The sequence below is a fragment of the Pseudomonas sp. IT-P294 genome, from assembly GCF_949767865.1.
Taxonomy (GTDB): domain Bacteria; phylum Pseudomonadota; class Gammaproteobacteria; order Pseudomonadales; family Pseudomonadaceae; genus Aquipseudomonas.
The window spans coordinates 282,518-337,602 of sequence record NZ_CATKQW010000022.1; the positions used below are offsets into that span (position 1 = coordinate 282,518).

The 55,085-nt window shown below is 60.0% G+C and carries 54 protein-coding genes and 2 pseudogenes (2 of these 56 running past the window's edge); 23 read left to right on the plus strand and 33 right to left on the minus strand.

The window, feature by feature from the left end:
* Window positions 1–70: the final stretch of a T6SS phospholipase effector Tle1-like catalytic domain-containing protein gene (locus tag ACM6I0_RS16410; RefSeq protein WP_285431657.1), read on the plus strand. It extends 2,561 nt beyond the left edge of the window; the window shows 70 of its 2,631 coding nt (coding positions 2,562–2,631); its start codon lies off the left edge, out of view; the stop codon is at window positions 68–70.
* A gap of 50 nt (window positions 71–120) precedes the next feature.
* Here the strand turns inward: ACM6I0_RS16410 and ACM6I0_RS16415 are convergent, their stop codons facing one another.
* On the minus strand, window positions 121–501 hold the full coding sequence (locus ACM6I0_RS16415; protein WP_414922821.1) for a DUF6124 family protein: 381 nt from the start codon (window positions 499–501) through the stop codon (window positions 121–123).
* Window positions 502–913: 412 nt separating this feature from the next.
* Between ACM6I0_RS16415 and ACM6I0_RS16420 the strand changes: the two genes are divergently transcribed.
* Window positions 914–1,297, plus strand: coding sequence for a helicase (locus tag ACM6I0_RS16420; protein ID WP_222589035.1), 384 nt, complete (start codon window positions 914–916; stop codon window positions 1,295–1,297).
* A gap of 81 nt (window positions 1,298–1,378) precedes the next feature.
* Here ACM6I0_RS16420 and ACM6I0_RS16425 read toward each other — a convergent pair whose 3' ends face one another.
* Together ACM6I0_RS16425 and ACM6I0_RS16430 are read right to left on the minus strand one after the other, a co-directional pair.
* Entirely contained in the window at window positions 1,379–2,143 is a 765-nt protein-coding gene (locus tag ACM6I0_RS16425) for a Fic/DOC family protein (RefSeq protein ID WP_414922822.1), read from the minus strand.
* On the minus strand, window positions 2,140–2,397 hold the full coding sequence (locus ACM6I0_RS16430; protein WP_222589033.1) for a hypothetical protein: 258 nt from the start codon (window positions 2,395–2,397) through the stop codon (window positions 2,140–2,142). Before ACM6I0_RS16430 ends, ACM6I0_RS16425 begins: the two co-directional genes overlap by 4 nt.
* 101 nt (window positions 2,398–2,498) lie before the next feature.
* Here ACM6I0_RS16430 and ACM6I0_RS16435 point away from each other — a divergent pair.
* Window positions 2,499–2,690, plus strand: a pseudogene (locus ACM6I0_RS16435) (helicase); the annotation flags it as partial.
* Between the two features lie 161 nt (window positions 2,691–2,851).
* Here ACM6I0_RS16435 and ACM6I0_RS16440 read toward each other — a convergent pair.
* The 6 genes from ACM6I0_RS16440 to exbB all read right to left on the minus strand — a co-directional run bounded on the left by ACM6I0_RS16440 (window position 2,852) and on the right by exbB (window position 9,764).
* A complete protein-coding gene (locus tag ACM6I0_RS16440) occupies window positions 2,852–4,252 on the minus strand; it encodes an aminoacyl-tRNA deacylase and HDOD domain-containing protein (protein WP_414922823.1) in 1,401 nt (466 codons plus the stop codon).
* A 78-nt stretch (window positions 4,253–4,330) separates the two neighbouring features.
* A complete protein-coding gene (recG, locus tag ACM6I0_RS16445; RefSeq protein WP_285431660.1) occupies window positions 4,331–6,406 on the minus strand; it encodes an ATP-dependent DNA helicase RecG in 2,076 nt (691 codons plus the stop codon).
* A 6-nt stretch (window positions 6,407–6,412) separates the two neighbouring features.
* Window positions 6,413–7,342, minus strand: a complete 930-nt coding sequence (locus ACM6I0_RS16450; protein WP_090177974.1) for a hydrogen peroxide-inducible genes activator — start codon at window positions 7,340–7,342, stop codon at window positions 6,413–6,415.
* Window positions 7,343–7,611: 269 nt separating this feature from the next.
* Complete coding sequence (locus ACM6I0_RS16455) at window positions 7,612–8,361, minus strand: energy transducer TonB family protein (RefSeq protein WP_414922824.1); 750 nt, start codon at window positions 8,359–8,361, stop codon at window positions 7,612–7,614.
* Complete coding sequence (exbD, locus tag ACM6I0_RS16460) at window positions 8,358–8,786, minus strand: TonB system transport protein ExbD (RefSeq protein ID WP_285431662.1); 429 nt, start codon at window positions 8,784–8,786, stop codon at window positions 8,358–8,360. The genes ACM6I0_RS16455 and exbD overlap by 4 nt, the downstream gene beginning before the upstream one ends.
* Window positions 8,787–8,792: 6 nt before the next feature.
* Window positions 8,793–9,764, minus strand: a complete 972-nt coding sequence (exbB, locus tag ACM6I0_RS16465) for a tonB-system energizer ExbB (protein ID WP_414922825.1) — start codon at window positions 9,762–9,764, stop codon at window positions 8,793–8,795.
* Between the two features lie 189 nt (window positions 9,765–9,953).
* On the opposite strand from exbB, the gene ACM6I0_RS16470 reads away from it, so the two are divergent.
* Complete coding sequence (locus tag ACM6I0_RS16470) at window positions 9,954–10,814, plus strand: SDR family oxidoreductase (protein ID WP_414922826.1); 861 nt, start codon at window positions 9,954–9,956, stop codon at window positions 10,812–10,814.
* Between the two features lie 139 nt (window positions 10,815–10,953).
* On the opposite strand, the gene ACM6I0_RS16475 is transcribed toward ACM6I0_RS16470, so the two are convergent.
* From ACM6I0_RS16475 to ACM6I0_RS16500, 6 genes are all read right to left on the minus strand, one after another.
* Window positions 10,954–11,694: a hypothetical protein gene (locus ACM6I0_RS16475; protein WP_285431665.1), complete on the minus strand. Its 741-nt coding sequence runs from the start codon at window positions 11,692–11,694 to the stop codon at window positions 10,954–10,956.
* Between the two features lie 72 nt (window positions 11,695–11,766).
* Complete coding sequence (locus ACM6I0_RS16480; protein WP_003229509.1) at window positions 11,767–12,147, minus strand: RidA family protein; 381 nt, start codon at window positions 12,145–12,147, stop codon at window positions 11,767–11,769.
* A 25-nt stretch (window positions 12,148–12,172) separates the two neighbouring features.
* Window positions 12,173–14,278, minus strand: coding sequence for a bifunctional GTP diphosphokinase/guanosine-3',5'-bis pyrophosphate 3'-pyrophosphohydrolase (spoT, locus tag ACM6I0_RS16485; protein ID WP_090177991.1), 2,106 nt, complete (start codon window positions 14,276–14,278; stop codon window positions 12,173–12,175).
* A 56-nt stretch (window positions 14,279–14,334) separates the two neighbouring features.
* Entirely contained in the window at window positions 14,335–14,598 is a 264-nt protein-coding gene (gene rpoZ / locus ACM6I0_RS16490; RefSeq protein ID WP_007894670.1) for a DNA-directed RNA polymerase subunit omega, read from the minus strand.
* A gap of 168 nt (window positions 14,599–14,766) precedes the next feature.
* Complete coding sequence (gene gmk / locus ACM6I0_RS16495) at window positions 14,767–15,387, minus strand: guanylate kinase (RefSeq protein ID WP_208670868.1); 621 nt, start codon at window positions 15,385–15,387, stop codon at window positions 14,767–14,769.
* Window positions 15,388–15,398: 11 nt separating this feature from the next.
* Window positions 15,399–16,262 carry a YicC/YloC family endoribonuclease gene (locus ACM6I0_RS16500; RefSeq protein WP_285431666.1) on the minus strand — a complete coding sequence of 288 codons (864 nt, stop codon included), beginning with the start codon at window positions 16,260–16,262 and terminating at the stop codon, window positions 15,399–15,401.
* A gap of 281 nt (window positions 16,263–16,543) precedes the next feature.
* On the opposite strand from ACM6I0_RS16500, the gene rph reads away from it, so the two are divergent.
* Both rph and ACM6I0_RS16510 read left to right on the plus strand, forming a co-directional pair.
* A complete protein-coding gene (gene rph, locus ACM6I0_RS16505; protein ID WP_010465211.1) occupies window positions 16,544–17,266 on the plus strand; it encodes a ribonuclease PH in 723 nt (240 codons plus the stop codon).
* Window positions 17,267–17,293: 27 nt separating this feature from the next.
* Window positions 17,294–17,662: a DUF4870 domain-containing protein gene (locus ACM6I0_RS16510; RefSeq protein WP_090178001.1), complete on the plus strand. Its 369-nt coding sequence runs from the start codon at window positions 17,294–17,296 to the stop codon at window positions 17,660–17,662.
* A 176-nt stretch (window positions 17,663–17,838) separates the two neighbouring features.
* Here the strand turns inward: ACM6I0_RS16510 and ACM6I0_RS16515 are convergent, their stop codons facing one another.
* Entirely contained in the window at window positions 17,839–18,618 is a 780-nt protein-coding gene (locus tag ACM6I0_RS16515; protein WP_007934608.1) for an exodeoxyribonuclease III, read from the minus strand.
* 82 nt (window positions 18,619–18,700) lie between these two features.
* Here ACM6I0_RS16515 and pyrE point away from each other — a divergent pair, with 82 nt between their 5' ends.
* The gene (pyrE, locus tag ACM6I0_RS16520; RefSeq protein WP_222589024.1) at window positions 18,701–19,345 is read left to right on the plus strand and encodes an orotate phosphoribosyltransferase; all 645 of its coding nucleotides are present in this window, start codon (window positions 18,701–18,703) and stop codon (window positions 19,343–19,345) included.
* 56 nt (window positions 19,346–19,401) lie between these two features.
* On the opposite strand, the gene ACM6I0_RS16525 is transcribed toward pyrE, so the two are convergent.
* From ACM6I0_RS16525 to coaBC, 5 genes and pseudogenes are all read right to left on the minus strand, one after another.
* The gene (locus tag ACM6I0_RS16525; protein WP_259154033.1) at window positions 19,402–19,605 is read right to left on the minus strand and encodes a zinc ribbon-containing protein; all 204 of its coding nucleotides are present in this window, start codon (window positions 19,603–19,605) and stop codon (window positions 19,402–19,404) included.
* Between the two features lie 189 nt (window positions 19,606–19,794).
* Entirely contained in the window at window positions 19,795–20,700 is a 906-nt protein-coding gene (gene argB / locus ACM6I0_RS16530; RefSeq protein WP_045059191.1) for an acetylglutamate kinase, read from the minus strand.
* A gap of 25 nt (window positions 20,701–20,725) precedes the next feature.
* A pseudogene (locus ACM6I0_RS16535) lies at window positions 20,726–22,099 on the minus strand (phosphomannomutase/phosphoglucomutase); the annotation flags it as partial.
* Between the two features lie 287 nt (window positions 22,100–22,386).
* Window positions 22,387–22,842 (minus strand): dUTP diphosphatase, encoded by a 456-nt coding sequence (dut, locus tag ACM6I0_RS16540; RefSeq protein ID WP_414922827.1) that lies wholly within the window; start codon window positions 22,840–22,842, stop codon window positions 22,387–22,389.
* Between the two features lie 5 nt (window positions 22,843–22,847).
* Window positions 22,848–24,056 (minus strand): bifunctional phosphopantothenoylcysteine decarboxylase/phosphopantothenate--cysteine ligase CoaBC, encoded by a 1,209-nt coding sequence (coaBC, locus tag ACM6I0_RS16545; protein WP_090178016.1) that lies wholly within the window; start codon window positions 24,054–24,056, stop codon window positions 22,848–22,850.
* Between the two features lie 136 nt (window positions 24,057–24,192).
* On the opposite strand from coaBC, the gene radC reads away from it, so the two are divergent.
* A complete protein-coding gene (gene radC / locus ACM6I0_RS16550) occupies window positions 24,193–24,867 on the plus strand; it encodes a RadC family protein (protein ID WP_285431672.1) in 675 nt (224 codons plus the stop codon).
* Between the two features lie 136 nt (window positions 24,868–25,003).
* Here radC and ACM6I0_RS16555 read toward each other — a convergent pair whose 3' ends face one another.
* Window positions 25,004–26,590, minus strand: a complete 1,587-nt coding sequence (locus ACM6I0_RS16555) for an ABC transporter substrate-binding protein (protein ID WP_414922828.1) — start codon at window positions 26,588–26,590, stop codon at window positions 25,004–25,006.
* A 446-nt stretch (window positions 26,591–27,036) separates the two neighbouring features.
* On the opposite strand from ACM6I0_RS16555, the gene rpmB reads away from it, so the two are divergent.
* Together rpmB and rpmG are read left to right on the plus strand one after the other, a co-directional pair.
* Entirely contained in the window at window positions 27,037–27,270 is a 234-nt protein-coding gene (gene rpmB, locus ACM6I0_RS16560) for a 50S ribosomal protein L28 (protein WP_003176907.1), read from the plus strand.
* Between the two features lie 11 nt (window positions 27,271–27,281).
* Complete coding sequence (gene rpmG, locus ACM6I0_RS16565) at window positions 27,282–27,437, plus strand: 50S ribosomal protein L33 (RefSeq protein ID WP_007894709.1); 156 nt, start codon at window positions 27,282–27,284, stop codon at window positions 27,435–27,437.
* A 191-nt stretch (window positions 27,438–27,628) separates the two neighbouring features.
* Here the strand turns inward: rpmG and ACM6I0_RS16570 are convergent, their stop codons facing one another.
* Window positions 27,629–27,991, minus strand: coding sequence for a cupin domain-containing protein (locus ACM6I0_RS16570; RefSeq protein WP_259154030.1), 363 nt, complete (start codon window positions 27,989–27,991; stop codon window positions 27,629–27,631).
* 237 nt (window positions 27,992–28,228) lie between these two features.
* Between ACM6I0_RS16570 and ACM6I0_RS16575 the strand changes: the two genes are divergently transcribed.
* A complete protein-coding gene (locus ACM6I0_RS16575; protein WP_285431676.1) occupies window positions 28,229–29,722 on the plus strand; it encodes an aldehyde dehydrogenase in 1,494 nt (497 codons plus the stop codon).
* A gap of 179 nt (window positions 29,723–29,901) precedes the next feature.
* The gene (locus tag ACM6I0_RS16580) at window positions 29,902–31,047 is read left to right on the plus strand and encodes an MFS transporter (protein WP_414922829.1); all 1,146 of its coding nucleotides are present in this window, start codon (window positions 29,902–29,904) and stop codon (window positions 31,045–31,047) included.
* A 31-nt stretch (window positions 31,048–31,078) separates the two neighbouring features.
* Here ACM6I0_RS16580 and ACM6I0_RS16585 read toward each other — a convergent pair whose 3' ends face one another.
* Together ACM6I0_RS16585 and ACM6I0_RS16590 are read right to left on the minus strand one after the other, a co-directional pair.
* Complete coding sequence (locus ACM6I0_RS16585; protein ID WP_414922830.1) at window positions 31,079–32,647, minus strand: phospholipase D family protein; 1,569 nt, start codon at window positions 32,645–32,647, stop codon at window positions 31,079–31,081.
* 72 nt (window positions 32,648–32,719) lie between these two features.
* On the minus strand, window positions 32,720–34,141 hold the full coding sequence (locus tag ACM6I0_RS16590; RefSeq protein ID WP_414922831.1) for a PLP-dependent aminotransferase family protein: 1,422 nt from the start codon (window positions 34,139–34,141) through the stop codon (window positions 32,720–32,722).
* A gap of 179 nt (window positions 34,142–34,320) precedes the next feature.
* Here ACM6I0_RS16590 and ACM6I0_RS16595 point away from each other — a divergent pair, with 179 nt between their 5' ends.
* A complete protein-coding gene (locus tag ACM6I0_RS16595; RefSeq protein WP_414922832.1) occupies window positions 34,321–34,566 on the plus strand; it encodes a DUF1127 domain-containing protein in 246 nt (81 codons plus the stop codon).
* A 143-nt stretch (window positions 34,567–34,709) separates the two neighbouring features.
* On the opposite strand, the gene ACM6I0_RS16600 is transcribed toward ACM6I0_RS16595, so the two are convergent.
* Window positions 34,710–36,023, minus strand: coding sequence for an NAD(P)/FAD-dependent oxidoreductase (locus ACM6I0_RS16600; RefSeq protein WP_414922833.1), 1,314 nt, complete (start codon window positions 36,021–36,023; stop codon window positions 34,710–34,712).
* Between the two features lie 147 nt (window positions 36,024–36,170).
* Here ACM6I0_RS16600 and ACM6I0_RS16605 point away from each other — a divergent pair, with 147 nt between their 5' ends.
* Window positions 36,171–36,524 (plus strand): YkgJ family cysteine cluster protein, encoded by a 354-nt coding sequence (locus tag ACM6I0_RS16605; RefSeq protein WP_064680422.1) that lies wholly within the window; start codon window positions 36,171–36,173, stop codon window positions 36,522–36,524.
* A gap of 116 nt (window positions 36,525–36,640) precedes the next feature.
* On the opposite strand, the gene ACM6I0_RS16610 is transcribed toward ACM6I0_RS16605, so the two are convergent.
* Window positions 36,641–37,129, minus strand: coding sequence for an Lrp/AsnC ligand binding domain-containing protein (locus ACM6I0_RS16610; protein WP_003177284.1), 489 nt, complete (start codon window positions 37,127–37,129; stop codon window positions 36,641–36,643).
* A 157-nt stretch (window positions 37,130–37,286) separates the two neighbouring features.
* Between ACM6I0_RS16610 and dadA the strand changes: the two genes are divergently transcribed.
* From dadA to ACM6I0_RS16640, 6 genes are all read left to right on the plus strand, one after another.
* Entirely contained in the window at window positions 37,287–38,591 is a 1,305-nt protein-coding gene (dadA, locus tag ACM6I0_RS16615; protein WP_285431685.1) for a D-amino acid dehydrogenase, read from the plus strand.
* Entirely contained in the window at window positions 38,563–38,916 is a 354-nt protein-coding gene (locus ACM6I0_RS16620; protein WP_285431687.1) for a RidA family protein, read from the plus strand. The genes dadA and ACM6I0_RS16620 overlap by 29 nt, the downstream gene beginning before the upstream one ends.
* A 96-nt stretch (window positions 38,917–39,012) precedes the next feature.
* Window positions 39,013–40,086 carry an alanine racemase gene (alr, locus tag ACM6I0_RS16625; protein WP_285431689.1) on the plus strand — a complete coding sequence of 358 codons (1,074 nt, stop codon included), beginning with the start codon at window positions 39,013–39,015 and terminating at the stop codon, window positions 40,084–40,086.
* Between the two features lie 128 nt (window positions 40,087–40,214).
* Entirely contained in the window at window positions 40,215–40,763 is a 549-nt protein-coding gene (locus tag ACM6I0_RS16630; RefSeq protein ID WP_007947433.1) for a cupin domain-containing protein, read from the plus strand.
* 182 nt (window positions 40,764–40,945) lie between these two features.
* Window positions 40,946–41,359 (plus strand): c-type cytochrome, encoded by a 414-nt coding sequence (locus ACM6I0_RS16635; protein WP_315903125.1) that lies wholly within the window; start codon window positions 40,946–40,948, stop codon window positions 41,357–41,359.
* 135 nt (window positions 41,360–41,494) lie between these two features.
* Entirely contained in the window at window positions 41,495–43,417 is a 1,923-nt protein-coding gene (locus ACM6I0_RS16640) for an acetyl-CoA hydrolase/transferase C-terminal domain-containing protein (RefSeq protein ID WP_285431690.1), read from the plus strand.
* 129 nt (window positions 43,418–43,546) lie between these two features.
* Here ACM6I0_RS16640 and ACM6I0_RS16645 read toward each other — a convergent pair whose 3' ends face one another.
* A complete protein-coding gene (locus ACM6I0_RS16645; RefSeq protein ID WP_020799401.1) occupies window positions 43,547–44,119 on the minus strand; it encodes a xanthine phosphoribosyltransferase in 573 nt (190 codons plus the stop codon).
* Window positions 44,120–44,175: 56 nt separating this feature from the next.
* Window positions 44,176–46,185: a DNA helicase Rep gene (rep, locus tag ACM6I0_RS16650; protein WP_414922834.1), complete on the minus strand. Its 2,010-nt coding sequence runs from the start codon at window positions 46,183–46,185 to the stop codon at window positions 44,176–44,178.
* Window positions 46,186–46,447: 262 nt separating this feature from the next.
* Here rep and ACM6I0_RS16655 point away from each other — a divergent pair, with 262 nt between their 5' ends.
* Complete coding sequence (locus tag ACM6I0_RS16655) at window positions 46,448–48,121, plus strand: putative bifunctional diguanylate cyclase/phosphodiesterase (RefSeq protein ID WP_285431694.1); 1,674 nt, start codon at window positions 46,448–46,450, stop codon at window positions 48,119–48,121.
* 121 nt (window positions 48,122–48,242) lie between these two features.
* On the opposite strand, the gene ACM6I0_RS16660 is transcribed toward ACM6I0_RS16655, so the two are convergent.
* Window positions 48,243–49,637, minus strand: coding sequence for a NorM family multidrug efflux MATE transporter (locus ACM6I0_RS16660; RefSeq protein ID WP_414922835.1), 1,395 nt, complete (start codon window positions 49,635–49,637; stop codon window positions 48,243–48,245).
* Window positions 49,638–49,815: 178 nt separating this feature from the next.
* Here ACM6I0_RS16660 and ACM6I0_RS16665 point away from each other — a divergent pair, with 178 nt between their 5' ends.
* Together ACM6I0_RS16665 and ACM6I0_RS16670 are read left to right on the plus strand one after the other, a co-directional pair.
* On the plus strand, window positions 49,816–50,736 hold the full coding sequence (locus ACM6I0_RS16665) for a LysR substrate-binding domain-containing protein (protein WP_414922836.1): 921 nt from the start codon (window positions 49,816–49,818) through the stop codon (window positions 50,734–50,736).
* Between the two features lie 179 nt (window positions 50,737–50,915).
* A complete protein-coding gene (locus ACM6I0_RS16670; protein ID WP_414922837.1) occupies window positions 50,916–52,892 on the plus strand; it encodes a methyl-accepting chemotaxis protein in 1,977 nt (658 codons plus the stop codon).
* A 138-nt stretch (window positions 52,893–53,030) separates the two neighbouring features.
* Here the strand turns inward: ACM6I0_RS16670 and ACM6I0_RS16675 are convergent, their stop codons facing one another.
* The 3 genes in view from ACM6I0_RS16675 to ACM6I0_RS16685 are tightly spaced (at most 57 nt apart) and all read right to left on the minus strand, a layout consistent with a single transcriptional unit that may run on beyond the window.
* Complete coding sequence (locus ACM6I0_RS16675) at window positions 53,031–54,449, minus strand: vWA domain-containing protein (protein WP_414922838.1); 1,419 nt, start codon at window positions 54,447–54,449, stop codon at window positions 53,031–53,033.
* A 57-nt stretch (window positions 54,450–54,506) separates the two neighbouring features.
* Entirely contained in the window at window positions 54,507–55,013 is a 507-nt protein-coding gene (locus ACM6I0_RS16680) for a hypothetical protein (RefSeq protein ID WP_285431700.1), read from the minus strand.
* A 4-nt stretch (window positions 55,014–55,017) separates the two neighbouring features.
* Window positions 55,018–55,085: the end of a hypothetical protein gene (locus tag ACM6I0_RS16685; RefSeq protein WP_285431702.1), read on the minus strand. The gene runs 667 nt beyond the window's last position; 68 of the gene's 735 nt are visible here — the last part of the coding sequence; its start codon lies off the right edge, out of view — the gene reads right to left on this strand; its stop codon occupies window positions 55,018–55,020.

Genomic DNA, 55,085 nt, shown 5'->3' on the forward strand with positions numbered 1-55,085 from the left:
GCCCGGCGGCTGGCTCGACTTGGTGGCCGATCAGGCCGGTAACTTGAAGTCGTCTGAAAAGAACGTGTAATTGCAAAACGATAAAAGGGCGACTCTGAATGAGCCGCCCTTTTTTGTGGGCTACACCTTCGCCCGGTGCTCCGCCGGATTCGGCGAATCAATGTGATCCAGCGCTCGCTCCACCAACAACCGAACCCCATCCGCCAATCTGCTTAGCGCCAAGGCTAAGGAGCGTCGTGCGCCGTCAACATCGTCCGCCAGGTTAACGGCGATGGCGCTGATGGACAGCAGGTCTTCCGAGGCGTTGGCCAGGAGGGCTTCGGTGTCTATGTTGGGGGAGACGGCGAAGAGGTTGCCTTTACGAGGCTTGGGTTTTTCGCTTGATGGGGCGAAGTGGTGGTCGAGGGCGCGTTCGGCGGCTTCGTGGAATTTCTTCGAATCGCTGGATTCGTAGGGGGATGTGTCTTCGTGTTCTGGTGGGTTAGCTTTTGAAGTGGTCATAGGTGTAAATCCTCGGAGTTAATAAATACTCTCCCGGTTACGGACTTGCACATCCGTGTCACCGTTTTGCGGTGACGAACAAAAGGTTATCGGTAAAGCCAAGAATCGCCTAGTTCATGAACAGCCCTTCTTTTTGAAGGAAATGTCCGAGAGGTTTGTGGGTCGCAAGACGGAAGGGTGTGAGGCGCGTTTCGTCGGGAGCATTTGCAGTGGATGGTGTGACGCGGAGCGTCACGGGATGCATTCCCACGCGGAGCGTTGGAACGATCAGGTGAAAGTATTTCGACAATGACTTGGTAGTCATCAGCGTCAAAAACTACGGCATCTTCTTCTATCACTGCACAACAGTGGCGTTCTCGCTTGAAGCCGCTACACTGCGCCGGCCGTTCACTTTTCTCTTGAGGCTGTGCGCATGAAATTTCGTTTTCTTCTGTGGATGCTGGGTTTGTTGATGGGTAAGGCCAGTCGGACTAATCCTGCGTTTCAGCAGCAGTTGGGTGACAAGGAATTGGTGTTCCAGCTACAGACCCTGGACGGGAAAGTGGCTCGACATTTCTTTGTGAAGGATCAGCGTATTACCAGCAAGTCGGGCGTGTATGCCGAGCCGGCGTTTGCGATTGCGTTCAAAGATGCGGCGTATGGCTTTGCCACGATGCAGGCGAAGAACAAGCAACTGGCGTTCATGACGGGGATTCAGGACAAGTCGATTCAGATCAAGGGGAATCCGGCGCTGGTGATCTGGTTTCAGGGACTGACCAAGTATTTGAAGCCGCGCAAGGCTAAAGCCAAGGTATGAAGTCTTTCAGGTAGATCGGGTTGGATTCATCGCGAGCAGGCTCGCTCCCACAGGGTTTAGGTGATCCCCTGTGGAGCCTCTTCAGCCACTCGACTCATGAGGCTTGCGGGCGCCAAGTGGCTGGCCTCGGTATGACTTGTAGATTTGCTGGACTTGCGGGTTGTCCAGGTTCTCGTAGGTGATGTCTTCCTTGTCCAGGCCATCCAGGCCTCTGATACCACCGATGGTCTCTGGCCACTCGTCACGACTGGATATATCGACTACGAACGGGTTGAGGTAATTATCGAGATGCCTCTCGCGAGGCTCTCGTATCTCGGCGCTGAGTGCCCGCAGGTAGTCGTCTTTGCTCGTCCTTGACCAGTCGATGGCGAACTCGGCGCGATAACAGAGTTCCATGAAGACTAATAGAATCGTGCGCCCATTGCCGTCCAGGAATGGGTGTGCGAAAGCCAGCTGACCCATCACCCCGCCGGGGTGGTCTCTGAAGCGTTTCTTGTCAGCGGCTAGCTTAAGCGCATAGTCGACAGACATTTTGATGGAGTCCGGGCGCTCGAAAACGGTGCTGCGGGGATCGTCGAGGGAGCCCTTGAAGACTGCCAGATGAGGGACAAGCTCGTTCCGGTCTTTTCCTGCCCAGTGATAGAAGCCGGAGAACAGGATTTCGTGAACTTTGAGTACAGTCTTGTAATCGATGGGCTTTTTCTTGGCTAAATAGGCAAGCGCTTCTTCGATACTCAATTCGAACGAAAGATGCTCTGATTCTTTTACTTCAGTGGGATCTTTCAGTTGCAGCGAGTTTTGAAGATATCCAGCAGCTTCAAAGTCGCCGAACGGATCAAAAGTCATGCGCTACGTTTCTGTGCACGCCTTTCCTGAAGATAACGCCCTTGGAGCGCCAGGATTTCAGCTTTGCTCAGAACGCCTTTTCTCTTGAGATTGACGAGCAACTGCTCGATGCCATCTAGCTCGACGACGTCGCCAGCCAAACGGGTAATGCTCACGGCCATACGACTCATGCCATCACGTTCGGCGGTGACCTTGTTTTCTTTCGCAAGCTTACGGACTTGGCTTGCAACACTGACAGCAGCTGATTGGGTCATCGGAAAGCCCTCTATTTGCCGTCAAATCATAGCAGGGCGCCTGCCTATTGTCCTCGCTGGCTCATAGCCAACGATCAGATGAAAAGTGTGCCTTCCATATCACCGAGCCGGCGTTTGCGATTGCGTTCAAGGACGCAGCGTATGGCTTCGCCACGATGCAGGCGAAGAACAAGCAACTGGCGTTTATGACGGGGATTCAGGACAAGTCGATTCAGATCAAGGGGAATCCGGCGCTGGTGATCTGGTTTCAGGGATTGACCAAGTATTTTAAGCCGCGCAAGGCTAAGGCTTGAGTTTCGTGTGAGGGGGTGACGCGGAGCGTCACGGGATGCATTCCCACGCAGAGCGTGGGAACGATCTAAAGCTGAAAGACCGAGTTGGATTTATTGCGGGCAAGCCCGCTCCCACAGGATTTAGGTGATCCCTGTGGGAGCGAGCTTGCTCGCGATTGCTTTTAGCTCTGAGTGAACTGCGAAGCCAGTTCGCGCAGCAGCACTTCAGCCTCAAGCACTTTGCTGACGACGTCGTTGGCTTTGTCGCGACTCAGTCCAAGGCGCTCCAGCAATGCGTCAGGGATGTCCTCGTCGGGCCCCGAGCCAATCCCGCGACTACGCAACAAGCGCACGGCCAGGCACACGAGGTTTGGGTATTCGGCGTAGTCACCGTCGTAGCCCGGGTCATGCTGGAAGCGCAGCGCGGCAGCCAGCTCTTCGGGCATGTCCCAGTAGCGCATCAGCCAGGAGCCGATCTGTTCGCGGCTGATGCCGAGCAGGTGTTGCTCGACATAGCTGTGGCACAGATGCGGGTTGACTTCCAGGTGGCGGCAGATCAGCGAGAAGTGCGGCGGGAAGACGTGCGCCAGCAGCAAGTAGCCGAAGTTGTGCAACAGGCCGGCGAGGTAGGTCAGGCCGGCTTCCGGGCGCTGGGCGCGGGGCATGGCGCGGGTCAGGCCTTCGATGACGGCGGCGGTGTAGATCGATTGCTGCCAGTACGGCGTGGTTTGTTGCGGGTGGTCTTTGGGCAGACTCAGGGTTTTTCCCAAGGCCAGGCCCAGCGCGAGGTTGATCACCAGGTCGAAACCCAGCACGCGCACGATGGCGTCTTCCACTGAACGAATCTTGCCCGGCGAGGCGTAGTACGGCGATGCGGCCCAGCTGACGACTTGGGCGGCCAGCGCTGGGTCGGTTTCAACGACGCCGGTGATGTCGTCGATGGTGGCGTTGGGGTCGACGCGCAGTTTGATGATTTTCTGCGCGGTCTCGGCCAGCGGCGGAATTTCGATGGTGGCTTCCAGGCGTTGCTGGATACGTCGCGCGGTGAACGCCTGGACGGCCTGGGTGATTTCCTCGCGGTCATCGTCGGGGCGGTCGAGGTTGGGGCGGATGCGGGTCAGGTTCTCGCCGAAGTTGGCGGCGCTGGCCTTGGTCAGCATTCTCTTGAAGTCTTCGCTGGTGATTTCCAGCAGTACGCCTGGTTCGCCCGAGTTGATCAGCAGCTTCGGTTCGCGCAGCAGGCTTTCTTCGTACAGGCATGGCGAGCTGGTCAGCGCCGGCAGGCCGGGCAGCAGGCTCAGGTTGTGTTTGCCGAGCATTTTGACCAGGCGTTCGGTGGGCACGGCAGTGAGGCGTCGGCCCGTCAGTTCGGCGAGGCGATTAAGGTCCAGCAATTGGCTTTGTGGGAACAGCACCATCAAGGCGCCGACCGCGTCGTCCACCAGCACCGCCTGCACTTTACGCGCGGGGTTCAGACCGTGGTGGTCGAGAACTTCTTCGTAGGCAATGCCCATTTTGCCCAGCAGCAGCCGAATAACAGACGGAGCGTGCAGGGGTTCCGGGGCGAGGGCAGCTTCAGTCATGGTCTGTATCCGTATTCAAACAATTGCAGGAGTATAACCAGCTTGTTTAAAAGCATCGTCCACAAACTGCGACGGTGCTCACACTTGGCCGTATTGCTGCCCATGACGCAGCCAGCGGTCGAGCAACGGGCTGACGTGATCCGGCCAGCGCTCCAGCAATGCTTGGGCGGCGTCGCGTACGGCGGGTAGCAAATCAGCGTCGCGCATCAGGTCAGCGACCTTGAATTGCAGCAGGCCGGTCTGGCGCGTGCCGAGCATTTCGCCGGGGCCGCGCAGTTCGAGGTCTTTTTCGGCGATGACAAAACCATCGTTGGTTTCACGCATGATGCCCAGTCGTTGACGACCGATCTGCGACAGCGGCGGATGGTAGAGCAGCACGCAATGGCTGGCGGCGCTGCCTCGACCGACACGTCCGCGTAGCTGGTGCAATTGTGCAAGACCCAGGCGCTCAGGGTTTTCAATGATCATCAGGCTGGCGTTCGGTACGTCGACACCGACTTCGATCACCGTGGTGGCGACCAGCAGCTGCAGGTTGCCGGCCTTGAATTCAGCCATGACAGCGGCTTTTTCGGCGGGCTTCATACGCCCGTGGATCAAGCCGACCTTCAGCTCGCCGAGAGCGGCGGTGAGGTCTTCGTAAGTGGTTTCCGCCGCCTGGCAGGTCAGCTCTTCCGACTCTTCGATCAGCGTGCACACCCAATAGGCCTGGCGCCCTTCGGCACACGCACCGCGCACGCGTTCGATGACTTCCACGCGCCGTGTATCGGTGACCAACACGGTGTTGACCGGGGTTCGGCCGGGCGGCAGTTCGTCGAGGATCGAGGTGTCGAGGTCGGCGTAGGCGCTCATGGCCAGCGTCCGTGGGATCGGCGTGGCGGTCATGATCAGCTGATGCGGACACATCCGCCCGCCGACGCCTTTCTGTCGCAACGCCAGACGCTGCTGCACGCCGAAGCGGTGTTGTTCGTCGATGATCGCCAGTGCGAGGTTTTTGAACTGCACTTCTTCCTGGAACAGCGCGTGCGTGCCGACCACCATCGGTGCGCCATTGGCGATCTGTTCCAGCGCGGCCACGCGATTCTTGCCCTTGAGCTTGCCGGCCAGCCACGCGACTTCGATGCCCAGCGGTTCGAGCCAGCGCTTGAAGGTGATGAAGTGCTGTTCGGCGAGAATTTCGGTGGGCGCCATCAGCGCCACTTGGTAACCCGCCTCGAGCGCCTGAAGCGCGGCGAGGGCGGCGACCACGGTTTTGCCCGCGCCGACGTCGCCCTGAATCAGGCGCAGCATTGGTTCGTGCTGGCTGAGGTCGTAGGCGATTTCGTTACCGACCCGTTGCTGGGCGCCGGTTGGCGTAAAGCCCAGGTTGGCGAGGTATTGCGCCGGCAGCCTGGTGGCTTTCGGCATCGCTGGCGCGCGCAGAGAGCGCATGCTTTCGCGCAGGCGTTGCTGGGACAGTTGATGGGTCAGCAGTTCTTCGAACGCCAAACGGTGCTGCGCCCAGTGATGACCGAGGGCGAGTTCATCGACGTCGGCATCGGCGGGCGGGTGATGCAGGTAGCGGATCGCATCGGCCAGTGGCGCGAGTTGATAGTCGCGGGCCAGTTCTGTCGGCAACCAGTCGGGCAGGCTGGTGGGGCCGAGCAGCGTCAGGGTTTGCATGCACAGTTGGCGCAAGCGTTGTTGGGTCAGGCCTTCGGTGAGCGGGTAGACCGGAGTCAGGGTTTCATCCACCGGAGGCGGTTCGTCGCCGCTGATGGCACGGTATTCCGGGTGGTAGATTTCCAGCCCTGACGCGCCGGGCCGTGCTTCGCCGTAGCAGCGAATCCGCGTGCCACGCTTGAGGCCTTCTTTCTGGGCGTTGCTGAAATGGTAGAAGCGCAGGCTGAGCCCGCCGGTGCCGTCCTGCAAGCGAACGACGAGACTGCGGCGCCGGCCCATGACCACGTCGGCGCCGCTGACGGTGCCTTCGATCACGGCGTCTTGCCCCGGTCGCAAATGGCCGATCGGGACCACGCGAGTGCGGTCCTGATAGCGCAGGGGCAGGTGAAACAGCACGTCCTGGAGATTTTCCAGGCCGACCTTGGCCAGTTTCTCGGCCATGGCCTCGCCGACGCCCTTGAGTGCCGTCACCGACACTTGCGACAACTCGGTCATCGCGACTTACGCCGCAACCACCGGCGCGGACGGCTTGGCCACCGAGCACAGGCGAATGGAGTCAGCGAGGATTTCAATCGCTTTCGGTCGCGGGAAGCTCGCGCGCCAGGCGATTGCCACGGTGCGGAACGGCACCGGCGGCGACAGTGGGCGCACTTCAATCACGCCGGGGGCGTAGTGGTGGCTGTCCACGGCCGACAGCGGCAGGATCGAAATGCCGAGGCCGGACGCAACCATGTGGCGGATGGTTTCCAGCGAGCTGGACTCCACTGTGGTGTGCTTGGCGCCGTCGTTGCCTTTGGCCAGGGTCGGGCAGGCTTCGAGCACTTGATCGCGGAAGCAGTGGCCTTCGCCGAGCAGCAGCAGGCTCTTGTCGTTGAGCAGGGCGGCGTCGATGGATTCTTTTTGCGTCCACGGGTGCTGGGCCGGCATCAGGACGTAGAACGGCTCGTCATAGAGCTGCAGGGTCAGGACGTCGGCTTCGTTGAACGGCAGGGCGATGATGATCGCGTCCAGCTCGCCGTTGCGCAGTTTGTCGCGCAGCACATGGGTGAAGTTTTCTTCGATGTACAACGGCATCTGCGGGGCGACCCGGTGCAGTTGCGGAATCAGGTGCGGGAACAGGTACGGGCCGACGGTGTAGATCGCGCCGACTTTCAGCGGGGCGGTCAGCTGGTTCTTGCCGGCCTGGGCCAGTTCGCGAATGCCTTGGGCTTGTTCCAGGACTTTCTGTGCCTGAGCCACGATGCCTTCGCCGACCGGGGTCAGGCGCACGGCACTCTTGCTGCGCTCGAAAATCAGCACACCGAGTTCGTCTTCAAGCTTTTTCACGCCCACCGACAGGGTCGGTTGACTGACGTGGCAACGCTCGGCCGCATGGCCAAAGTGCTGCTCTTGGGCGAGGGTAACGATGTAGCGTAATTCTGTGAGGGTCATAGCAAGCGTCCATGAAGTTGCGGGCCAAGCATACCGGCTGCAATCGATAGACGCACGTTATCAGACTGGGTGTGGTGAGTGACACTGGGTAATGCCGGTTTGCCGCTGGCAGGTATGAATAAGGCACCTTTCGGTGCCTTTATTGGCTTTGCACATAACCCCTGTGGGAGCGAGCCTGCTCGCGATGAAGTCATCACATTCAACATCATCGTTGACTGTTAGACCGCTATCGCGAGCAGGCTCACTCCCACATTGGGTTGGTGTTGCGTTTAGCGGCGGCGTTTTTCCAGCGAATAAACAAACGGTGCAACGATTTCGATCGGGCCGTTTTTCAGCATGTCGGCCGGGGGCTTGGGCAGCGGCTGTGCGCGTCGGATCATTTCCAGGGTGGCCCGGTCCAGATCGGCATTGCCAGAGAGGCCCACCAGTTCGAATGACAACACATTACCTTCACCATCCACCACGAAGCGCAGACGGTTCAAACCTTCCTTGCCCCGCGACTGTGCGCTGGCTGGATACTTTTTGTACTTGCCCAAGTGCGCAAGCAAAGTGCCTTCCCAACTGGCTTTGGCGGCCTGTTGTGCTGGCGATGGACCGGGTGCCGGTTGGGCGGATTTCTCCGTCGGCGCCTGGGTCGGTTGCGCGTCGCTAGGCTTTTCCTCGGACGGTTTCTCCTTCGGCGGCTCCGGCTTTTTCTCCACAGGCTTGGGCGGTTGCGGCTTGGGCTTGGGTTTGACCGGTTTCGGCACGGCGATCTCGGCCTTCGGCACTTCTGCCAGTTTCGGGATCGGCAGTTCTTCCACCGGGGCCGGTGGCTGTGGCGGCGTGACGACCTTCGGCGGTGCCGGCGGTGGCGGCGCGGGAACCGGTGCCAGCTCGACCATCATCGCCTGCGGAGGCAGCTCGACGGGTGGTCGCGCAGTCCAGTTCATCGCCAGCGCAATGGCCAGCGCATGGACGCCCAGCACCACGGCCAGGCTCGCGCTATAACGCGTCAGCTTATGGCGCGTCGTGATCATTTCTTGGCTGCCGTCTCGAGTCCGACCAGGCCCACCTTCAGGTAGCCGGCAGAGCGCAGGTTGTCCATCACGCTCATGAGGTCGCCATAATCCACGCCTTTATCGGCCTGGAAGAAGATCGTCGTGTCTTTCTTGCCCTGGGTCCTGGCGTCGAGGGTGGCGCCGAGTGCTTCGGCCTTCACTTCTTCTTCGCCGAGGTACAGGCGCTGGTCGGCCTTAACGCTGAGGAACACCGGTTTCTCTGGCCGCGGCGCCGGTTTGGCGCTCGACGCTGGCAGGTCGACCTTGATGTCCACGGTGGCCAATGGTGCCGCCACCATGAAGATGATCAGCAGCACCAGCATCACGTCGATAAACGGGGTGACGTTGATTTCGTGGTTCTCGGCCAGATCGTCGTCTGCGCCTTCTTTCAAATGCAAGCCCATGGCGGATTACCCTACTTTGACCATGTGGGGTTGCGTGGTGCGCTCGGCGGTCGGCAGGTGATCGAGGTCACGGCTGACCAGCAGCAGGACTTCAGCCGAGGCATCGGACACTTGCGCCTTGTAACCGGCAATCGAGCGGGCGAAGACGTTGTAGATCACTACCGCAGGAATCGCCGCGACCAGGCCCAACGCAGTGGCCAGCAGGGCTTCAGCGATGCCGGGGGCGACGACGGCGAGGTTGGTGGTCTGGGTTTTGGCAATGCCGATGAAGCTGTTCATGATGCCCCACACGGTACCGAACAGACCCACGAATGGCGCGGTAGAACCGATGGTGGCGAGGACGCCGGTACCGCTGCTCATGTTGCGACCGCAGGCTGCAACCAGACGCTCGAGACGGAAGGCAACACGTTCCTTGATACCCTCTTTCTCGCGGCTGTTGACCGACAGGCGCATCTCTTCGAGGGCGTCATGTACCAGCAGGTTGGCGAGGGTGCCAGGCTTGGTGGCGGTCGCACTGGCTTCTCTAAGGGTGGTGGCTTTTTTCAGGTGGACGATTTCGCTGCGCAGACGACGCTTGGCGCCTAACAGCTCGAAACCCTTGGCGATCCAGATGGTCCAGGTGATGATCGACGCGATGGCCAGGCCGATCATCACGATTTTCACGATGATGTCGGCGTTCTGGTACATGCCCCATGGCGACAGGTCGTGGGCCATGCCCAGGCTGTTGTCGGCTTCAAGGACTTCAGGAGCGTCCTGGGGGACTACTGCCTGCGCCGGGTCGGTCGCGGCAGGCGTTACAGTCGGGGCGGCGTGATCGGAGGGCGCTGGAGCTGCGGTACTGGTGGCCGGAGTTGCAGGCGCTTGTACGTCAGCGAATGCGGCTATGGGCGCCAGCATCAGGCTGAGCAACAGGGCGGCCGCAACGCTCCAGGCGCGAGGTCGTTTGGTTGGCGAAGCGGAGAATTGATTGCGTGTCATGCTGGCCGGACCTGAGAGAGAAAATAGGGTAAATGTTCTTCCAGGCCTCGTGAGGCCGAGAACAAAAGTGGCGGGTATTATTGCAATTAATTCTTGTTAACAAAAGTGAAAGCGTCTCTTTTTTCTTTCATCGCTAGCCGCTCGTCCATTGCTGGCGCTAGTCTGTGGCTTTCCAAGAGGAGTTTCTTGATGTCCGCGCCTTCTGTTTTGATTGCCGGCTGTGGTGATGTCGGCAGTCGTCTGGCCACGCAATTGCTGGCCTCCGGGTGGGAGGTTCATGGCTTGAGGCGTGACATCTCACGTCTGCCCGAGGGGGTCATTGGCGTTGCCGGCGACTTGTTCAATAAGGACTGTCCCGAGACTTGGCCCATTGGTGCGGTGGATTACCTCGTGTATTGCGCGGCCGCTACGGATCACGATGAAGCCGGTTACCGCGCCGCTTATGTCGAAGGTTTGCAACATGTGCTGGAGTGGCTGGACGACTATGGTCAGGTGCCCAATCGTCTGCTGTTTGTTTCCAGCAGCAGTGTGTATGGCCAGCAGGATGGCGAGTGGGTGGACGAGACTTCGCCGGCTGAGGCGGGGACCGGCTATTCCGGTCGCTTGATGCTGGAGGCCGAGCAAATTGCGCTCAACAGCGGCATCCCGGCCAGCATCGTGCGCTTGACCGGCATTTACGGCCCTGGCCGCGAATGGCTGCTGACCCAGGTTCGGCGCGGTTATCGCGTGGCCGTTGATCCGCCGCTGTACGGCAATCGCATTCACGCCGATGACGCGGCGGGACTCATGGCGTTTCTGCTTGAGGCGGATCGACGCGGCGTGGCGCTGGATGATGTCTATATCGGTGTCGACGATGCGCCTGCGCCACTGGCGGAAGTGGTGGGCTGGTTGCGCGAATATCTGGGTGTCACCGAATGGGCTGAAGATGCAAGCGTGCGCCGTACTGGCAGCAAGCAGTGCAGTAACGCACGGGCGAAGGCCTTGGGGTGGGCTCCGAAGTATCCGAGTTATCGCGAAGGTTACGCTGCGATTATCGAAGGGCGCTGCTGACTTCGATACACCCTAAAACAACTGTGGGAGCGGGCTTGCCCGCGATGGCGTCAGACCAGTCACTATCAACGGTGGCTGATGCATCGCTATCGCGGGCAAGCCTGCTCCCACAGGGTTATCTATTGGCTTCAGGGCCGGGTTACTGCTTTTCCAGCAACCACTTGCGCTCGCCGGGTGTGAACTGAGGCATTTCATCTGCCTGTGCGGTATTCACAGCCTGCAGAATTTCCAGCTCCTTGCCCTTGCGCGCAAAGATCCAGGTATTGCCCTGGCCACTGAGTTGCAGCCACATGTTGTCGTTGCCGCCGCTCATCGAGGCGCAGTCGCCCGCCAGGCACAAGGCGTAACGATCGGCCCCCGGAAGACCGGCAACCTGGCCATCGGCCTGGAATTGCACGGAGCTGCCTTCGCCCGGACCGCTGACGATTTTCCAGCTGCCGCCCATGTAGGCGGTGTACAGCGCACGTTCGAAGCTGGCGCCAATCGGTGCGCCGTCCGGCACCTGAATCAGCGCACGTTCAAAGACCTGCTCCGGTTCGTTGTCGTTGGCGGCCTGGTTCAGTCGCTTGCCGTCTCGCTTGAGCTCGCTCGCGGAGCTGCCATAAAAGTCGACTTTCCATCCGCCGGACTCTTCGCCCAGCAGCTTGCCTTCGACATTTTCAAAACCGTTGGTGTAGCGAGCCTGAGCGGCCTTGGTGTTGACGTTCCACTCAAGGTTCGGACCATAGGCCTGGAGCGCTTCACGCAGGGGACCGCCTTTGGCCGCAGCGTCGATTGCGGCCTGATTGATCCAGGTGCCGCTGATATCACGATCGGCCGGATTGCTGGCACAGCCGCCCAAGAACAGGGCAACCAGCGAGAGAGCTAGCGCTTTGCGCATTTTGGAATCCTTTCAGAACCCTTTTTTTACAAGATCGGTAGGCGCAACCTCAAAAGGCTGCGCCGTACGCATTTACTCGATGACCAGAATGGCATCCATCTCGACCTGCGAACCCTTTGGCAGGGCTGCTACGCCGATTGCGGCGCGGGCAGGGTAAGGTTGGTCGAAGTATTTGCCCATGATCTCGTTGACCTTGGCGAAGTGGCTCAGGTCGGTGAGGAAGATGTTCAGTTTGACGATGTCCTTGAACGAACCGCCAGCCGCTTCGGCGACCGCTTTGAGGTTCTCGAACACCTGGACGGTCTGGGCTTCGAAGCCTTCAACCAGTTCCATGGTTTTTGGGTCCAGAGGAATCTGACCCGACATGTAAACGGTGTTGCCAGCCTTGATCGCCTGGGAGTAAGTACCGATAGCGGCCGGGGCCTTGTCGCTGGTGATAACAGTCTTGGTCATGAATGACTCCTTGTAATAGGTTGGCTTACGCGCGCATGCGGGTGATGCGAATCACCCCGGTCAGTGCGCGCAGTTTCTTGATCACGCGGGCCAGGTGCACGCGGTCGTGCACGCTGACTACCAGTTGGACCACGCTGATACGACCATCGCGTTCGTCCATGCTGATTTTTTCGATATTGCCGTCGGCCGCGTTGACGCTGCTGGCCAACAGGGCGATCAGGCCACGCTGGTGCTCCAGCTCGACGCGCAGCTCGACGTTGAATTCGCCGGTGACATCCTTGGCCCACGAGAGCTGGATGCATTTTTCCGGGTTGTGGCGGATTTCGCTGATGTTGCGGCAGTTGTCTAGGTGCACAACCATGCCTTTGCCTGCCGACAGGTGACCGACAATCGGGTCGCCCGGGATCGGCGTGCAGCACTTGGCGTAGCTGAGCACCAAACCTTCGGTGCCGCGAATCGCCAGCGGGCCCTCCGGGCTTGGCAACTGTTCGCCTTCGCCGAGCAGGCGGCGGGCGACCACATAAGCCATGCGATTGCCCAGGCCGATGTCTTCGAGCAGGTCTTCGATCAGTTCCAGGCGGTATTCGGTGAGCATCGCCTTGACGCGCTCGGCCGGGACTTTCTCCAGCGAGCTGTCGAAGCCATTCAGCACCTTGTTCAACAGGCGTTCGCCCAGGCTGATGGATTCGGAACGGCGTTGCAGTTTCAGCGCGTGGCGGATGTGCGTGCGCGCCTTGCCGGTGACCACAAAGTTGAGCCACGCCGGGTTCGGCCGTGCGCCAGGTGCGCTGACGATCTCGACCGTGGAGCCGCTTTGCAGCGGTTCGGACAGCGGTGCGAGACGACGGTTGATCCGACAGGCGATGCAGCTGTTGCCCACGTCGGTGTGCACCGCGTAAGCGAAGTCGACCGCCGTGGAGCCTTTTGGCAGCTCCATGATCCGGCCTTTGGGGGTAAACACGTAGACCTCGTCCGGGAACAGGTCGATCTTCACGCTCTCGATGAATTCCAGCGAGTTGCCGGCGCGTTGCTGCATTTCCAGCACGCCCTTGACCCACTGCCGGGCGCGAGCGTGAGTGCCTTTGGGCTGCTCGTCACCGCTGGATTTATACAGCCAATGGGCAGCGATGCCGTTGTTGGCCATCTCTTCCATTTCACGGGTGCGGATCTGGATCTCGATCGGAACACCGTGCATGCCGAACAGCGTGGTGTGCAGCGACTGGTAGCCGTTGGCCTTGGGGATGGCGATGTAATCCTTGAAACGCCCCGGCAACGGTTTGTACAAATTATGCACAGCACCCAGCACGCGATAGCAGGTATCGACCTTGTCGACGATGATCCGGAACGCATAAACGTCCATGATCTCGTTGAAGGCCCGACGCTTGCCGCGCATTTTCTTGTAGATGCCGTAGAGGTGTTTCTGACGACCGCTGACCTCGCCTTGAATGCCATCGATGGCCAGGCAGTGGCTGAGGGATTCCTCGATCTTGTTGACGATTTCCTTGCGGTTGCCCCGGGCGCGTTTGACCGCCTGGTTGATCCGCGCGGAACGCATCGGGTGCATGGCCTTGAAACCGAGGTCTTCGAACTCTATGCGGATGGCGTGCATGCCCAGCCGGTTGGCGATGGGCGCATAGATTTCCAGGGTTTCCTTGGCGATCCGGCGGCGTTTTTCGCCAGACAGGACTTCCAGCGTGCGCATGTTGTGCAGGCGGTCAGCCAGCTTGACCAGGATCACGCGAATGTCGCGGGCCATGGCCATGGCCATTTTCTGGAAGTTTTCGGCTTGAGCTTCGGCTTTGGTCTCGAAGTTCATCTGGGTCAGTTTGCTGACCCCATCGACCAGTTCGGCCACGGTTTCACCGAACTGCGCTTGCAGCGCTTCTTTGGCAATACCGGTGTCTTCGATCACGTCATGCAGCATCGCAGCCATCAAACTCTGATGGTCCATGTGCATGTCGGCAAGAATGTTCGCCACCGCAAGAGGATGCGTGACGTACGCCTCACCGCTGCGGCGGCGTTGGCCGTCGTGGGCTTGTTCGGCGTAGAAGTACGCTCGGCGGACCAGATTGACCTGGTCCTTGCCGAGGTAGGTCGATAAGCGATCGGCGAGGGCGTCTATGCTCGGCATGATGAATCCTGCCGTTCGCTGTGACCCCGCGCCGTGCTACGTCGACCAGGCATGGCTTAGACGGCCTCGTTGGACTCGTCCTCGAACGCTGCGAACAGCGGTTCGTCTTCGACGATTTCAGCATTGGCGATGAACTCGTAGCTCATCAGGCCTTCAGCGATTTCACGCAGCGCTACAACGGTAGGCTTGTCGTTTTCCCACTGAACCAGGGGCTCTTTGCCGCCGGTGGCCAATTGACGGGCACGCTTGGTAGACAGCATGACCAGCTCAAAGCGGTTTTCCACGTGGTTTAGGCAATCTTCAACGGTTACGCGGGCCATGGTATTCCTCGGAGCGAATGCAATATGCGCGCTGCCCGGTTGGGCGAGCGGACTCAACAGTTTAAAAAATCACCAGCGTTTAGGGAAGCGCTGATTTTTTGACCAGGCTCTTCAACGCGCTGCAAGTGCCAATGTAAAGCCCTTGCAGCGGTTTTGGGAAGCGCTGTTTCAGCCCAGCAATTCAGCCAGCAACATGCCGAAACGCACCTGTTGGCGCTTCTGTTGCAATTGATTGGCGCGGAAAATCGCCTTCAGATCATCCAGTGCGTGGGAGAAATCGTCATTGATGATCAGGTAGTCGTACTCGACATAGTGGCTCATTTCGTTGACGGCTTCACGCATCCGGCCGGCAATGATCTCGTCGCTGTCCTGGCCACGGTTGGTCAGGCGCTGGTGCAACGCTTGCAGCGATGGCGGCAGAATGAAGATCGAACGCGCCTGAGGCATCAGCTTGCGCACTTGCTCGGCGCCTTGCCAGTCGATTTCCAGAATCAGGTCGTGGCCTTCGTCCAGCGTCTGCTGCAGATGGCTTTGCGAGGTGCCGTAGAAGTTGCCAAATACTTCGGCGCGTTCCAGGAAATCGCCGTGTTCGCCCATTTTCACAAACGCTTCGCGGCTCACGAAATGGTAGTTCACACCGTCCACTTCACCCGGACGCATGGCGCGGGTGGTGTGGGAAATCGATACGCGGATCTCCGGATTGGTGTCGGTCAGGGCCTTGACCAGGCTGCTCTTGCCCGCGCCCGAAGGGGCGGAAATGATGTACAGGGTGCCGGTGCTGTGGGTCATGTCTGTTTGCCTTACTCAATATTCTGCACTTGTTCGCGCATCTGCTCGATCAACACTTTGAGGTTGACCGCCGCTTGGGTGCTGCGCGGGTCGAAGGCTTTGGAGCCCAGTGTGTTGGCTTCACGGTTGAGTTCCTGCATCAGGAAGTCCAGGCGCCGACCGGCAGCGCCACCGGACTTGAGCACCCGGCGAACTTCGATGATGTGAGTGCTCAGGCGATCCAGTTCTTCGGCGACGTCGCTCTTTTGCGCGAGCATGACCATTTCCTGTTCTAGCCGCTGCGGGTCCATCTCGGCCTTCATGTCGGCAAAGCGGTCGAGGACTTTCTGGCGTTGGGTCGCGAGCATTTGCGGGACCAGTTCACGCAAGGTGACAACGTCTGCTTCGATGGCGGTCAGTCGATCGCTGATCAGCCGTGCCAGCTCCGCGCCTTCGCGCTCGCGGCCGGCCTTGAGTTCTTTCAAACCTTCGTTGAACAGTGCCAGTGCCTCGGCGTTCAAGGCTTGCGGGTCGGTCGCATCGCCTACCAGCACGCCAGGCCAGGCCAGGACTTCCAGTGGATTGAGCGCGGCCGGGTTCTTGATCAGGCCGGCGATCGTCTCGGCGGCGGCGACCAATTGGGCGGCGCGCTCGCGGTCCACTTGCAGTGGCTTGTCAGTGTTTTCTTCGGTGAAGCGCAGGGTGCATTCGAGTTTGCCTCGGGATATACCCTGGCGCAGCGCTTCGCGTACGGCGCCCTCGAGGTCGCGAAACGACTCCGGCAGACGCAAGTGCGGCTCCAGGTAGCGACTGTTGACCGAGCGCAGTTCCCAGCTCAGCGTGCCTTGGGCGCCGGCTTTTTCGACACGGGCGAAGGCGGTCATGCTGTGCACCATGGAGGTACCTCGCAATGCAGGTTCATGCGTTACCAAAGGTTTCGCAGACCCGATCTAAATGAATTTAAGCCCAGAGGCAGCAAAGGCGCAGGATTGTAGCGCAGTGGGGCGGATGCGCCCAAACACACGGCGTGACAAAGGGCTGCAGGCCGTCGGTAAAGCGGTGTCCTAAGCTCTGATCAGGGCCTTCAATCGTCGGGCAGATTTTTTAGACGTGCCCAGTCTTCGCCGGCGGCTCTATAATGCTCGGCAGTTTTCCGTCCCCAGTACAGGTATTCCCTATGAAACGTCCAAGTGGTCGCGCTGCCGATCAGCTCCGCTCGATCCGCATTACCCGCAACTACACCAAACACGCCGAGGGTTCTGTGCTGGTCGAGTTCGGTGATACCAAAGTCATCTGCACCGTCAGTGTTGAAAATGGCGTGCCGCGTTTCCTCAAAGGCCAGGGCCAGGGCTGGTTGACCGCCGAATACGGCATGCTGCCGCGCGCCACCGGCGAGCGTAACCAGCGTGAAGCCAGTCGCGGCAAGCAAGGCGGCCGTACCCTGGAAATCCAGCGTCTGATCGGTCGTTCCCTGCGCGCTTCCCTGGACATGTCCAAGCTGGGCGACGTCACCCTGTACGTCGACTGTGACGTGATTCAGGCAGACGGCGGCACCCGCACCGCGTCCATCACCGGCGCCATGGTTGCGCTGGTCGATGCCTTGAAAGTGATCAAGAAGCGTGGCGGCCTGAAAGGCGGCGACCCGCTCAAGCAAATGATCGCTGCCGTTTCGGTTGGCATGTACCAGGGCGAGCCGGTCCTCGACCTCGACTATCTGGAAGACTCGGCTGCCGAGACCGACCTGAACGTGGTGATGACCAGCACCGGCGGCTTCATCGAAGTCCAGGGCACTGCCGAAGGCGCACCGTTCCAGCCGGAAGAGCTGAACGCTATGCTGGAGCTGGCGAAGAAAGGCATGACCGAGATCTTCGAACTGCAAAAGGCCGCACTGGCCGACTGATCGGATGTTCCACGCAAGGAGGACACCATGAGTGACGAGCAGCAGCTGCTTCCCATCCCGAGCAAAGATGTTCGGCAGTGGGCGATGTTTTGTCACCTGTCCGCCTTGCTGGGGATCTGGATTCCATTTGGCACGTTGATCGGCCCGCTGATTCTCTGGCAGATGAAGCGCGAGATGGACCCGTTTGTCGATGCACAGGGCAAGGAGGCGCTGAACTTTCAGATCACCGTCGCCATTGCCTCCGCCATCTGCTTCCTGCTGATGGTGGTGATCATCGGGTTCTTCCTGTTTGGTCTGGTGGCGATTGGCGCGTTGGTGCTGACGATCATCGCAGGCGTGAAAGCCAATGAAGGGGTGCCGTATCGGTATCCGTTCACCTGGCGATTGATCAAATAATAGCCAGCAAAGATTCCCTGTGGGAGCGGGCTTGCCCGCGATAGCGATCTGGCAGGCAGCACATCTGTTGACTTTGACGGCCTCATCGCGGGCAAGCCCGCTCCCACAGAAAGCAAATCATTGCGCACAAAAAAGCCGACAGCGATGTCGGCTTTTTTGTGTCTGCGAAACGACGCTTAGATCGTCAGCGTCCAGTCGTAGTCCACGATCAGCGGCGCGTGCTGCGAGAACCGCGGCTGACGTGGCAGGCGTGCGCTGCGAACAAAACGGCGCAAGCCTGGGGTCAGCAGCTGATAGTCGAAACGCCAGCCGAGATTGAGCATTTCTGCCTGTTCGTTGTCCGGCCACCAGCTGTACTGGTCGCCTTCACGGCTGACTTCGCGCAGGGCATCGACATAACCCATGTTGCCGACAATCTCGTCCATCCAGGCGCGTTCAGGTGCCAGGAAGCCCGGGGATTGCTGGCTGTCGCGCCAGTTCTTGATATCCAGCTTCTGTTGCGCCACGTACAGCGAGCCACAGTAAATGTACTCGCGACGTTTGCGCCGCTGTTTATCCAGATAACGGGCGAAGTCGTCCATTAGCTTGAACTTCTGGTTCAAGTCTTCATCGCCATTCTGCCCCGAAGGGAGCAGCAAGGTCGCGATGCTGACCTTATCGAAATCGGCTTGCAGGTAGCGCCCGTAGCGGTCGGCCGTCTCGAACCCGAGACCGCTGATGACTGCCTTCGGTTGCAACCGCGAATACAAAGCCACGCCACCCTGGGCGGGAACTTCGGCTTCGCAGGCATAAAGGAAGTAGCCATCCAGTTGGAAGGCTGGATCGTCCAGTTCAAAGGCGGAGGCGCGGGTGTCCTGCAGGCAGATGACGTCGGCATTCTGTGCTTGCAGCCAACTGAGCAACCCTCGCTCCACTGCAGCCTGAATACCATTGACGTTCACACTGATGATCCGCATAAATGGCCCCAAAAATCGCGTGCGTGTATGATACACGGCGTCAACCTAATTAGCTAAATCCGTGGTATTTGGGGTTTTTTTCATGCAAGCGTATCAGCGCGATTTCATTCGTTTTGCCATCGATCGCGGCGTTTTGCGCTTCGGTGAGTTCACCCTGAAGTCCGGACGCACCAGTCCTTACTTCTTCAATGCCGGCCTGTTCAACACAGGAAAGGCCCTTGCACAGCTGGGTCGTTTCTACGCGGCGGCCATCGTCGAAAGTGGTATTTCGTTCGATGTTCTGTTTGGCCCGGCGTACAAAGGCATCCCGTTGGCGGCGACCACCGCGGTGGCGTTGGCCGAGCATCATGACCGTGATTTGCCTTGGTGCTTCAACCGCAAAGAGGCCAAGGCCCACGGCGAAGGCGGCAGCCTGGTTGGCGCGCCATTGACCGGCGATGTGCTGATCATCGACGACGTGATTACCGCCGGCACCGCGATCCGTGAAGTGATGCAGATCATCGCTTCCCAGGATGGCGCCAAGGCGGCGGGCGTGCTGATCGCCTTGAACCGTCAAGAGCGTGGCAATGGCGAGCTGTCCGCGATCCAGGAAGTGGAGCGCGACTTTGGCATTCCGGTGATCAGTATTGTGTCGCTGAACCAGGTGCTGGAATTCCTGGCGGATGATCCGCAGCTCAAGCAGCACCTGCCTGCTGTAGAAGCCTACCGAGCACAGTTCGGCGTCTAAAGAAAAGGCCCTGTGAGAACAGGGCCTTTTTTTCATTGGAAAAACGAAACTTCGCTTTACCTGTTTGGATATGGGTCTTTCACCGCGTCGCCCTGACCGGTCAGAACTTTCCATCCGTTTCGCGTGTGCGTTGATTTAAGGCGCTGAGGGCAGGGTGGAATCGAGGTCTTTGCCTGATTCGAATACCGATGCCCGCAGTCCACACATTCAAAGGTGCCTGCTGAAACATCACTGCCGTAAGGAACGTAATCTTTTTGCATGGGTAACTCTCCTGTGGATACAGGGAAGATCCTATGCGGATTGATGCTGGCACGATGTCGGAAGTTTCGCTGAGTCTGGTAGGAGGTTTCCGGCACGCATAAAAAAGACCGCAGTCTTCGCCAGCGCCTACAGAATATTCGTACTTCTGTAGGTGCCGGCGAAGGCTGCGGTCTTTTGTCGTTCTTGAATCAGGGACGCTTGCGATTACTGATCAAAGTACCCACGCCGGTATCGGTGAAGATCTCCAGCAGAATCGCATTTGGCACCCGACCATCGATGATCAGCGAGCTGCCCACGCCGCCCTGTACCGCTTCCAGTGCGCAACGGATCTTCGGCAGCATGCCGCCGTAGATCGTACCGTCGGCGATCAGTTCGTCGACCTGTTGGGTGGTTAGGCCGGTGAGGACCGTGCCCGACTTGTCCATCAGGCCGGCGATGTTGGTCAGCAGCATCAGTTTCTCGGCCTTCAGCGCTTCGGCGACCTTACCGGCTACCAGATCAGCGTTGATGTTGTACGACTCGCCATTGGCGCCGACGCCGATCGGCGCGATTACCGGGATGAAGTCGCCTTTGACCAGCAGGTTCAGCAGGTCGGTGTTGATGCCGACCACTTCGCCCACTTGGCCGATGTCGATGATTTCCGGTTGGGTCATCTCCGGCGTCTGGCGGGTCACGGTGAGTTTTTTCGCACGAATCAGCTCGGCATCTTTACCGGTCAGGCCGATAGCGCTGCCGCCATGACGGTTGATCAGGTTGACGATGTCCTTGTTGACCTGGCCGCCAAGGACCATTTCCACCACGTCCATGGTCTGCGCGTCAGTCACGCGCATGCCATCGATGAAGTGGCTCTCGATCGACAGACGCTTGAGCAGATCGCCGATTTGCGGGCCGCCGCCATGAACCACCACCGGGTTGATGCCCACGGCTTTCATCAGCACGATGTCGCGGGCGAAGCCGGTTTTCAGCTCCTCGCTTTCCATCGCGTTGCCGCCGTATTTGATCACCAGCGTCTTGCCGACATAGCGGCGAATGTAAGGCAGCGCTTCGGACAGGACCTTGGCGGTGTTGGCGGCGGCTTCGCGTTCGAGGGTCATTCAGGGCTCCGGGTGTTTCGTCAAATCAGAACGGTAATTGGAGATCAGGTGCAACACGCTTCAACTGGACTTTGAATACGTCCTTGATGCGCTGCAGTTCAGCCTCGTCATCGGCCTCGAAACGCAGCACCAGCACCGGTGTGGTGTTGGATGCGCGCACCAGGCCCCAGCCTTTGGCGTAGTCGACTCGCACGCCGTCAATGGTGGTCAGGTCGGCGCCTTCGCCCCACGTCGCATCGTGCAATGCATCAATGATGCTGAATTTGCTCTCTTCGGTCACATGGATATTGATTTCCGGCGTAGAAATATCGTTCGGGAAGGTCGCAAACAGCTCTTCCGCGGTGGATTTTTCCTTGCTGAGGATCTCCAGCAGACGCGCGGCGCTGTAAATGCCGTCGTCAAAACCGAACCAGCGCTCCTTGAAGAAGATGTGCCCGCTCATTTCGCCGGCCAACAGGGCGCCGGTTTGCTTCATTTTCTTTTTGATCAACGAGTGACCAGTCTTCCACATAAGCGGACGACCACCGTATTCCTTGATCAGCGGCGTCAGGCGGCGGGTGCATTTGACGTCGAAGATGATTTCCGCGTTGGCGTTGCGCGCCAGTACGTCGCGAGCAAACAGCATTAGCAAGCGGTCCGGGTAGACGATGCTGCCAGTGTTGGTCACAACACCCACGCGGTCGCCGTCGCCATCGAAAGCCAGGCCCAGGTCGGCGTTGGTTTCCTTGACCTTGGCGATCAGGTCGACGAGGTTTTCAGGCTTGCCCGGGTCCGGGTGGTGATTGGGGAAGTTGCCGTCGACGTCGCAGAACAGCGGAATGACTTCGCAGTTCAGCGCTTCGATCAGCTGCGGGGCGATCACGCCGGCCGCGCCGTTGCCGCAGTCGACCACCACTTTGAGGCGGCGAGCGAGTTTGATGTCCTGGACGATTTCAGTGTTGTAGCGATCGAGAATCTCGACCTGGGTGATGCTGCCCTTGCCGCTGCTCAAGTTGTTGGTCTTGAGGCGGTCATGCAGGGCCTGGATCTGTTCGTTGGCCAGGGTATCGCCAGCGATCACGATCTTGAAGCCGTTGTAGTTCGACGGGTTGTGGCTGCCGGTGAGCATCACGCCCGATTTGCCGGCCAACACGTTGGCGGCGTAATACAGCGCAGGCGTTGGCACCAGGCCGACGTCGCTGACATGGCAACCACTTTCCGCCAGGCCCTTGATCAGCTGCTCGACCAGCTCAGGGCCGGACAGGCGTCCGTCGCGGCCGACTGAAACGTTCGGTTCGTCTTGGGCCAGGCTCTGGGCGCCGATGGCGCGACCGAGCCAATAAGCGGTTTCAGCGTTCAAGAACTCCGGGACGGTGCCGCGAATGTCGTAGGCGCGGAAAATGCTGTCCGGAAACTTGGGTGGGACTTGGGCTGGGTTGCTCATCTGTAGGAATGCTCCATCTCGAAAGTGACTGGACAGGCCTGCGAAAAATGCGTCGGCCGGCTCAAACTGAAGGGTATGACGGCGTTTTCCACTGAGAGTTCGTGGTGTGTAAAGGCCATGCCACCTGCATTTACGAGGTAATGACCGATCAATGCCTTGATTTTGGGCGGTAAACCTTCCAGATGAACTTTGTGAGAATGTTGTCCTGGTAGACCGAAGACAAGGTTCAGGCCGGGCAGGGCGCCCAGCCTGAGCACTTGGGATCAATGGCTGCCGGAATGCCCGAAACCGCCCGCGCCACGTTCGGTTTCAACGAACTCTTCGACCATTTCGAAGTGCGCTTGAACCACGGGCACAAGTACCAGTTGGGCCAGGCGCTCGCCCACCACCATGTTGAAATCGGTCTGGCCACGGTTCCAGCACGACACCATCAGGGGGCCCTGGTAGTCGGAGTCGATCAAGCCGACCAGGTTGCCCAGCACGATGCCGTGCTTATGGCCCAGGCCGGAGCGCGGCAGAATCAGCGCCGCCAAACCGGGATCGCCAATGTAAACGGACAGGCCTGTCGGGATCAGCACGGTTTGGCCCGGCTTGATCACGGTGTCTTTTTCCAGCATGGCGCGCAGGTCCAGGCCGGCGGAGCCTGGAGTGGCGTATTGCGGCAACGGAAATTCGGTACCGATGCGAGGGTCGAGGATCTTGGCTTGCAAAGCGTGCATGTAAATTAAACCTGGTTCAGACGTTCGGCGATAAAAGTGATCAGCTGGCGAGCAATCTTGCTCTTGCTGGTCTGGGCGAAGAGTGTGGCGTGAAGCTCACGGTCGATCACGCTGCAGGCGTTTTCTTCACTGTTGAAGCCAATGCTCGGGTTGGCGACGTCGTTGGCGACGATCAAATCGAGGTTCTTGTCTTTCAACTTGCGGGCAGCGTAGTCGAGCAGGTGTTCGGTTTCGGCGGCGAAACCGACACTGAACGGGCGGTCGGGGCGCGTGGCGATGGTGGCCAGGATGTCCGGGTTACGCACCATCTGTAGCAACAAGCCGTCGCCGTTCGTAGGGTCTTTCTTGAGTTTCTGTGGGGCGACGACTTCCGGGCGGTAGTCCGCGACCGCTGCCGAGGCGATGAACAGGTCGCAAGGGATCGCGGCTTCACAGGCAGCGAGCATGTCACGAGCGCTGACCACGTCGATGCGGGTGACGCGGTCCGGGGTCGGCAGGTGCACGGGGCCGGTGATCAATGTCACACGGGCGCCAGCTTCCACAGCGGCTTCGGCCAGGGCAAAACCCATTTTCCCGGAGCTGTGGTTGGTGATGTAGCGCACCGGGTCAATGTTTTCCTGGGTCGGGCCGGCGGTGATCAGCACGTGTTTGCCGGTCAATGCCTGACGCTTGAAGCAGTCCGCCGCGCATTGGGCAAGTTCGACGGCTTCGAGCATGCGGCCCAGGCCTACATCGCCACAGGCCTGGCTACCAGAGGCCGGGCCGAAAGCCTTGATGTCGCGGCTCTCGAGGGTTTTCAGGTTGGCCTGGGTCGCCGGGTCGCGCCACATGGCCTGGTTCATCGCCGGGGCAATGGCGACCACGGCGTCGGTGGCCAGCACCAGCGTGGTCAGCAGGTCGTCGGCGATGCCTTGGGCCAGGCGGGCAATCAGGTCCGCGGTGGCAGGGGCGATCAGCACCATGTCGGCCCATTTGGCCAGCTCGATGTGGCCCATTGCGGCTTCAGCTGCCGGGTCCAGCAGGTCGAGGTGAACCGGGTGGCCGGACAGCGCCTGCATGGTCAACGGAGTGATGAACTCGCTGCCGCCACGGGTCATGACCACGCGCACTTCAGCGCCCTGGTCGATCAGGCGGCGAACCAGGTCGGCGCTCTTGTAGGCAGCGATGCCGCCGCCGACGCCCAGAACGATGCGTTTCCGATACAGCCGCTGCATAGGTCTGCCTTTCATTTCGATGGTGGCTGCATGGCGATACCCCCTCCCCAGGGATGAAATCGCCCGCAAAAAAGATGGGCTACGATATCACAGCGACCGCTATGGAACAGCGGCGCCCACATTCCAGGGAGGTGCTATGAGTATTCGTGATTGGCCGGCGGCCGAGCGGCCGCGGGAGAGGTTGCTTGAGTTGGGCTCCGGGAGCCTTTCGGACGCCGAGCTGCTGGCGATTTTTTTACGAACCGGCGTATCGGGTAAAAGCGCGGTGGATCTGGCGCGACATCTGTTGAATCAGTTTGGCAGCCTGCGCTCATTACTTGAGGCCGATCAAGCTGCATTCAGCAGTCAGTTGGGACTGGGGCCTGCGAAATTTGCGCAGTTGCAAGCGGCCCAGGAAATGGGCCGGCGGCATCTGGCCGAGCGCGCACGGCAAAAATCGGCGCTGGAAAACCCACAGGCCGTTCGTGATTACCTGAAATCAATGCTGCGCCACGAGCCCCACGAGGTGTTTGGCTGTCTGTTTCTGGATTCCAGGCATCAAGTCCTGACCTTTGAAGTGTTGTTTCGCGGCTCCATCGACAACACCAGCGTGTATCCCAGGCAAGTGGTCAAGCGCGCCCTGGCCCACAACGCCGCCGCGCTGATCCTCTGCCACAACCATCCGTCAGGTAATACCAACCCCAGTCAAGCCGACCGAACACTGACCAAGCGCCTGCAAGAGGCGTTGGAGTTGATTGATGTGCGGGTGCTTGACCATTTCATCATCGGGGACGGGGAGCCGCTGTCGATGGCTGAGTACGGGTGGATGTGACTGGGTGCCGGAATTAATTGAGTCCATGTGGGAGCGAGCTTGCTCGCGATAGCGTCCCTTCAGTCACTGAATAGGATGACTGACACGATGCCATCGCGAGCAAGCTCGCTCCCACAGGGATTGGTGGTGGCGCGGATTACTTGAGGTTGACCTTGGAGTAGTCCTGGCGACCAAACGGGCTCACCGCATAACCCTCGACATCCTTGCGCGTTAGCGCGAAGGCTGTCGGGTGAGCCAGCGGCAGCCACAGCGCCTGCTGTTGGATCTGCGCCTGCGCCTGTTCGTAGAGTTTGGTGCGCACACCTTGCTCGCCGGTGGTCTTGCCAGCGCTGATCAGCTTGTCCAGGTCCTGGTTGCAGTAGCGCGCGAAATTGGTGCCTGACTTGACCGCGGCGCAGGAAAACTGCGGCGTCAGGAAGTTGTCCGGGTCGCCGTTATCGCCGGCCCAGCCCATGAACAGCAAGTCGTGCTCGCCGGCCTTGGCGCGGCGAATCAGCTCGCCCCACTCGATCACGCGGATCTCCGCCTGAATGCCGATTTCCGCGAGGTCGGACTGCAGCAATTGGGCGCCCAGGCTCGGGTTCGGATTCAGCAAGCTGCCCGACGGGCGGGTCCAGATGGTGGTCTGGAAGCCGTCCTTGAGTCCGGCCTTGGCCATCAATGCCTTGGCTTTCTCGACGTCATGGGGATAGCCCGGCAAACCTTTGGCGTAGCTCCAGGTGTTGGGCGGGTACGGGCCGTTGGCGGGCTCGGCGGTGTCTTCGAAAACGGCTTTGACGTAGTTGGCCTTGTCGAACGCGAGGTTGATGGCCTGGCGCACTTCAGGTTTATCGAGCGGCGGATGTTGGCTGTTGATGCCGACGAACGCGGTCATGAAGGCCTCGGTCTTTTCGACTTTCAACGTCGGCTCTTTCAGCGCGGCCTGTACGTCAAGAGGCTTGGGTGACAAGGCGATCTGGCATTCGTTGCGGCGCAGCTTCTGCAGCCGCACGTTGGCATCCGGGGTAATGGCGAAGATCAGCGGGTCCACCGAAGGCTTGCCGCGGAAGTAGTCCGGGTTGGCCTTGTAGCGAATCGAAGCGTCTTTCTGGAACCGCGTGAACACGAATGGACCGCTGCCGATCGGCTGGCTGTTAAATTTCTCCGGGGTGCCGGCCTTGAGCAGCTTGTCAGCGTATTCAGCTGAATAGATCGAAGCAAAGCCCATGCTCAGGGTTGCGAGGAAGGTCGAGTCCGGGTGGTCGAGGGTGAAGCGTATGGTCAGCGGGTCCAGAGCATCGATCTTCTTGATCAACGCTGGCAACTGCATCGACTGGGCGTGCGGGAAGCCACTTTGAGCCACCTGGTGCCAAGGATGTGCCGGGTCGAGCATGCGGTCGAAACTGAACTTCACGTCTTCGGCGGTCAGCTCACGCGTCGGGCTGAAATATTCAGTGCGGTGGAATTTCACTTGCGGGTGCAGTTTGAATACGTAGGTCAGGCCGTCGGGCGTGACTTCCCAGCTGTCTGCGAGGCTGGCGACCACTTTGCCGCTGGCGGTATCGAAGTCCACCAGGCGATTCATCAGCACATCGGCCGAGGCATTGGTGGTGGTCAGCGAGTTGTATTGCACCACGTCAAACCCTTCAGGGCTGGCCTCGGTGCAGACGGTCAGGGCGGCGGCATGGGCCAGCGGGCTCAATAGAAGCGGGGCAAGCAGCAGCGGTAGGGCAGCGAGGCGCATGGTCGGATTCCTTTACAGATCGAAGGCCCATCTGCAAGTGCAGTCTGGAAAAGGCTTACCCTAGAGGGCTCTTTTGCAAATGACTATCCCCTTTTTCATTTTAAGGGGAGTATGTGCGATTGTTTTCGGTGCGTGCGGACCGAGGAAACCCTGGATTGGCCTGTTGGCCGATTCTCTGCGACGAGCGGTCTTTGTCGACGATAGCCTTTATCCAAGGCGCTTGAAGCCAGAAAAACCGGGTTTTTATAAAGTCCGTGCACACGGAAAGTTGTTGCTCTCTAGTCTTTCTGGTATAAAGCAGCGCTCTTTTCTAGGGGCCCGGTTCCTTCACTTGTAGGTGTAGCCGGTAAGACCTCTAAAGAAACGCGGCGCCTGGCGCCAAATGACTGAGAGATTAAGCGGCCAACCCATGCCGGGTTGGGCATGTGGTTTTAGAGGGCTGAGGCATGTCGAGAGTATGTCAAGTTACCGGTAAGGGTCCGGTGACTGGGAATAACATTTCCCACGCAAACAACAAAACCCGTCGTCGTTTCCTGCCGAACCTGCAGCATCACCGCTTCTGGGTTGAAGAAGAGAAACGTTTCGTGCGTCTGCGCGTATCTGCCAAAGGCATGCGTATCATCGACAAGCGCGGCATCACTGTCGTGCTGGCCGAAATCCGCGCCGCTGGCAAGATCTAAGGGAGCTAATCATGCGTGAATTGATTCGTTTGATTTCGAGCGCCGGTACTGGTCACTTCTACACTACCGACAAGAACAAGCGCACTACTCCGGACAAAATCGAGATCAAGAAATTTGATCCGGTTGTTCGTAAGCACGTGATCTACAAAGAAGGCAAAATCAAGTAATTGATTTTTCCCTCTTACGAAAAAGGCCCGTATCGCGAGATACGGGCCTTTTTTGTTGCCTGCGGGTTATGTGTTGCCTGTCAGGGCCTCTTCGCGAGCAAGCCCGCTCCCACATTGGATTTGTGAACGACGCAGATCAAGTGTGGGAGCGGGCTTGCTCGCGAAGGGGCGAGCCCAAACAGCAAAAATCTTCAGGCCTTCTGTTCAAACGCCACATAGATCTTGCGGCACGTTTCCAGCACTTCCCAGGTGCCCCGGAACCCGGCCGGAATCACGAAGCGATCACCCGCGCGCACGGTTTTGCTGTTGCCGTCATTGTCGCGCAGCACTGAGACGCCCTGAACGATCTCGCAGTATTCGTGCTCGGTGAAATTCACCAGCCACTGGCCAACAGCGCCTTCCCAAACGCCTGCGTTCAACTGGCCGCAAGGGCTGTTGTAGTGGTTGTAAACCACTTGTTCCGGGTCGCCTTTGAGGATTTTTGCCTGGTCCGGTTTATAGCGTTCGGGCTCGGTTTTGGCTTGGCTGAAGTCGACGACATCCTGGATATTCATTGTTCTAATCCCCCGTGATTGCGGCGCTGTGGCTGGAAAGCCCAAAGTCTATGTTTATTAAAATGAACATCGCAAGGCCGTTTGCCGGCCTTATGTCAAATATATTGAAACATGAGGGGTGGCTGGTTTAGGGTGGCAGTTGCCTTGGGCCGAAAATGCAGGCTGGCCGGGCAGAATTCCTGAGGACGCCCGCGAAGAACGCGGGGCGCTCGTATTCAACAAGAGGAGGACACTCGAATGACCACCCTGACTCGTGCCGATTGGGAACAACGGGCTCGCGATCTGAAGATCGAAGGCCGCGCCTACATCAATGGCGAATACACCGATGCCGTCTCCAGCGAGACCTTCGAGTGCATCAGCCCGGTCGATGGCCGTCTGCTGGGCAAGATTGCCAGCTGTGACGCCGCCGACGCCCAGCGCGCTGTTGAAAACGCCCGCGCCACCTTCAATTCCGGCGTCTGGTCGCGCCTGGCGCCGACCAAACGCAAAGCCACCATGATCCGTTTCGCCGGCCTGCTGAAACAGCACGCCGAAGAGCTGGCCCTGCTTGAAACCCTGGACATGGGTAAGCCGATCAGCGACTCCCTGTACATCGACGTTCCCGGCGCGGCGCAAGCCCTGAGCTGGAGCGGTGAAGCCATCGACAAGATTTACGACGAAGTTGCCGCCACCCCGCACGATCAGTTGGGTCTGGTGACTCGCGAACCGGTCGGCGTGGTTGGCGCCATCGTGCCGTGGAACTTCCCGCTGATGATGGCTTGCTGGAAACTCGGCCCGGCGCTGTCCACCGGCAACTCGGTAATCCTCAAGCCGTCCGAAAAATCGCCGCTGACGGCTATTCGCATCGCGGCCCTGGCCGTTGAAGCCGGCATCCCGAAAGGCGTGCTGAACGTGCTGCCAGGTTACGGTCACACCGTCGGCAAGGCCCTGGCCCTGCACAACGATGTCGACACCCTGGTGTTCACCGGTTCGACCAAGATCGCCAAGCAACTGCTGATCTACTCGGGCGAATCGAACATGAAGCGCGTCTGGCTTGAAGCCGGCGGCAAGAGCCCGAACATCGTGTTCGCCGATGCCCCGGACCTGCAAGCCGCAGCCGAAGCCGCTGCAGGCGCCATTGCCTTCAACCAGGGCGAAGTCTGCACCGCCGGTTCGCGCCTGCTGGTCGAGCGTTCGATCAAGGACACTTTCCTGCCGCTGGTGATCGAAGCGCTGAAAACCTGGAAGCCGGGTAATCCGCTGGATCCTGCGACCAACGTCGGCGCTCTGGTCGATACCCAGCAGATGAACACCGTGCTGTCCTACATCGAGTCTGGCCATGCCGACGGTGCCAAACTGGTGGCGGGCGGCAAGCGCACGCTTCAGGAAACCGGTGGCACTTACGTTGAGCCGACGATTTTCGACGGTGTGAACAACGCGATGAAAATCGCCCAGGAAGAGATTTTTGGTCCGGTACTGTCGGTGATCGCATTCGACACAGCCGAAGAAGCCATCGCGATTGCCAACGACACGCCGTATGGCCTGGCTGCAGCGGTGTGGACCAAGGACATCTCCAAGGCCCACCTGACTGCCCGTGCGCTGCGTGCCGGTAGCGTTTGGGTCAACCAGTACGACGGTGGCGACATGACTGCACCGTTCGGTGGCTTCAAACAGTCGGGCAACGGCCGTGACAAGTCGCTGCATGCGTTCGACAAGTACACCGAGCTGAAGGCGACCTGGATCAAGTTGTAATCTGTAGCGGGCCCCGAGACCGGGGCCCGGCTCAACGAAGATCCCCTGTGGGAGCGAGCTTGCTCGCGATAGCGGTCTGACAGTCGACGTCATTGTTGAATGTGAAACCGTTATCGCGAGCAAGCTCGCTCCCACAGTGTTTTGTGTTGTACATAAAAATATCCACAGGAGCGTGGAACATGCGTTGGGCGACTTATTTCGCCGTGTTGGCGTCTGTCTTGAGTGTCGGCCTGGCCCTGGGCGTCAGCATGCCGCTGGTGTCGTTTCGCCTGGAAAGCTGGGGTTACGGGTCATTTGCCATTGGTGTGATGGCGGCGATGCCGGCCATTGGCGTGTTGCTGGGCGCGAAAATTTCCAGCCATCTGGCGGCGCGTCTGGGCACGGCCAATCTGATGCGCATGTGCCTGTGGGGCGGGGCGTTGTCCATTGGTTTACTGGCGCTGTTGCCAAGCTATCCGATCTGGTTGCTGTTGCGGTTGATGATCGGGGTGATCCTGACGCTGGTCTTTATCCTCGGTGAGAGCTGGATCAATCAACTGGTGGTCGAGCAATGGCGCGGGCGACTGGTGGCGTTGTACGGCAGCAGTTATGCGTTGAGCCAGTTGGCCGGGCCACTGCTGCTTGGTGTGTTGGGCACGGACCACGATTACGGATTCTGGGTCGGCGTCGGCTTGCTCACGGCCGCGCCGCTCCTGTTGCTGGGTCGCAGCGGCGCGCCCACCAGCGAAGCCTGCAGCGTGACCTTCAGCGACTTGCTGGGCTTTTGCCGTGGCTTGCCGGCGATTGCCTGGGCGGTGTCGTTGTTCGCGGCGTTTGAAGCCATGATCCTGACTTTGTTGCCGGTTTATTGCCTGCGCCAGGGTTTCACCACGGACATCGCGTTGGCGATGGTCAGCACCGTGGTGATCGGCGATGCCTTGTTGCAACTGCCGATTGGCGCGCTGGCGGATCGCTTGTCCCGTCGCACGCTGTTCACCGGGTGCGCAGTCGTGTTGCTGGTATCGAGCCTGGCGATTCCGTTGCTCATCGATACGTTGCTGATCTGGCCGCTGTGGGTGTTGTTCGGTGCCAGTGCCGGCGGGCTGTTCACCTTGTCACTGATCCTGATCGGCGAGCGCTATCGCGACGATGCGCTGGTGCGGGCCAATGCGCATATCGCGCAGTTGTGGGGGATTGGCTGCCTGGTCGGACCGCTGGCGGCCGGGGCTGGCAGCCAATGGATCAGCGGGCATGCGTTGCCGTTGCTGATGGCGGCGGGTGCCTTGGGCCTGGTGATTCTATTGTCGCGACAAGGCGCGTTTGGCGCGGTGACTGAACTGGCTTGAAGCTGAACGTCCAGTCAGCCAATCGTCCCTGTCAAAGCATCCGCTCCAGGCCTACGGTCGTGCTCATCCATGCCCCGAACCGCCGCCACCAGCTTCCCGGCTCGGTGGTCAGGGTGTGCAGCTTGCCGTTGTCTTCGGTGACCCAGACCACCTTGCCGTTTTCCAGTTTCGCCTGATAACTCAGGGGGGGTGCCATGCCTTGCATCGCCAGTTCGCGAACACGGGCTGCCAGCTCGGGGCTGTCCACCAGCACCCCGACTTCGGTGTTCCACAGTACCGAGCGCGGGTCGAAATTGAACGAGCCGACAAAGGATTTCTGCTGGTCGAAAATCATTGCCTTGCTGTGCAGGCTGGAATCGGAGCCACGGTAGGCCTTGCTGTGAAACACATGCGGACCGCTGCCTCCACCCGCACCCGGCTGGCGCCGCAGTTCGAACAACTGCACGCCGTGTTCCAGCAACGCCTTGCGATACGGCGCATAACCGCCATGCACGGCCGGCACGTCAGTGGCTTCCAGCGAGTTGGTCAGCAACTTCACCGACACCCCGGCGTCGGCGCGGCCTGTCAGGTACACCAGCCCCGGCTGTCCGGGGACGAAGTACGCCGAGATCATGATCAGCTCTTTACTGACACCTTTGAGCTCGGGCGCCAACTGCGTGGTCAGCAGCAAATGCGGATCGGGTTCGTCCTTGGCCAATACCTTGCTCGGCGCGTCCCATAGCGCCTGGTTCCATGCCCAGATCAGTTCCCGGCGCCAAATGTCCAGGCGCGGATGGGTGGTGAACCTCATGAGTTGCTTATAGAGCGCGTGATTCTGTTTGCGGGTTTCTTGCAGTGACTCTTCCAGCCGCGTGCGGGTGTTCTCCAGGTCCTTGGCGGTCGGTTTGCTGGAGAGAAATTCGTCGATCGGCTTGCTCAGCGCGCTGTTCCAGTATTGGTCGAAGCTGTGTCCGAGCTGTTCGGCGACCGGCCCGACGCTGAGCATGTCGATGTCGGTGAAATTCAGATTCGGTTCAGCGTCGAAATACTCGTCCCCCAGATTGCGTCCGCCCACAATGGCCACGCTGTTGTCTGCCAGCCACAGCTTGTTGTGCATGCGTCGGTGTTGCTGCGAGAGGTTGAGTATTCGTCCGGCGGTGCGTGTCACGCCGGTGCTGCGGCCAAGGTGCAGCGGATTGAACAGACGTATCTGGATGTACGGGTGCGCTGCCAGCGTGGCGATGACCTGGTCAAGGCCATCGCTGGTGGTGTCATCGAGCAGGATCCGTACTCGTACGCCACGGTCGGCAGCCTTCAGCAACTCCTCAACCAGCATCCGCGTGCTGATGCCGTCATGAACGATGTAGTACTGCAAATCGAGGCTGCTTTGAGCATTGCGGATCAACTCGGCACGGGCCGTGAAGGCTTCGGTGCTGTTGGACAGCAGGCGAAAGCCGGACTGCCCTTGGTGAGGCGCGGCCTGGGCCTGGATCGAGCGGCCGAACGCCGAGTCGCTGGCAGGCAACGCCTGGCTCGGTTCGCGAGGAACGTCGAGGGTTGCGCAGCCACCAAGAAACGAGGTGAGTAACAGAAGAGCGGGCAGTAGCTGTCTGAATCTCACGTGAGATCGTTCCGAGTGGCGGCAGTTATCGGCATATGGACGCTGGATTCTTGAGAAAGGTCAGTCTGGCGTTCAGTCGTTTTGCGCCAGTAGCTGGATGGCGGCTGCGCCGACCTTGCGCACCGCGTCTTCGATCTGCGGTGTGGGCTTGGCAGCGTAGTTCATGCGCAGGCAATTACGGTATTTGCCCGAGGCGGAAAAGATACTGCCGACTGCAATCTGTACGCCTTGATCGTGCAGGGCACGATTCAGTTTCAGGGTGTCGAAGCTTTCCGGCAGTTCAACCCACAGCATGAAGCTGCCTTGCGGACGGCTGGCGCGGGTGCCAGCGGGGAAGTAGCGGGTAACCCAGTCGATCATCAGGTCGCGATTACGCTGGTATTGGGTGCGCATCCGCCGCAAATGCGGTTCGAAATGCCCGGCCTTGAGAAATTCGGCAATGGCAATCTGCGGCTGCGGCGCGGTCGAACCGGTGCTGATGTATTTCATGTGCAGCACCCGCTCCAGATACCGGCCGGGAGCAACCCAGCCAATGCGCAAGCCAGGCGCCAGTGTCTTGGAAAAAGAGCTGCAAAGCAGGACGCGACCGTCTTCGTCGAAGGATTTGATCGTGCGCGGGCGCGGATAGCTGTAGGAGAGTTCGCCATACACATCGTCTTCGATGATCGCCACGTCGAAACGCTGTGCGAGCGTCAACAACGCGCGTTTTCGCGACTCCGGCATGATGTAGCCCAGAGGGTTGTTGCAGTTTGGGGTCAACTGTATGGCCTTGATCGGCCATTGTTCCAGGGCCAGTTCGAGCGCATCGAGGCTGATTCCGGTGATCGGGTCGGTCGGGATTTCCAGGGCCTTCATGCCCAGGCCCTTGAGCGTCTGCATGGCGCCGTGAAAGCTCGGCGAGTCCACGGCCACGATATCGCCGGGCTCACAAATGGAGCGAATGCTGGTGGACAGCGCTTCGTGGCAACCCGTGGTAATCACCAGATCGCTGGCAGTCAATTGGCAGCCGGAATCGAGCATCAGGCGGGCGATCTGTTCGCGCAGTTCGAGGGTGCCGTAGATGTTGTCGTAATACAGACCGGGCATGTCCTGGCGTCGACTGATTCGCGCAAGGTTGCGCAGCAGCGGTTTCATGGTCGGCGTGGTGATGTCCGGCATGCCGCGGCCCAGTTGCACAACATCCTTGCGCGGCACGGCGCGGATCAACTCCAGCACTTGATCCCATTGCGAAATATCCACCGGGCGCTGGGCCGGGCGGCCAATCGCCGGCAACTCCGGCAGTTCGCGACCCACCGGCACGAAATAGCCGGACTTTGGTTTGGGCGTCGCCAGCCCGCTGTCTTCCAGCATGCGGTACGCCTGCTGGACCGTGCTCAGGCTGACGCCATGTTCAACACTCAATGCCCGCACCGAGGGCAGCCGGTCACCGGGGCGATAGAAGCCCTGTTCGATACGTGTGCCGAGCAATTCGGCGAGGTTGACGTAAAGGGTCATGGCGCAGTCTCGGTTTGGGTGATTCGGTTAACCAGTACAGATGGGGCAAAAATACAGGATTCAGTGGCAGAAGCACCTAATCTGTATGGAATTAATACAGTTACGTTGAATCTGTAATGCTTTTTGCCGTCCGCGCATCATGAAAGCTCTGGCTACCCAAGTAAACAGGAGCAATCAAAATGAACGGCTTGAGCGATGTGCGGCTGACGTTACACAGTCAGGAACTGGCGGCAGGGCAATGCAACGGTGCTCGCGAGGCGGTCATGCGCAACGCACCGTCCGGCCTGAGTCGCTGGGGTCTGTTCTGGCACCGCCTGCACACGCGCAAGGCGTTGCTTGAGCTGACGCCGGAGCAACTCAGGGATGTGGGATTGAGTCGCGAGCAGGCGCGGGAGGAGGGGCTCAAGCCTTTCTGGCGGATCTGAGTTTTGTGGCGCTCTTAAGGGCCTCTTCGCGGGCAAGCCCGCTCCCACAGTGGTTTTTGGTATCCGCAAATTTTGTGTTCACCACCCAACCCTGTGGGAGTGGGCTTGCCCGCGATGGCGTCCGCAAGGGCGCAACAAAACTCTCAGACCAACTCTTTAAGCCGATGCCACAACATCCCCAACGCCAACAACGGCGAGCGCAAATGCTTGCCGCCGGGGAAGGTGACATGGGGAACCAGGGCGAACAGATCAAACCCTCCACTCTGCTGCCCACTGATCGCTTCAGCCAACAACTTGCCCGCCAAGTGCGTGGCATTTACTCCATGGCCGGAATACGCCTGGGCGTAATACACATTCGGCTGATCCTTGAGCCGACCGATCTGCGGCAATCGATTCGCACCAATGCCGATCATCCCGCCCCATTGATAATCGATCTTTACCTCGGCCAGTTGCGGGAAAACTTCCAGCATTTTCGGGCGCATGTAGGCGCCGATGTCCTTCGGATCGCGGCCCGAATAGTGGCAAGCGCCGCCGAACAGCAAGCGCCGATCCGCCGAGAGCCGGTAGTAATCCAGCGCCACCCGCTGATCGCAGACCGCCATGTTTTGCGGCAGCAGCGAGTGGGCCAATTCCTCACTCAACGGCTCGGTGGCGATGATGTAGCTGCCGGCGGGCAGCACTTTGCCGCTGAGTTCGGGATTGAGTTCATTGAGGTAAGCGTTGCAGCCCAACACCAGTGTTTTGGCACGCACCGAGCCTTGGGCGGTATGGACCTTGACCTCGGGGCCGTACTCGATGCGGGTCACGGCGGATTGTTCGAACAGTTTCACCCCCAACTGCTGCGCGGCCGCCGCTTCGCCCAGTGCCAGGTTCAGGGGGTGCAAATGGCCGGAGCCCATGTCGATCAAGCCACCGACGTAGCGGTCGGAACCCACCACCGAGTGCATTTCATTGGCTTGCAGCAGACGGGTCTCGTAGCGGTAACCGAGGCTGCGCAGTTCTTCGGCGTCTTCGGCAAAACCTTCGAGATCGCGAGGCTTGTTCGCCAGATCGCAATAGCCCCAGGTCAGGTCGCAGGGAATCTGAAAGCGCTCGACCCGTTGCCGGACGATGTCCACCGCTTCCAGGCCCATGAGTTTCAACTGACGCACGCCGTCCGCACCGATGACATTGGCGAACTGATCAAGGCCGTGACCGACGCCGCGAATCAACTGGCCGCCATTGCGTCCGCTGGCGCCCCAGCCGATCTTGTGCGCTTCCAGCAGCACCACGCTGAAGCCGCGTTCGGCCAGCTCCAGTGCCGTGTTCAGCCCTGAAAATCCGCCGCCGACCACGCACACATCCGCCACCAGCTCTCCTTGCAACACCGGATGATCGGGTTGCGGCAGGCTGCTGGCCGCGTAATAGGAGGCAGCGTGCCGGTGGTTTGGTGCAGGTTGCTGGGCACGGGCAGTCATGTGCGTCGTCCTGATTTTTGTGTCTAGAAAATTTGACGGAGCATAAGCCGGGCACTCCAACACGGGCAACATTGGTCGGTTGCCGCTGTCTGGATCGGGGCTTTTGCGTCAGAATCCCGGTCTATCCCGCCATTGGTTAGCGCTTCGATGAGTTGCAACAGTCAGAAAATCCGCACGTTGCGCCAACAGATTCCCTCGTTCGAGTGCGTCCCCGGCTGTCATGACTGCTGTGGCCCGGTCACCACGTCACCGGAAGAAATGTCGCGCCTGCCGCGCAAGACCCGGGCCGAGCAGGATGCGGCGATGGATGAACTCAACTGCGTACACCTGGGGCCCGACGGCTGCACGGTGTATGACGAACGGCCGCTGATTTGCCGGCTGTTCGGCACGACCAAGACGTTGCCTTGCCCCAATGGGCGCGGGCCGGTGGAGCTGATTCATCCGCGGGTGGAGAAGCAGATTCATGAGTACATGGCGTCCACCCGCCAAGTCCTGGTTTGATCGTTCCCACGCTCTGCGTGGGAATGCAGCCCGGGACGCTCTGCGTCCCAACGAGCCGAACGCGGAGCGTCCGTTGAGGCGTTCCTGCGCGGAGCGTAGGAACGATCAGTGTCGGCTCAATCCGGAATCGGCAGGCTCAGGCTCTCTTTCACCTCTTCCATCACGATATAGCTCTTGGATTCGCGCACATGCGGCAGCTTGAGCAGAATGTCGCCCAGCAGCTTGCGGTACGAGGCCATCTCGGAAATCCGCGCCTTCACCAGGTAGTCGAAATCCCCTGACACCAGGTGACACTCCAGCACATGGGGCAGTTTGAGCACCGCGCGTCGGAACTCCTCGAAAGTATCGCCCGATTTGTAATCCAGACTGATTTCCACGAACACCAGAAGACTGCCCTTGAGGTGCTGCGGATTGAGCCGGGCGTTGTAGCCCATGATGATCCCTTCACGCTCCAGGCGCCGCACCCGCTCGGTACACGGCGTGGTCGAGAGCCCGACCTTTTCCCCAAGCTCGGTGAAGGAGATGCGGCCGTCCGCTTGCAGGATCCGCAGGATGTTGCGGTCGATCTTGTCCAGCTCACGTTTGGTTTGAGTGTTGGTACGCATAGGGGATGCGCCTCCGTCAAAAGGGTTTTTGCCGAGAATTCTCGCCAAATATAGGCAGTTATATAGTGAAAAGCACTGCCTAATCTTTTTTACACTGCGCACATCAATGCTCTACAACTACGAACGTCAGCGGCAAGCCGCGATGAGGGATATGAAAATGCGCGTTATGGTCTTGGGTAGCGGCGTCATCGGTACCACCAGTGCTTATTATCTGGCGCGTGCCGGATTCGAAGTGGTGGTGGTGGACCGTCAGCCAGCCGCTGCCATGGAGACCAGTTTCGCCAACGCCGGGCAGGTCTCGCCGGGTTATGCCTCGCCGTGGGCCGCGCCGGGTGTGCCGCTCAAGGCCATCAAGTGGCTGCTGCAGCGCCACGCACCGCTGGCGATCAAGGCGACTGCCGATATCGACCAATACTTGTGGATGGCGCAGATGCTGCGCAACTGCACCGCCAACCGTTATGCGGTGAACAAGGAGCGCATGGTCCGTCTGTCCGAGTACAGCCGTGACTGCCTCGACGAATTGCGCGCTGAAACCGGCATTGCCTACGAAGGCCGCAGCCTTGGGACGACCCAGCTGTTCCGCACTCAGGCCCAGCTCGATGGCGCGGCGAAAGACATCTCCGTGCTGAAAGAGTCTGGCGTACCGTTCGAACTGCTCGACCGCGCCGGCATTGCCCGCGTTGAGCCGGCGCTGGCCGGCGTCACCGACATCCTCGCCGGTGCCTTGCGTCTGCCGAACGATCAGACGGGCGACTGCCAGATGTTCACTACTCGCCTGGCCGAAATGGCCGTCAAGATGGGCGTGGAATTCCGTTTCGGCCAGGATATCCAGAAGCTCGATTTCGCCGGTGACCGCATCAACGGCGTGTGGATCGACGGTAAGCTGGAAACCGCTGACCGCTACGTGCTGGCCCTCGGCAGCTACTCGCCGCAACTGCTCAAGCCACTGGGGATCAAGGCGCCGGTGTACCCGCTCAAGGGTTACTCGCTGACCGTGCCGATCACCAACCCGGCGATGGCCCCGACGTCGACCATTCTCGACGAGACCTACAAGGTCGCGATCACCCGTTTCGACAACCGCATCCGCGTCGGCGGCATGGCTGAAATCGCCGGTTTTGACCTGTCGCTGAACCCGCGTCGGCGCGAAACCCTGGAGATGATCGTCAACGACCTCTATCCTCAGGGCGGCGATCTGGCCGAGGCCAGTTTCTGGACCGGTCTGCGCCCGACCACTCCTGATGGCACGCCAATTGTTGGCGCCACACCGTTCAAGAATCTGTTCCTGAACACCGGTCACGGCACACTCGGCTGGACCATGGCTTGTGGCTCCGGTCGCTTGCTGGCTGACCTGATGGCGAAGAAAACGCCGCAGATCAGCGCCGAAGGTCTCGATATTTCCCGTTACGGTAAAAAAACCCAGGAGTCCGCAAAACATGTCAATCCAGCGCCAGCTCACCAATGAGCGCATGAGCCAGATCGTCAGCCATAACGGCACCGTGTATCTGGCAGGGCAAGTCGGCGACGATATGAACGCCGGGATTGAACAGCAGACCCGTGAAAGCCTTGCCAACATCGAGCGTTTGCTGGATCTGGCGGGGACCGACAAGCACCATTTGCTGTCGGTGACGATTTACTTGAAAGACATTGATGCGCACTTCGAAGGCATGAATGCGGTATGGGACAAGTGGCTGCCAAAAGGCGTCGCCCCGGCCCGCGCGACTGTTGAGTCGAAGCTGTGTGAACCGGAAATTCTGGTTGAGCTGTCGGTTGTCGCCGCTCTGCCATAAGCCTGTCAGAAAGATCCCTCTTCCGGTGCTGTCGGCGGTTCACGCCGCCCGCCAGCGCCGGTTTTTATTCCAATGACCGCCTAGAAGCCTGCCGCCATGCGTCCAGCCCGTGCCCTGATCGACCTTCAAGCCCTGCGTCACAACTACCAGATCGCCCGTGAAATCACTGGGGCCAAGGCCCTCGCGGTCATCAAGGCCGATGCCTACGGCCATGGCGCGGTGCGTTGCGCCCAGGCGCTGGAAGCCGAGGCGGACGGATTCGCCGTGGCGTGTATCGAAGAGGCGTTGGAGCTGCGTGCCGCCGGTATTCGTGCGCCGGTATTGTTGCTCGAAGGTTTTTTCGAAGCCGATGAGCTGTCGCTGATCGTCGAGCATGATTTCTGGTGCGTGGTGCATTCGTTGTGGCAGCTCGAAGCCATCGAGAAAGCCACGTTGAGCAAGCCGATCACGGTCTGGCTCAAGCTCGATTCGGGCATGCACCGCGTGGGGCTGCATCCCAAGGATTATCAGGCGGCCTATCAACGGCTGCTGGCCAGCGGCAAGGTGGCGAAGATTGTGCTGATGAGCCACTTCGCCCGGGCCGATGAGCTGCACGATCAGGCTAGCGCCGAGCAAGTCGCGGTGTTTGAAGCCGCGCGTAAAGGTTTGTCGGCCGAGATCAGTCTGCGCAACTCGCCAGCAGTGCTGGGTTGGCCGCAGATTCCGAGCGATTGGGTTCGTCCCGGCATCATGCTCTACGGCGCGACGCCGTTTGAGGAAGCCAACGCCGTAGCATCGCGCCTGCAACCGGTGATGACGCTGGAATCGAAAGTGATCTGCGTGCGGGAACTGCCGGCTGGTGAGCCGATTGGTTACGGTGCCAAATTCATTACGCCCAAGCCGATGCGTGTCGGCGTGGTGGCCATGGGTTACGCCGATGGTTACCCGCGCCAGGCGCCGACCGGTACGCCGGTGTTGGTCGCCGGACAACGCAGTCAGTTGATCGGCCGGGTGTCGATGGACATGCTCTGCATCGACCTGACCGATGTGCCGCAGGCCGGTCTGGGTTCCACTGTCGAGTTGTGGGGTAAAAACATCCTCGCCAGTGATGTCGCGGCGGCTGCCGGGACGATTCCTTACCAAATCTTCTGCAACCTGCGTCGGGTGCCAATGCTCTATTGCGAGGGTTAAGGCCAAACGCTACGCACCGGAAGTCGCCTCGCTGAACAGGATTCAGGTCCAAGTGTTGTAAATACTGAACGCTCTCGCCATGATAACGCTCAATATTCAAACAACCTGAATCCCTGGAGGCGCTAGCATTGGACGTCGGTGAACGACTGCAATCCATCCGTAAGCTCAAAGGACTTTCCCAGCGTGAGCTCGCCAAGCGCGCGGGTGTGACCAACAGCACGATTTCGATGATCGAGAAGAACAGCGTCAGTCCCTCGATCAGTTCGCTGAGGAAAGTCCTGGGCGGGATTCCCATGTCCATGGTCGAGTTCTTTTCCGAAGAAATCCTGCAGGAAAAACCGACGCAGATCGTCTACAAAGCCAACGAACTGATCGATATTTCCGATGGCGCAGTGACCATGAAACTCGTCGGCCGGGCTCATCCGAGCCGGGCTATCGCATTCCTCAATGAAATCTACCCGCCTGGCGCCGACACCGGTGACGAAATGCTCACCCATGAGGGCGAGGAAACCGGGATTTTGGTAGAAGGGCGACTGGAATTGGTGGTCGGGCTCGAAACTTTTGTGCTCGAAGCCGGCGACAGCTACTACTTTGAAAGTACCAAGCCACACCGTTTCCGTAATCCGTTCGATGCGCCGGCGCGACTAATCAGCGCAGCCACGCCAGCCAATTTCTAAGAGAAGAGGCGTCCTGCCAGTATGGCGGCGGCACCCGAAGTGTTTTTCCGCCGCGTCACAAGACCCCTTCGACTTTGGGGTTGTTTCAGTGCGGCGGGCTTACCGTTATACTTGCGCCCGCCTGCGAACCGTGGCCGTGGGCGTGACTAGCCACCATTGAGGGTGAACGCGTGAATCTAATTATGAAAATGCTGGCTGCACCAGCAACCGTATTGGCCCTATGGGCTGTCAGCGCTCAAGCTGCGACGAACGACGATATTGCCAAGCGCCTTGAGCCTGTCGGCCAGGTCTGTGTGACAGGTCAAGAGTGCAAGGGGATGGAAGTGGCTGCCTCTGCTGGCGGCGGCGGTGCCAAAACCCCTGATGAAGTGATTGCAAAACATTGCAACGCTTGCCACGGCACCGGCCTGTTGGGCTCGCCGAAAATCGGCGACGCGGCGGACTGGGGCAAACGTGCCAAAGAACAAGGCGGCCTTGACGGTCTGTTGGCCAAAGCCATCACCGGTATCAATTCCATGCCGCCAAAAGGCACCTGTGCCGATTGCTCCGATCCCGAGCTGAAAGGCGCGATCGAGAAGATGTCCGGCCTGAAATAAGCCTGTCTCTTCAACAAAAAGCCGCTTGCGAGCGGCTTTTTTGTGCCCGCGATTTACCCTCGCAGGCTATTCATTGCAGCAAAGACACGGCAAGCTCGGTCCAACCCCAATTCACGGAATGTAAGGGAAGATCTGATGGTGCAGCTGTGTTCTATCGAGCAAGCGGTCGATGATGTGTTGGCGCGGTTGCCAGCGCATATCCACATGGGTCTGCCACTCGGTCTGGGTAAACCCAACCATTTCGTCAATGCGCTGTTCCAGCGTGTCGCGCAATTGCCCGAGCGGCAGCTGACGATCTACACCGCCCTGTGCCTGGGTCGTCCTGCCTTGGGCGACGGTTTGCAAAAGCGCTTTCTCGAACCCTTCATCGAGCGGGTGTTTGGCGATTATCCGGAACTGGATTTCCTTGCGGGACTGCAGCGCGACAGCCTGCCGAGCAACATTCATGTGCATCAATTCTTCATGCAACCGGGCAGCCTTCTGCATAGCGCGTCGGCCCAGCAGGATTACGTCAGCAGCAACTACAGCCATGCCGCGCGGGACATCAATGCCGCCGGTTTGAACCTGGTGGCGCAATTGGTGGCCAGCCATGGCGAGCACCCCGATCGCCTCAGTCTGAGCTGCAACTCGGACATCACCCTCGACCTGTTTCCAATGATCGCCAAACGGCGGGCGGCGGGTGAGACGATCCTGCTGGTTGGTCAGGTGCACAACGATCTGCCCTATATGCCGGGGGATGCGGAAGTCGGCATCGACGCTTTCGACCTGTTGATCGACGAGAAGGACAACACCACATTGTTCTCGACGCCGAACATGCCCGTCGGATTCCAGGATCACTTCATCGGCTTGCACGCCAGCACCCTGGTGCGCGATGGCGGCACGTTGCAGATCGGCATTGGCTCCATGGGCGATGCCCTGACCGCCGCCTTGTTGGCGCGGCAGGCTGACAATGTCGGTTACAAGGCCTTGCTGGCAGATATCAATCTCAGCCAGTGGGCGCAATTGATTGACCGCGAAGGCGGTGTCGAGCCCTTCGCCAAAGGCCTCTACGGTTGCAGCGAAATGTTCGTCAACGGTTTGCTGGTGTTGGCCGACGCCGGGATCGTGCGGCGCAAGGTCTACCCGGACGTGCCGACCCAGCAACAGGCGAATGCCGGCACCCTGGACGAGGCCGCGCAAAGTGACGGCATCTCGGTGCACGGCGGGTTCTTCCTCGGGCCACGCAGTTTCTACGAGCGCTTGCGCGAACTGCCGCAAAACAAGCGGCTCGAATTCAACATGACCCGCATCAGCTACATCAACGAGCTCTACGGTCAGGAAGAACTCAAACGCTTGCAGCGCCTCGATGCGCGTTTCATCAACACCGCGTTTACCATGACGCTGCTCGGTGCCGGCGTGGCCGATCAATTGGAAGACGGTCGGGTGCTCAGCGGCGTTGGCGGGCAATACAACTTCGTCGCCCAGGGCCATGCGCTGGAAGGCGCGCGTTCGGTGTTGATCCTGCGCAGCTGGCGCGAGGCGGGGGGCGAAGTCAGTTCGAACATCGTCTGGGAATATGGCCACTGCACGATCCCGCGGCATTTGCGTGACATCGTTGTCACCGAATACGGCATCGCCGATTTGCGCGGCAAGACTGACGCGGCGGTGATCGAGGCGTTACTCAACATCAGCGACTCTCGCTTCCAGCCGGGATTGATCGAGCAGGCACAGAGCGTTGGCAAGTTGCCGAAGAATTTCCGTATCGATCCGCGTTTTGCCGACAACAGTCCGCAGCGTTTGCAGGCGATCCAGGCACAGCATCCGAACTTGTTTCCGGAGTATCCGCTGGGGTGCGATTTCACTGAGGTGGAGCGGGATCTGTTGCGGGCGCTGAACTGGCTGAAGAGCAAATTCAAGCTGACGGAGATTCTGGAGCTTGGCAAGGCCGCGCTGGATGCGCCAGAACCTTCATCGTTTCCCGAGCATCTGGAGCGGATGGAGCTGACGAAGCCGGAAGGTTTGAAAGAGGATTTGTTTCAGCGACTGTTGCTCACTGGCCTGAAGGCCACCACGCAATAACAGCCAACACAAAACAACTGTGGGAGCCAGCCTGCTGGCGATGGCTATCTGTCAGTCATGAAGGTTTTGACTGACACGACGTCATCGCCAGCAGGCTGGCTCCCACAGGGGAAATGCGTTTGCTGCTGGTTATTCGATGAAGGTGACGACGCCGCCGGCCAGCGACTGAACGCGAGCCAGGGATTCAACCCGATAACCCTGCGCATCCAGTTCCGCACGGCCGCCCTGGAACGACTTCTCGATCACGATTCCCAGACCGGCAACGGTGGCGCCAGCCTGTTTGATGATCGAGATCAGCGCTTGCGATGCCTTACCGTTGGCCAGGAAGTCATCGATGATCAGCACGCGGTCGCTGCTGGTCAGATGGCGCGGGGAGATCGCCACGGTGCTTTCGGTCTGCTTGGTGAACGAGTAGACGGTCGCCGACAGCAGGTTTTCGGTCAGGGTCAGGGACTGATGCTTGCGCGCAAAAATCACCGGGACGCCCAGGTTCAGACCGGTCATGATCGCCGGGGCAATGCCCGAGGCTTCGATGGTGACGATCTTGGTGATCCCCGAGTCCTTGAACAGCGTGGCGAATTCGTCGCCGATCAGCTTCATCAGGGCCGGATCAATCTGGTGGTTCAGAAAGGCGTCGACTTTCAGGACCTGGTCGGAAAGCACGATGCCTTCTTCGCGAATTTTCTTGTGCAGTGCTTCCATGAAGCTTTCCTCTAAGGACGGCTGAGCGTCTAAGGCTGGTTAAAAAGTAGTCGATTCTAGCGCTTTAACATCGCGCGTATATCCGCCAATGCGGTATTGCCGCGAACGGCTTTGACCTCGACGGGCGTGTCGTCGGTGCCTTCCCAGGCCAGATCGTCCGGCGGCAACTCATCGAGGAAGCGGCTCGGCGCGCAATCGATGATCTCGCCGTATTGCTTGCGCTTGGCGGCGAAGGTGAAGGCCAGGGTCTGACGCGCCCGGGTAATCCCTACGTAGGCCAGCCGGCGTTCTTCTTCGATGGTGTCGGCTTCGATGCTGGAACGGTGCGGGAGGATTTCCTCTTCCATGCCCATGATGAACACGTACGGGAATTCCAGGCCTTTGGACGCGTGCAAGGTCATCATCTGCACACCTTCGGCACCGTCTTCCTCTTCCTGCTGACGTTCCAGCATGTCGCGCAGCACCAGTTTGCCGATGGCGTCCTCGACGGTCATATCGCCTTCTTCGTCTTTCTCCAGCGTGTTCTTCAACGCTTCGATCAGGAACCAGACGTTGCCCATGCGGTAATCGGCGGCCTTGTCGCTGGAGCTGTTGGTGCGCAGCCAGTTCTCGTAGTCGATGTCCATGACCATGCTGCGCAGCGCCGAGATCGGGTCTTCGCCGGCGCACTGTTCGCGCACCTTGTCCATGAAGCGCTTGAAGCGCGACAGGCGATCGGTGAAGCGCGCATCCAGGTGTTCGCCCAGGCCGATTTCGTCGGTGGCGGCGTACATCGAGATCTTGCGTTCGGTGGCGTAGTTGCCCAGCTTCTCCAGCGTCGTCGAACCGATCTCCCGGCGCGGAACGTTGATCACTCGCAGGAAGGCGTTGTCGTCATCCGGGTTCACGATCAGGCGGAAGTAGGCCATCAGGTCTTTCACTTCCTGGCGGCCGAAAAAGCTGTTGCCACCGGACAGTCGATACGGAATCTGGTGGTGTTGCAGCTTCAGCTCGATCAACTTGGCCTGGTAGTTACCGCGATACAGGATCGCGAAATCGCTGTACGGCCGGTCCGTGCGCAAGTGCAGGGTCAGCAGTTCCACGGCCACGCGCTCGGCTTCGGCGTCTTCGTTGCGGCAGCGGATCACGCGGATTTCGTCGCCGTGGCCCATTTCGCTCCACAGCTGCTTTTCGAATTCGTGCGGGTTGTTGGAGATCAGCACGTTGGCGCACCGCAGGATGCGGCTGGTGGAGCGATAGTTCTGCTCCAGCATCACCACTTTCAGGGACGGATAGTCGTCCTTGAGCAGCATCAGGTTTTCCGGCCGCGCCCCGCGCCAGGCGTAAATCGACTGGTCATCGTCGCCCACCACGGTGAACTGGTTGCGCGTGCCGATCAGCAACTTCACCAGCAAATACTGGCTGGCGTTGGTGTCCTGGTATTCGTCCACCAGCAGGTAGCGGACTTTGTTCTGCCATTTTTCGAGGATGTCGGCGTGTTCCTGGAACAGCTTCACCGGCAGCAGGATCAGGTCGTCGAAGTCCACCGCGTTGAACGCCTTGAGCGTGCGCTGATAGTGGGTGTAGACGATGGCGGCGGTCTGCTCCTTGGGGTTGCGTGCGTTTTCCAGGGCTTCGGCCGGCAGGATCAGGTCGTTTTTCCACGAGCCGATCATGTTCTTGATCTCGTCGACGCCGTCGTCGCCGGCGTATTCCTTCTGCATGATGTCAGTCATGAGGGCTTTGACGTCGGTCTCGTCGAAGATCGAGAAGCCCGGTTTGTAGCCCAGCCGCACGTGTTCCTTGCGGATGATGTTCAGGCCCAGGTTGTGGAAGGTGCACACGGTCAGGCCACGGCCTTCGCCGCCCTTGAGCAGGGTGCCGACCCGTTCCTTCATCTCGCGCGCGGCCTTGTTGGTGAAGGTCATGGCGACGATGTACTGGGCGCGGATGCCGCAGTTCTGGACCAAGTGCGCAATTTTGCGCGTGATCACGCTGGTCTTGCCGGAGCCTGCACCGGCGAGCACCAAAAGAGGGCCGCCGACGTAGCTCACGGCTTCTTGCTGCCGGGGATTGAGTCGGGACATGCGTAGTCAGGGAGTCATTTGTGAAATGGGCCGGCATTTTAACAGGCTCAGCGAATTGTGCTGCTCTCTCCGACTTGTGACGTACTGCGCTATCTCTATTTGCCGGTTTTGATACTTTCAAGCAGGATGCGCGGTGAATTTGCGGCTAATGTTCGTATTCCAGACACAAAGCCTCGCTTGAAAACTGATGTCAGTTGGTCATTGGTTGGCGGCGCGGCATAATGCCTGCCGCCTACATCTTTGCAGAGTCTAGGGAGCTAGCTTGTCTACGCCTGTCGAACCCTTGCGTTTGCTGCTACTGGCCGAAGAGCCAGCGTGGGCAGCGTTGTTGCGCGAGTGTCTGGCTCCGATGGGGAGCTCGGCCGTGCTCATCAGCGCTCCGAGTTGGGACTCGGTCAGCAGTCTGTTCGATGACAACCGCGGTGCGGTGTTGTTGACGATTCCTGCCCTTCAGCCTGCGCCCGGCCGTTGTAACCTGCCGACGGTGTTGCTGCTCGAGCACGAGCCGACGTCGCCGCCCGATGGTGTGAGCGACTGGCTGGTGCGCGATCATCTCGATCCCGGCATGTTGCGTCGTTGCCTGCGCCACGTGCGTGAGCGCGGTGTGCTGGAAAACACCTTGCAGCGTCTGGCCGAGCAAGACCCGCTTACCGGCATCGCCAACCGGCAGGGTTTCCAGACCTTGCTGGCAGCGCGTCTGGCGGAAAACGACGGCCGCGGCCTGGCCCTCGGTCACCTGGATCTCGACAACTTCCGTCACGCCAACGATGCCCTCGGCCACCAGGCCGGAGACCGGTTGATCCTGCAAGTGGTCGCGCGCCTGAAAAGTCAGCTTGAGGCCAGCGATCAACTGGCACGACTGGGCAGCGACGAATTCGCTCTGCTGATCGACACCCGTCGTGCGCCGCAACGCGCCGAATGGATGGCCGAACGCATCACCGAAGCCCTGGCCGAACCTTATTGGGTCGATGGCGAAAGCCTGTTGATCGGTTCCAGCCTGGGCATCGCCCATGCCCGGGCCCAGGCAGGCGCTGATCCTCTGATGTGGCACGCGCACATCGCCATGCAGCAAGCCAAAAGCACTCAGGGCTGCACTTTTCACATCTTCAATGAACGCATCAACCGCAACGCCCGCAGCATGGCCGATCTCGAAAGCGAGCTGCGCCGGGCCTTGCGTCGTGACGAACTGGAGCTGCATTACCAGCCACGCCTGAACCTTGAGGACGGCAAAATCGTCGGCCTTGAAGCCCTGGTGCGCTGGCGCCATGCCGAGCGTGGTTTGCTGGCGCCCAGCGAATTCGTGCCGCTGGCCGAGCAAAGCGGTTTGATCGTGCCGCTCGGTTACTGGGTGATTTCCCGTGCCCTGCGGGACATGCAGGCGCTGCGCGAGCGCGGTTTGCCGGCGCTGCACATGGCGATCAACCTGTCGTTCCGGCAGTTTCAGGACAGCCAATTGTTGTCGACCCTGAGCCGGCTGATTGCCGAGCGCGGCGTTGAGGCGCAATGGCTGGAGTTCGAGCTGACCGAAACCGCGGTGATGCGCCGCAGCGATCTGGTGAAGCAGACCATGGATGCGCTCGGACGACTGGGCGTGCGCTTTTCTCTGGATGACTTCGGCACCGGGTTCTCGTCGTTCGTGCACCTCAACAGCCTGCCGATTGCCTTGCTCAAGGTCGACAAGAGCTTCGTCGGCGGCATGGAGGAGCGCGAAGAGAATCGCAAACTGGTGCACGCGATGATCAACCTGGCGCACAACCTCAATCTTGAAGTGGTCGCTGAGGGCGTGGAAACGACAGAACAACTGGATTTGTTGCGTGGGTTTGGTTGCGATCAGGTGCAGGGTTATCTGATCAGCAAGCCGTTGCCGCTGATGGAACTGGTTGAGTATTTGACGTTTGACAGCGACCAGCAGCCAGCGCTGGGCATCGTGAGCTGAACCAAAACCCCTGTAGGAGTGAGCCTGCTCCGGGCGGCGCTCCGACGATAGCGCAGTATCAGTCAACATCAATGTTAACTGACACGGCCTCATCGCGAGCAGGCTCGCTCCCACAGGGACATCATTCGGTCTGAATGGCCTCGAAACGCTGCGACGCAGGCTCGCGCCGAATCATTCCTTTCATCTTCCACTCGAACGCCAGCGTCAGACTCACCGCCGAGCACGCCAGGCCAAGCGCCAACCCCCACCAGACGCCCGTTGGCCCCCCGTTCAAATTGAACGCCATCCACCATGCCGCCGGTGCCCCGATCAGCCAATAGCAGCCGAGCCCGACCAGGAAGGTGGTCTTGGCGTCCTTGAGCCCGCGAATGCAGCCCATGGCGATGGTTTGCGTACCGTCGAACAGCTCGAACCATGCGGCGACCGCCAGCAGGCTCACAGCGAGGTTGATGACGTCGCGAAACGCCGGGTCGTTGTGGTCCAGGAACAGGCCGATCAACTGATTGGGCAGGAACCAGAACACCATCGCGAACCCGAGCATCGACACGGCTCCGAACGCGATCCCGACCCGACCCGCCAGCCGCGCATCCAGCAACTGCCCGGCGCCGTAATGCTGGCCGATGCGCATGGTGATCGCGTAGGAAATCCCCGCCGGTACCATGAACGCCACGGAAACAATCTGCAGGGCGATCTGGTGCGCGGCCAGTTGCGTGCTGCCCATGGTGCCCATGCACAGCGCCGCAAACGCAAACAACCCGACTTCCACCGCGTAGGTGCCACCGATGGGCAGGCCGAGGCGCCACAGCTCTTTCAAGTACTGACGGTTAGGCCGCGACAGCCCCTGGCGCAGCGGATAAGCGTCGTAGGCTGGATGGCGACGGATGTGCAGCGCTAGCGCCACGGCCATCAGGTTGGCGACAATGGCCGTGACCAGGCCGATTCCCATCAGGCCCAGTTTTGGCAGCCCGAACATCCCGGTGATCAACGCATAGTTGAGCAGGAAGTTGGCCACGGTGCCGCCCAGGCTAATGACCATCACCGGCGTCGCCCGGCCGATGGCGCTGGTGAAACCACGCAGGGCCATGAAGCTCAGATAGCCGGGCAGGGCGAACGGCAGGATCAGCAGGAACTGGCCGGCGGCGTGGACGTTGGTTTCGGTCTGGCCAAACAGCAGCAGCACCGGTTTGAGGTTCCACAGCAGCAACCCGGCCACCAGCGCCATCAGCCAGGCCAGCCACAACCCGGCCTGGGTCAGTCGCGCAGCACCGACGATATCGCCAGCGCCCTGACGGATCGCCACCAGGGTGCCGACTGCGGCAATCACGCCGATGCAGAAGATCGACACAAACGAATACGTCGCTGCACCCAGGCCGCCACCGGCCAGCGCTTCGGGACTCAGGCGCGCCATCATCAAGGTGTCGGTGAGGACCATCAACATGTGCGCCAACTGCGAGGCAATCAACGGCCCCGCCAGCCGCAGGATGGCCCAGAGTTCGGTACGTGCTGGATGCTGCATGGTCATCACGCTCGATTATTGAAGAGAAAAAGGAAACCCCAAGGAAAACAGGAGAACGCCGATTCTCGGCGCTTCACGGGGATTGCACAAAGGGATAAAAAGGATGGGTGGCATGAGTCAAACTCATGCTGGCAGGTTTCTGCTAACGTTGCGCAACCGCGCCTTAGGAGCTTTCCCGATGTCCCGTCGTCTTCCACCCTTGTATGCCCTGCGCGCATTTGAAGCGGCGGCGCGGCATAGCTCGTTTACCCGTGCGGCGGAAGAATTGTCGATCACCCAAAGCGCGGTCAGTCGGCATATTCGTACGCTCGAAGAGCATTTCGCCTGTCGTCTGTTTCACCGCAGCGGACGCAACCTGCAATTGACCGAGTCGGCGCGCCTGATCCTCCCCGGCATTCGTGAAGGTTTTACCGCCCTGGAACGTGCCTGCAATACCTTGCGCGCCGAAGACGACATCCTGCGCATGAAAGCCCCGTCGACGTTGACCATGCGCTGGCTGCTGGCGCGGCTCAGCCGTTTTCGGCACTTGCAGCCGGGCAACGAAGTGCAACTGACCAGCGCCTGGATGGACATCGACTCGGTGGACTTCAATCAAGAACCGTTCGACTGCGCCGTGATCCTCAGCAACGGGCATTTCCCGCCGGACTGGGAGGCGACGCTGTTGTTTCCCGAGGAGCTGATTCCCGTGGGCGCGCCCAATCTGTTGAAGGATCAGCCGTGGGACGTTGCGCGTCTGGCCAGTACCGAACTGCTGCACCCGACGCCGGACCGCCGCGACTGGCGCACGTGGCTGGTGCGCATGGGCGTGGATGATCGGGTGTCACTCAAGGGCGGTCAGGTCTTCGACACACTGGAGCTGGGCATGATCGCGGCAGCCCGGGGGTATGGCGTGTCCATGGGCGATTTGCTGATGGTGGCGGAGGATGTCGCGCAGGGTCGTTTGAGTTTGCCGTGGCCGACCGCCGTGGCCAGTGGTGAGAATTATTACCTGGTCTGGCCGAAAACCCGCCCGGGAGGTGAACGTTTGCGCCGCCTCAGCGATTTCCTGCTCGGGGAGGTTCGGGCCATGGATTTACCCGATGTCGAACACCTTTGCTGAATCGATAGAGCCCCTGCGGTAGAGGCCTTGAGCCATATCCTCGCTTTTTACTCAAGTATTCAAGTTTGCCGCCGAGAATCTGCACATGGAACCTTCGTGCAGGTTTGTCGCAATTCCCTTTGAATATTGCCGAGTGTGCATCGTGATCAGGATGTCTGGTCGCTCGGCCAGGAGCTGTCATGTCTCAACCCCGTGCCCGGATCGCCTCACAACTTGGTCTTGCGCTTGCCGTGATTCTGGCGATTGTCATCACTGGCAGTACCGTATTCGCCCTGCGTTCGCTGGACAGCGCCAACCTCGCCACCCGCGAGGAGCACCTGGCCAGCGAAGCCCGGTTGCTGGCCGACCAATTGAGCACCTTTCACGGCACGTTGCGTGAAAGCACCCAGCGCCTGGCCGGCCTGTTCGAGAAACGCTTCAGTGCGGGTCTGAGCGTGCACCCGGATGAGCCGGTGGCCGTGGCGGGCGCGCAGACGCCGGGCTTGCACCTGGGCAGCGAAGTGTTGAACAACAACTTCAAGGAAGTCGACGAGTTCAAGCAAATGACGGCGGGCGTCGCGACGGTGTTCGTGCGCAGTGGCGAAGACTTTGTCCGGGTCAGTACCTCCCTGACCAAGCAGGATGGCAACCGGGCCATCGGCACCTTGCTGGACCACGCGAATCCGGCCTATGCGCGCTTGATAGCGGGGCAGAGCTACGTCGGTCGCGCCTTGCTGTTCGATCGCTCCTACATGACCCAGTACACCCCTGTGCGCGACAGCAGCGGCAAGGTGATCGCCGTGTTGTTCGTAGGGTTCGATTACACCGATGCGCAGAACGCGCAGTTCGAAAACCTCAAACGCTTCCGCATCGGCCAGACGGGCTCGCTGGCGCTGCTGGATGAGCAGAACAAGTGGCTGGTGCCGATTGCAGGCGTGCAAGCGCTCGATAAAGCGGTCCCGGCCATCACCAGCCTGGCGAAAACCCCGGGCAAGGGCGATTTCTGGAGCGACAAGTCCGAAGACTTCTACAGCGTGGCCGTGCCGTTCGACGGCGGCCCATGGTCGGTGGTGGCGAGCATGCCGCAAACCGAAATCAGCGCGGTGACCTGGAGCGTTGGTATTCAATTGGCGATCGGCAGTTTGCTGGCGATGTTGATTGCCGTGGGTTCGGCAGTCTGGTTGCTGCGCAGCAAACTCGCGCCGCTGGGTGATCTGGTGCGCCAGGCTGAAGCGCTGGGCGCCGGTGATCTGAGCGTGCGCCTGAACGTGTCGAGCAATGACGAGATTGGTCAACTGGCCCGCGCCTTCAACCAGATGAGCCAAGCGCTGTCGACAATGGTCGAGCACATCCGCAAGGCCTCGGGTGAGGTCAACAGTCGTGCCCAGGCGTTGTCCGGCCTGTCCGGTGGTGCCTATGAAGGGATGGAGCAGCAGTCCGGCGAAATCACCAGCATGGCCGGCGCCGTGGAAGAGTTCAGCGCAACTTCGCTGAACATCGCCGACAACATGGGCAGCACCCAGCGCCTGGCCCAGGAAAACGCACAACAAACCCAGATCGGTCGCACGTCGATGGACGAAGCGTCCTCGTCTCTGGAGCAAATTGCTGGCGCACTGAACAGCACCGCTACCGTGATCAACACCCTCGGTCAGCGCTCCCAGGAAATCGGCGGCATCGTCGGCGTGATTACCTCGATCGCCGAACAAACCAACCTGCTGGCGTTGAACGCGGCCATCGAAGCGGCCCGTGCCGGCGAGCAGGGTCGCGGCTTTGCGGTGGTGGCCGATGAGGTGCGCAACCTTGCTTCGCGCACCCGCCAGGCCACCGATGAAATTTCCGGGATGATTCAAAGCATCCAGCAGGAAACCGGCAACGCGATCAGCACCATGGAGCAAGGCAACCTGTTAATGCAGGAAGGCCTGTCGCGTAACGCCAACGTGGCCTCGGCCCTGGCGCGCATCGACGAACAGAGCCGCTCGGCCGGCGAGCAATTTGCGGCGATCACCACGGCGACTCAGGAACAGAGCAGCACCGCGACCTTGCTCAGCAGCAACCTGCAAAGCATTGCGCTGGCCAACAGCGAGCAGCGTGAAGTGGTGTCGAACCTGGCCGTTACCGCCAAAGAGCTGGAGAAGCTGGCAGCGGACTTGCGCCAAGAGGTTGACCGGTTTCGTTGAGTAGCGGCTGAAATCGCCTTCGCGCGCAAGCTCGCTCCCACAGGGTTGTGTGTCGTTCCGTCCTTTTGTGAACGACACAAATCCTGTGGGAGCGAGCTTGCTCGCGATCAGGTTTACCTCAATACCTAAACCGAGTGACTAATCACACTTGGCATTGCTCGACACTTCCTTGCTCGCCTGTTTCAACTGCTTGCCCAACTCCGCCGCATTGGTGCTGTTGTAAACCCGGCCGCCGGTGTTTTCAGCGATGCAACGTGACGGGCCACCGGCACCGATTTTCACCACGTTGACCCGCAGGCGTGGTTGTTCCCTGGCGATTCGGCGGGATACCGCGCAGGCGTCTTTATTGCAACCGTCCTCGCCGTCGACAAACATCACGATCACTGCATCGTTATTGCGCCCGTCGACCTTGCTGGCGGCGTAGGCCAGGCTGTCAGCCAGTGGTGTGCCATCGTTGGGCACCAGGCCGCGAATTCCGTTGATCAGCCGCGGGCGGTCGCCCAGCTTGAACACGCCCTGGTCCGGTGTTCTTTCGCAACCGGCGAAGGTGATCAGGCGCGTGTCGATTTTCGGGTCCAGCCCATTGATCATGCCGGCCAGCGATTCCTTGGCGACGTCCATGCGGCTGGGCTTGGCGAAGATCTGCATGGTGCGGTTCGGGTCCAGGTACTTGTTCATCTCATTGCCGAAGAACCAGTCCTCGTCGGCTTTCACCGACTTGATGTTCAAATCCATCGAGCCCGAAGTGTCGAGTACCACCACAAATTGCGGGGGCACGGCATCCGGCGTTTTTTTGCGGCATGCGTAGTTATCCAGCGTCGGGGCTGGAGGTGGAGGTGGCGGCGGTGGTGGCGCGGCCACGACCGGTTTTGGTGGTGGGACCGGCTTGGGTGGTGGTACCGGTTCTGGCGCGGGTTCTGGTTTCGGAGCAGGCTCCGGTTCTACGACAGGCTCGGGAACCGGTTCTACCGGTTTCTCTACCGGTTTCTCCACTGGCGTCACCACCGGCGCTACCGGTGGAACCACGACAACCGGTTCACGGTGCAGGAACCACCAGAGCCACAGCGCCAGAAGCAGCAACAGCAGCGCCAGCAAGGCCGCCGCGATCCACCAGCCACGGCGCGAAGGCGGCACCACCGGAACCACCGGCGGCACGATCGGTTTGGGCGGACGCTGGTTCCAGCGCACCACCAGCGGCTCGCCATTGAGGCTGTACAGCTTGTCCAGTTCAGGCGTGCCGAGCAGGCTGCGCAGGTCTTGCGCTTCCGTTGCTTGACCGCGTCTTTGCAGTTCGTCCGCCAGCTGCTCGAGGGACGTCTGACGCACTTCATAGGTTTCCAGCAAGCGTCGTCGCGCGTCCTCGTTGAGGTCGGCATAGGGCGTGGGTTGGCCACCCAGTTCGGTCCACCATTCCAGCACGTCACCGCTGCCCATCCGCGGAATGGCGAAGAGGCTGGCGACGGTCGGCGGAAAGTGTTTCTGGATGAGGGCAACTTTGGCTTGCAGTGCACTCATCCCCTCCGGTGTGGCTTGCGCATCCCTGATGACCCGCTGCATGACGACAATTCCTGAAAAAGGTGCAGGCCTCCCTCGGGAAGCCGGCGGGGTGAAAAGTTACTCTTCGTAACCGAGGCTGAATTGCAGTTGGTTGACCTTTTTCTGCAAGACCTTCAGCTGCTCCTTCTTGGCGGCCAGCGTCGCGGGCGAGGCCTTGGTCACGGGCGCTGCCTGCGAGGCCTTGAGCTGCTGCTCAAGCCCGGCGATCTGCTTCTGCACCTGGCTTTCATTGGCATGCCGGGTCTTTAGCGAGGACAGCAACTGACTCAGCGACTGGTTCAGCGCCGCCTGGGATTTCTGCTGGCTGGCCAGGTCGGTCTTGGTGCTGAGTTGCTGGGCCTGAATGTTCTCGTAGACCTGGCGGAACATGGCGTTTTCCTGGCGAGAGGCAGACAGGGCCTGTTCTTTCTGCTTGACCTGATCGCTGTAGCCACCGGAGTAGTCGCAGTTCATTTTGGTCAGCATGCTGCTGTCGCGATTGGTCGCATCGCATTCGCCGGGCTTGGTCGCGCAACCGCTCAAAGCCAGGACGGCGGTGAGGACCGCCAGTGGTCGTAACGTCATGTGCTTAGCCCAAGGTGATCGCGGAGCGCTGGGAGTACAGACCGTCGACTTCCTTTTGCAGGGTGGCGACTT

Excerpts from the sequence above, each read along its gene's own strand:
- ACM6I0_RS16440 (WP_414922823.1), bottom strand. The coding sequence starts at position 4,252 with ATGACTGAAGCTGCCCTCGCCCCGGAACCCCTGCACGCTCCGTCTGTT.
- ACM6I0_RS16415 (WP_414922821.1), bottom strand. The coding sequence starts at position 501 with ATGACCACTTCAAAAGCTAACCCACCAGAACACGAAGACACATCCCCC.
- ACM6I0_RS16450 (WP_090177974.1), bottom strand. The coding sequence starts at position 7,342 with ATGACCCTCACAGAATTACGCTACATCGTTACCCTCGCCCAAGAGCAG.
- ACM6I0_RS16645 (WP_020799401.1), bottom strand. The coding sequence starts at position 44,119 with ATGGAAGCACTGCACAAGAAAATTCGCGAAGAAGGCATCGTGCTTTCC.
- ACM6I0_RS16420 (WP_222589035.1), top strand. The coding sequence starts at position 914 with ATGAAATTTCGTTTTCTTCTGTGGATGCTGGGTTTGTTGATGGGTAAG.
- ACM6I0_RS16425 (WP_414922822.1), bottom strand. The coding sequence starts at position 2,143 with ATGACTTTTGATCCGTTCGGCGACTTTGAAGCTGCTGGATATCTTCAA.
- ACM6I0_RS16610 (WP_003177284.1), bottom strand. The coding sequence starts at position 37,129 with ATGCGTACCAACACTCAAACCAAACGTGAGCTGGACAAGATCGACCGC.
- coaBC (WP_090178016.1), bottom strand. The coding sequence starts at position 24,056 with ATGCAGCGGCTGTATCGGAAACGCATCGTTCTGGGCGTCGGCGGCGGC.
- ACM6I0_RS16555 (WP_414922828.1), bottom strand. The coding sequence starts at position 26,590 with ATGCGCCTCGCTGCCCTACCGCTGCTGCTTGCCCCGCTTCTATTGAGC.
- ACM6I0_RS16640 (WP_285431690.1), top strand. The coding sequence starts at position 41,495 with ATGGTGCAGCTGTGTTCTATCGAGCAAGCGGTCGATGATGTGTTGGCG.
- ACM6I0_RS16635 (WP_315903125.1), top strand. The coding sequence starts at position 40,946 with ATGAAAATGCTGGCTGCACCAGCAACCGTATTGGCCCTATGGGCTGTC.
- rph (WP_010465211.1), top strand. The coding sequence starts at position 16,544 with ATGAAACGTCCAAGTGGTCGCGCTGCCGATCAGCTCCGCTCGATCCGC.
- exbD (WP_285431662.1), bottom strand. The coding sequence starts at position 8,786 with ATGGGCTTGCATTTGAAAGAAGGCGCAGACGACGATCTGGCCGAGAAC.
- argB (WP_045059191.1), bottom strand. The coding sequence starts at position 20,700 with ATGACCCTCGAACGCGAAGCCGCCGCCAACACCGCCAAGGTCCTGTCC.
- alr (WP_285431689.1), top strand. The coding sequence starts at position 39,013 with ATGCGTCCAGCCCGTGCCCTGATCGACCTTCAAGCCCTGCGTCACAAC.
- pyrE (WP_222589024.1), top strand. The coding sequence starts at position 18,701 with ATGCAAGCGTATCAGCGCGATTTCATTCGTTTTGCCATCGATCGCGGC.
- exbB (WP_414922825.1), bottom strand. The coding sequence starts at position 9,764 with ATGACACGCAATCAATTCTCCGCTTCGCCAACCAAACGACCTCGCGCC.
- recG (WP_285431660.1), bottom strand. The coding sequence starts at position 6,406 with ATGACCGAGTTGTCGCAAGTGTCGGTGACGGCACTCAAGGGCGTCGGC.
- ACM6I0_RS16575 (WP_285431676.1), top strand. The coding sequence starts at position 28,229 with ATGACCACCCTGACTCGTGCCGATTGGGAACAACGGGCTCGCGATCTG.
- ACM6I0_RS16475 (WP_285431665.1), bottom strand. The coding sequence starts at position 11,694 with ATGCGCAAAGCGCTAGCTCTCTCGCTGGTTGCCCTGTTCTTGGGCGGC.
- ACM6I0_RS16515 (WP_007934608.1), bottom strand. The coding sequence starts at position 18,618 with ATGCGGATCATCAGTGTGAACGTCAATGGTATTCAGGCTGCAGTGGAG.
- rpmG (WP_007894709.1), top strand. The coding sequence starts at position 27,282 with ATGCGTGAATTGATTCGTTTGATTTCGAGCGCCGGTACTGGTCACTTC.
- ACM6I0_RS16595 (WP_414922832.1), top strand. The coding sequence starts at position 34,321 with ATGAACGGCTTGAGCGATGTGCGGCTGACGTTACACAGTCAGGAACTG.
- ACM6I0_RS16525 (WP_259154033.1), bottom strand. The coding sequence starts at position 19,605 with ATGCAAAAAGATTACGTTCCTTACGGCAGTGATGTTTCAGCAGGCACC.
- ACM6I0_RS16455 (WP_414922824.1), bottom strand. The coding sequence starts at position 8,361 with ATGATCACGACGCGCCATAAGCTGACGCGTTATAGCGCGAGCCTGGCC.
- rpoZ (WP_007894670.1), bottom strand. The coding sequence starts at position 14,598 with ATGGCCCGCGTAACCGTTGAAGATTGCCTAAACCACGTGGAAAACCGC.
- dut (WP_414922827.1), bottom strand. The coding sequence starts at position 22,842 with ATGCACGCTTTGCAAGCCAAGATCCTCGACCCTCGCATCGGTACCGAA.
- ACM6I0_RS16430 (WP_222589033.1), bottom strand. The coding sequence starts at position 2,397 with ATGACCCAATCAGCTGCTGTCAGTGTTGCAAGCCAAGTCCGTAAGCTT.
- ACM6I0_RS16600 (WP_414922833.1), bottom strand. The coding sequence starts at position 36,023 with ATGACTGCCCGTGCCCAGCAACCTGCACCAAACCACCGGCACGCTGCC.
- ACM6I0_RS16660 (WP_414922835.1), bottom strand. The coding sequence starts at position 49,637 with ATGCAGCATCCAGCACGTACCGAACTCTGGGCCATCCTGCGGCTGGCG.
- ACM6I0_RS16570 (WP_259154030.1), bottom strand. The coding sequence starts at position 27,991 with ATGAATATCCAGGATGTCGTCGACTTCAGCCAAGCCAAAACCGAGCCC.
- ACM6I0_RS16590 (WP_414922831.1), bottom strand. The coding sequence starts at position 34,141 with ATGACCCTTTACGTCAACCTCGCCGAATTGCTCGGCACACGTATCGAA.
- gmk (WP_208670868.1), bottom strand. The coding sequence starts at position 15,387 with ATGACCCACAGCACCGGCACCCTGTACATCATTTCCGCCCCTTCGGGC.
- ACM6I0_RS16670 (WP_414922837.1), top strand. The coding sequence starts at position 50,916 with ATGTCTCAACCCCGTGCCCGGATCGCCTCACAACTTGGTCTTGCGCTT.
- ACM6I0_RS16665 (WP_414922836.1), top strand. The coding sequence starts at position 49,816 with ATGTCCCGTCGTCTTCCACCCTTGTATGCCCTGCGCGCATTTGAAGCG.
- ACM6I0_RS16500 (WP_285431666.1), bottom strand. The coding sequence starts at position 16,262 with ATGGTGCACAGCATGACCGCCTTCGCCCGTGTCGAAAAAGCCGGCGCC.
- ACM6I0_RS16470 (WP_414922826.1), top strand. The coding sequence starts at position 9,954 with ATGTCCGCGCCTTCTGTTTTGATTGCCGGCTGTGGTGATGTCGGCAGT.
- ACM6I0_RS16510 (WP_090178001.1), top strand. The coding sequence starts at position 17,294 with ATGAGTGACGAGCAGCAGCTGCTTCCCATCCCGAGCAAAGATGTTCGG.
- dadA (WP_285431685.1), top strand. The coding sequence starts at position 37,287 with ATGCGCGTTATGGTCTTGGGTAGCGGCGTCATCGGTACCACCAGTGCT.
- ACM6I0_RS16675 (WP_414922838.1), bottom strand. The coding sequence starts at position 54,449 with ATGCAGCGGGTCATCAGGGATGCGCAAGCCACACCGGAGGGGATGAGT.
- ACM6I0_RS16680 (WP_285431700.1), bottom strand. The coding sequence starts at position 55,013 with ATGACGTTACGACCACTGGCGGTCCTCACCGCCGTCCTGGCTTTGAGC.
- ACM6I0_RS16620 (WP_285431687.1), top strand. The coding sequence starts at position 38,563 with ATGTCAATCCAGCGCCAGCTCACCAATGAGCGCATGAGCCAGATCGTC.
- radC (WP_285431672.1), top strand. The coding sequence starts at position 24,193 with ATGAGTATTCGTGATTGGCCGGCGGCCGAGCGGCCGCGGGAGAGGTTG.
- rep (WP_414922834.1), bottom strand. The coding sequence starts at position 46,185 with ATGTCCCGACTCAATCCCCGGCAGCAAGAAGCCGTGAGCTACGTCGGC.
- spoT (WP_090177991.1), bottom strand. The coding sequence starts at position 14,278 with ATGCCGAGCATAGACGCCCTCGCCGATCGCTTATCGACCTACCTCGGC.
- ACM6I0_RS16605 (WP_064680422.1), top strand. The coding sequence starts at position 36,171 with ATGAGTTGCAACAGTCAGAAAATCCGCACGTTGCGCCAACAGATTCCC.
- ACM6I0_RS16480 (WP_003229509.1), bottom strand. The coding sequence starts at position 12,147 with ATGACCAAGACTGTTATCACCAGCGACAAGGCCCCGGCCGCTATCGGT.
- ACM6I0_RS16580 (WP_414922829.1), top strand. The coding sequence starts at position 29,902 with ATGCGTTGGGCGACTTATTTCGCCGTGTTGGCGTCTGTCTTGAGTGTC.
- rpmB (WP_003176907.1), top strand. The coding sequence starts at position 27,037 with ATGTCGAGAGTATGTCAAGTTACCGGTAAGGGTCCGGTGACTGGGAAT.